61 protein-coding genes and 1 tRNA gene (1 of these 62 running past the window's edge) are annotated in these 54,608 nt (G+C 68.2%); 50 read left to right on the top strand and 12 right to left on the bottom strand.

What is annotated here, in order from left to right:
• A protein-coding gene (rpoB, locus tag FFT10_RS24930) for a DNA-directed RNA polymerase subunit beta (RefSeq protein WP_137735597.1) crosses the window boundary here: on the top strand, nucleotides 1-1,153 show its end. Its footprint begins 2,972 nt before the window's first position; 1,153 of the gene's 4,125 nt are visible here — the last part of the coding sequence; its start codon lies beyond the left edge, outside the window; the stop codon is at nucleotides 1,151-1,153.
• 25 nt (nucleotides 1,154-1,178) lie between these two features.
• Nucleotides 1,179-5,405, top strand: a complete 4,227-nt coding sequence (gene rpoC, locus FFT10_RS24925) for a DNA-directed RNA polymerase subunit beta' (RefSeq protein WP_137735596.1) — start codon at nucleotides 1,179-1,181, stop codon at nucleotides 5,403-5,405.
• A gap of 69 nt (nucleotides 5,406-5,474) precedes the next feature.
• Here the strand turns inward: rpoC and FFT10_RS24920 are convergent, their stop codons facing one another.
• On the bottom strand, nucleotides 5,475-5,939 hold the full coding sequence (locus FFT10_RS24920; protein WP_137735595.1) for a PIN domain-containing protein: 465 nt from the start codon (nucleotides 5,937-5,939) through the stop codon (nucleotides 5,475-5,477).
• Between the two features lie 248 nt (nucleotides 5,940-6,187).
• Between FFT10_RS24920 and rpsL the strand changes: the two genes are divergently transcribed.
• The 37 genes from rpsL (at nucleotide 6,188) to FFT10_RS24735 (ending at nucleotide 30,054) form a co-directional block, all read left to right on the top strand.
• A complete protein-coding gene (gene rpsL, locus FFT10_RS24915; protein ID WP_137735594.1) occupies nucleotides 6,188-6,565 on the top strand; it encodes a 30S ribosomal protein S12 in 378 nt (125 codons plus the stop codon).
• A 201-nt stretch (nucleotides 6,566-6,766) separates the two neighbouring features.
• On the top strand, nucleotides 6,767-7,237 hold the full coding sequence (gene rpsG / locus FFT10_RS24910; protein WP_137735593.1) for a 30S ribosomal protein S7: 471 nt from the start codon (nucleotides 6,767-6,769) through the stop codon (nucleotides 7,235-7,237).
• An 81-nt stretch (nucleotides 7,238-7,318) separates the two neighbouring features.
• Nucleotides 7,319-9,421: an elongation factor G gene (gene fusA / locus FFT10_RS24905; RefSeq protein WP_137735592.1), complete on the top strand. Its 2,103-nt coding sequence runs from the start codon at nucleotides 7,319-7,321 to the stop codon at nucleotides 9,419-9,421.
• A 128-nt stretch (nucleotides 9,422-9,549) separates the two neighbouring features.
• Nucleotides 9,550-10,740 carry an elongation factor Tu gene (tuf, locus tag FFT10_RS24900; RefSeq protein WP_137735591.1) on the top strand — a complete coding sequence of 397 codons (1,191 nt, stop codon included), beginning with the start codon at nucleotides 9,550-9,552 and terminating at the stop codon, nucleotides 10,738-10,740.
• A gap of 71 nt (nucleotides 10,741-10,811) precedes the next feature.
• Nucleotides 10,812-11,123 carry a 30S ribosomal protein S10 gene (gene rpsJ, locus FFT10_RS24895; protein ID WP_137735590.1) on the top strand — a complete coding sequence of 104 codons (312 nt, stop codon included), beginning with the start codon at nucleotides 10,812-10,814 and terminating at the stop codon, nucleotides 11,121-11,123.
• Between the two features lie 204 nt (nucleotides 11,124-11,327).
• The gene (gene rplC, locus FFT10_RS24890) at nucleotides 11,328-12,008 is read left to right on the top strand and encodes a 50S ribosomal protein L3 (protein WP_137735620.1); all 681 of its coding nucleotides are present in this window, start codon (nucleotides 11,328-11,330) and stop codon (nucleotides 12,006-12,008) included.
• A complete protein-coding gene (gene rplD, locus FFT10_RS24885) occupies nucleotides 12,008-12,628 on the top strand; it encodes a 50S ribosomal protein L4 (protein WP_137735589.1) in 621 nt (206 codons plus the stop codon). The genes rplC and rplD overlap by 1 nt, the downstream gene beginning before the upstream one ends.
• Nucleotides 12,625-12,951: a 50S ribosomal protein L23 gene (gene rplW / locus FFT10_RS24880; RefSeq protein WP_228027302.1), complete on the top strand. Its 327-nt coding sequence runs from the start codon at nucleotides 12,625-12,627 to the stop codon at nucleotides 12,949-12,951. The genes rplD and rplW overlap by 4 nt, the downstream gene beginning before the upstream one ends.
• Nucleotides 12,952-12,954: 3 nt before the next feature.
• Nucleotides 12,955-13,779 (top strand): 50S ribosomal protein L2, encoded by an 825-nt coding sequence (rplB, locus tag FFT10_RS24875; RefSeq protein ID WP_137735588.1) that lies wholly within the window; start codon nucleotides 12,955-12,957, stop codon nucleotides 13,777-13,779.
• A 9-nt stretch (nucleotides 13,780-13,788) separates the two neighbouring features.
• Nucleotides 13,789-14,064 carry a 30S ribosomal protein S19 gene (rpsS, locus tag FFT10_RS24870; RefSeq protein ID WP_137735587.1) on the top strand — a complete coding sequence of 92 codons (276 nt, stop codon included), beginning with the start codon at nucleotides 13,789-13,791 and terminating at the stop codon, nucleotides 14,062-14,064.
• 4 nt (nucleotides 14,065-14,068) lie between these two features.
• Nucleotides 14,069-14,398: a 50S ribosomal protein L22 gene (gene rplV / locus FFT10_RS24865; protein WP_137735586.1), complete on the top strand. Its 330-nt coding sequence runs from the start codon at nucleotides 14,069-14,071 to the stop codon at nucleotides 14,396-14,398.
• Nucleotides 14,399-14,413: 15 nt separating this feature from the next.
• Entirely contained in the window at nucleotides 14,414-15,280 is an 867-nt protein-coding gene (gene rpsC, locus FFT10_RS24860) for a 30S ribosomal protein S3 (RefSeq protein ID WP_137735585.1), read from the top strand.
• A 13-nt stretch (nucleotides 15,281-15,293) separates the two neighbouring features.
• On the top strand, nucleotides 15,294-15,710 hold the full coding sequence (gene rplP, locus FFT10_RS24855; protein WP_137735584.1) for a 50S ribosomal protein L16: 417 nt from the start codon (nucleotides 15,294-15,296) through the stop codon (nucleotides 15,708-15,710).
• 13 nt (nucleotides 15,711-15,723) lie between these two features.
• Complete coding sequence (rpmC, locus tag FFT10_RS24850; protein ID WP_137735583.1) at nucleotides 15,724-15,927, top strand: 50S ribosomal protein L29; 204 nt, start codon at nucleotides 15,724-15,726, stop codon at nucleotides 15,925-15,927.
• On the top strand, nucleotides 15,924-16,217 hold the full coding sequence (gene rpsQ, locus FFT10_RS24845) for a 30S ribosomal protein S17 (protein WP_137735582.1): 294 nt from the start codon (nucleotides 15,924-15,926) through the stop codon (nucleotides 16,215-16,217). Before rpmC ends, rpsQ begins: the two co-directional genes overlap by 4 nt.
• Nucleotides 16,218-16,338: 121 nt before the next feature.
• Entirely contained in the window at nucleotides 16,339-16,854 is a 516-nt protein-coding gene (locus tag FFT10_RS24840; protein WP_137735581.1) for a peroxiredoxin, read from the top strand.
• A 233-nt stretch (nucleotides 16,855-17,087) separates the two neighbouring features.
• Nucleotides 17,088-17,456 carry a 50S ribosomal protein L14 gene (gene rplN / locus FFT10_RS24835; RefSeq protein WP_137735580.1) on the top strand — a complete coding sequence of 123 codons (369 nt, stop codon included), beginning with the start codon at nucleotides 17,088-17,090 and terminating at the stop codon, nucleotides 17,454-17,456.
• A 31-nt stretch (nucleotides 17,457-17,487) separates the two neighbouring features.
• Entirely contained in the window at nucleotides 17,488-17,805 is a 318-nt protein-coding gene (gene rplX, locus FFT10_RS24830; protein WP_137735579.1) for a 50S ribosomal protein L24, read from the top strand.
• Nucleotides 17,806-17,831: 26 nt separating this feature from the next.
• Entirely contained in the window at nucleotides 17,832-18,371 is a 540-nt protein-coding gene (gene rplE / locus FFT10_RS24825; protein WP_137735578.1) for a 50S ribosomal protein L5, read from the top strand.
• An 8-nt stretch (nucleotides 18,372-18,379) separates the two neighbouring features.
• On the top strand, nucleotides 18,380-18,685 hold the full coding sequence (gene rpsN / locus FFT10_RS24820) for a 30S ribosomal protein S14 (protein WP_137735577.1): 306 nt from the start codon (nucleotides 18,380-18,382) through the stop codon (nucleotides 18,683-18,685).
• A gap of 24 nt (nucleotides 18,686-18,709) precedes the next feature.
• On the top strand, nucleotides 18,710-19,105 hold the full coding sequence (gene rpsH, locus FFT10_RS24815; RefSeq protein ID WP_137735576.1) for a 30S ribosomal protein S8: 396 nt from the start codon (nucleotides 18,710-18,712) through the stop codon (nucleotides 19,103-19,105).
• 20 nt (nucleotides 19,106-19,125) lie between these two features.
• Nucleotides 19,126-19,659: a 50S ribosomal protein L6 gene (gene rplF, locus FFT10_RS24810; RefSeq protein WP_137735575.1), complete on the top strand. Its 534-nt coding sequence runs from the start codon at nucleotides 19,126-19,128 to the stop codon at nucleotides 19,657-19,659.
• Between the two features lie 10 nt (nucleotides 19,660-19,669).
• On the top strand, nucleotides 19,670-20,032 hold the full coding sequence (gene rplR, locus FFT10_RS24805) for a 50S ribosomal protein L18 (RefSeq protein ID WP_137735574.1): 363 nt from the start codon (nucleotides 19,670-19,672) through the stop codon (nucleotides 20,030-20,032).
• Between the two features lie 22 nt (nucleotides 20,033-20,054).
• Nucleotides 20,055-20,573 (top strand): 30S ribosomal protein S5, encoded by a 519-nt coding sequence (gene rpsE / locus FFT10_RS24800; RefSeq protein ID WP_137735573.1) that lies wholly within the window; start codon nucleotides 20,055-20,057, stop codon nucleotides 20,571-20,573.
• Between the two features lie 22 nt (nucleotides 20,574-20,595).
• Complete coding sequence (gene rpmD / locus FFT10_RS24795) at nucleotides 20,596-20,790, top strand: 50S ribosomal protein L30 (RefSeq protein ID WP_137735572.1); 195 nt, start codon at nucleotides 20,596-20,598, stop codon at nucleotides 20,788-20,790.
• Nucleotides 20,791-20,828: 38 nt separating this feature from the next.
• Nucleotides 20,829-21,260, top strand: coding sequence for a 50S ribosomal protein L15 (gene rplO / locus FFT10_RS24790; protein WP_137735571.1), 432 nt, complete (start codon nucleotides 20,829-20,831; stop codon nucleotides 21,258-21,260).
• 22 nt (nucleotides 21,261-21,282) lie between these two features.
• Nucleotides 21,283-22,593, top strand: coding sequence for a preprotein translocase subunit SecY (gene secY / locus FFT10_RS24785; protein WP_137735570.1), 1,311 nt, complete (start codon nucleotides 21,283-21,285; stop codon nucleotides 22,591-22,593).
• Between the two features lie 98 nt (nucleotides 22,594-22,691).
• Nucleotides 22,692-22,805: a 50S ribosomal protein L36 gene (rpmJ, locus tag FFT10_RS24780; protein ID WP_125241517.1), complete on the top strand. Its 114-nt coding sequence runs from the start codon at nucleotides 22,692-22,694 to the stop codon at nucleotides 22,803-22,805.
• A 36-nt stretch (nucleotides 22,806-22,841) separates the two neighbouring features.
• Entirely contained in the window at nucleotides 22,842-23,207 is a 366-nt protein-coding gene (rpsM, locus tag FFT10_RS24775) for a 30S ribosomal protein S13 (RefSeq protein ID WP_137735569.1), read from the top strand.
• 26 nt (nucleotides 23,208-23,233) lie between these two features.
• Nucleotides 23,234-23,638: a 30S ribosomal protein S11 gene (gene rpsK, locus FFT10_RS24770; RefSeq protein ID WP_137735568.1), complete on the top strand. Its 405-nt coding sequence runs from the start codon at nucleotides 23,234-23,236 to the stop codon at nucleotides 23,636-23,638.
• 213 nt (nucleotides 23,639-23,851) lie between these two features.
• On the top strand, nucleotides 23,852-24,475 hold the full coding sequence (gene rpsD / locus FFT10_RS24765) for a 30S ribosomal protein S4 (protein WP_137735567.1): 624 nt from the start codon (nucleotides 23,852-23,854) through the stop codon (nucleotides 24,473-24,475).
• Nucleotides 24,476-24,620: 145 nt separating this feature from the next.
• Entirely contained in the window at nucleotides 24,621-25,616 is a 996-nt protein-coding gene (locus FFT10_RS24760; protein WP_137735566.1) for a DNA-directed RNA polymerase subunit alpha, read from the top strand.
• 104 nt (nucleotides 25,617-25,720) lie between these two features.
• Entirely contained in the window at nucleotides 25,721-26,113 is a 393-nt protein-coding gene (gene rplQ / locus FFT10_RS24755; RefSeq protein ID WP_137735565.1) for a 50S ribosomal protein L17, read from the top strand.
• A gap of 183 nt (nucleotides 26,114-26,296) precedes the next feature.
• Nucleotides 26,297-27,265 (top strand): Bug family tripartite tricarboxylate transporter substrate binding protein, encoded by a 969-nt coding sequence (locus tag FFT10_RS24750; RefSeq protein ID WP_228027304.1) that lies wholly within the window; start codon nucleotides 26,297-26,299, stop codon nucleotides 27,263-27,265.
• Nucleotides 27,266-27,271: 6 nt separating this feature from the next.
• A complete protein-coding gene (locus FFT10_RS24745; RefSeq protein ID WP_137735563.1) occupies nucleotides 27,272-28,714 on the top strand; it encodes an NAD(P)-binding domain-containing protein in 1,443 nt (480 codons plus the stop codon).
• A 32-nt stretch (nucleotides 28,715-28,746) separates the two neighbouring features.
• Nucleotides 28,747-29,916: a CMD domain-containing protein gene (locus tag FFT10_RS24740; protein ID WP_137735562.1), complete on the top strand. Its 1,170-nt coding sequence runs from the start codon at nucleotides 28,747-28,749 to the stop codon at nucleotides 29,914-29,916.
• Nucleotides 29,917-29,977: 61 nt separating this feature from the next.
• Nucleotides 29,978-30,054 (top strand) — tRNA-Met (locus FFT10_RS24735).
• A gap of 180 nt (nucleotides 30,055-30,234) precedes the next feature.
• Here the strand turns inward: FFT10_RS24735 and FFT10_RS24730 are convergent.
• The 8 genes from FFT10_RS24730 to FFT10_RS24695 form a co-directional block, all read right to left on the bottom strand.
• On the bottom strand, nucleotides 30,235-30,534 hold the full coding sequence (locus tag FFT10_RS24730; protein ID WP_137735561.1) for a hypothetical protein: 300 nt from the start codon (nucleotides 30,532-30,534) through the stop codon (nucleotides 30,235-30,237).
• A 23-nt stretch (nucleotides 30,535-30,557) separates the two neighbouring features.
• Entirely contained in the window at nucleotides 30,558-31,406 is an 849-nt protein-coding gene (locus FFT10_RS24725) for a MipA/OmpV family protein (protein ID WP_137735560.1), read from the bottom strand.
• A 95-nt stretch (nucleotides 31,407-31,501) separates the two neighbouring features.
• Nucleotides 31,502-32,572: an MBL fold metallo-hydrolase gene (locus FFT10_RS24720; protein ID WP_228027301.1), complete on the bottom strand. Its 1,071-nt coding sequence runs from the start codon at nucleotides 32,570-32,572 to the stop codon at nucleotides 31,502-31,504.
• Nucleotides 32,573-32,699: 127 nt separating this feature from the next.
• Nucleotides 32,700-33,383: a hypothetical protein gene (locus tag FFT10_RS24715; protein WP_228027300.1), complete on the bottom strand. Its 684-nt coding sequence runs from the start codon at nucleotides 33,381-33,383 to the stop codon at nucleotides 32,700-32,702.
• Entirely contained in the window at nucleotides 33,380-34,375 is a 996-nt protein-coding gene (locus tag FFT10_RS24710; RefSeq protein WP_137735558.1) for an MlaD family protein, read from the bottom strand. Before FFT10_RS24710 ends, FFT10_RS24715 begins: the two co-directional genes overlap by 4 nt.
• A 7-nt stretch (nucleotides 34,376-34,382) precedes the next feature.
• On the bottom strand, nucleotides 34,383-35,183 hold the full coding sequence (locus FFT10_RS24705; protein WP_137735557.1) for an MlaE family ABC transporter permease: 801 nt from the start codon (nucleotides 35,181-35,183) through the stop codon (nucleotides 34,383-34,385).
• Between the two features lie 16 nt (nucleotides 35,184-35,199).
• The gene (glpK, locus tag FFT10_RS24700) at nucleotides 35,200-36,693 is read right to left on the bottom strand and encodes a glycerol kinase GlpK (protein ID WP_137735556.1); all 1,494 of its coding nucleotides are present in this window, start codon (nucleotides 36,691-36,693) and stop codon (nucleotides 35,200-35,202) included.
• A complete protein-coding gene (locus tag FFT10_RS24695; RefSeq protein ID WP_137735555.1) occupies nucleotides 36,690-37,532 on the bottom strand; it encodes a DeoR/GlpR family DNA-binding transcription regulator in 843 nt (280 codons plus the stop codon). The genes glpK and FFT10_RS24695 overlap by 4 nt, the downstream gene beginning before the upstream one ends.
• A 176-nt stretch (nucleotides 37,533-37,708) precedes the next feature.
• On the opposite strand from FFT10_RS24695, the gene glpD reads away from it, so the two are divergent.
• The 9 genes from glpD to FFT10_RS24650 all read left to right on the top strand — a co-directional run bounded on the left by glpD (nucleotide 37,709) and on the right by FFT10_RS24650 (nucleotide 47,579).
• The gene (gene glpD / locus FFT10_RS24690; protein ID WP_137735554.1) at nucleotides 37,709-39,310 is read left to right on the top strand and encodes a glycerol-3-phosphate dehydrogenase; all 1,602 of its coding nucleotides are present in this window, start codon (nucleotides 37,709-37,711) and stop codon (nucleotides 39,308-39,310) included.
• Nucleotides 39,301-40,350, top strand: coding sequence for an ABC transporter ATP-binding protein (locus tag FFT10_RS24685; protein ID WP_137735553.1), 1,050 nt, complete (start codon nucleotides 39,301-39,303; stop codon nucleotides 40,348-40,350). Before glpD ends, FFT10_RS24685 begins: the two co-directional genes overlap by 10 nt.
• On the top strand, nucleotides 40,350-41,384 hold the full coding sequence (locus tag FFT10_RS24680; RefSeq protein WP_137735552.1) for an ABC transporter ATP-binding protein: 1,035 nt from the start codon (nucleotides 40,350-40,352) through the stop codon (nucleotides 41,382-41,384). The genes FFT10_RS24685 and FFT10_RS24680 overlap by 1 nt, the downstream gene beginning before the upstream one ends.
• Nucleotides 41,381-42,268 (top strand): carbohydrate ABC transporter permease, encoded by an 888-nt coding sequence (locus FFT10_RS24675; protein WP_137735551.1) that lies wholly within the window; start codon nucleotides 41,381-41,383, stop codon nucleotides 42,266-42,268. Before FFT10_RS24680 ends, FFT10_RS24675 begins: the two co-directional genes overlap by 4 nt.
• Nucleotides 42,261-43,073: a carbohydrate ABC transporter permease gene (locus FFT10_RS24670; RefSeq protein ID WP_137735550.1), complete on the top strand. Its 813-nt coding sequence runs from the start codon at nucleotides 42,261-42,263 to the stop codon at nucleotides 43,071-43,073. The genes FFT10_RS24675 and FFT10_RS24670 overlap by 8 nt, the downstream gene beginning before the upstream one ends.
• Nucleotides 43,073-43,381 carry a DUF2160 domain-containing protein gene (locus FFT10_RS24665; protein ID WP_137735549.1) on the top strand — a complete coding sequence of 103 codons (309 nt, stop codon included), beginning with the start codon at nucleotides 43,073-43,075 and terminating at the stop codon, nucleotides 43,379-43,381. The genes FFT10_RS24670 and FFT10_RS24665 overlap by 1 nt, the downstream gene beginning before the upstream one ends.
• An 88-nt stretch (nucleotides 43,382-43,469) precedes the next feature.
• On the top strand, nucleotides 43,470-45,203 hold the full coding sequence (locus tag FFT10_RS24660; RefSeq protein WP_137735548.1) for an ABC transporter substrate-binding protein: 1,734 nt from the start codon (nucleotides 43,470-43,472) through the stop codon (nucleotides 45,201-45,203).
• Between the two features lie 221 nt (nucleotides 45,204-45,424).
• The gene (locus FFT10_RS24655) at nucleotides 45,425-46,519 is read left to right on the top strand and encodes a hypothetical protein (protein WP_137735547.1); all 1,095 of its coding nucleotides are present in this window, start codon (nucleotides 45,425-45,427) and stop codon (nucleotides 46,517-46,519) included.
• Nucleotides 46,520-46,619: 100 nt separating this feature from the next.
• A complete protein-coding gene (locus FFT10_RS24650) occupies nucleotides 46,620-47,579 on the top strand; it encodes a Bug family tripartite tricarboxylate transporter substrate binding protein (RefSeq protein WP_162520914.1) in 960 nt (319 codons plus the stop codon).
• 19 nt (nucleotides 47,580-47,598) lie between these two features.
• On the opposite strand, the gene FFT10_RS24645 is transcribed toward FFT10_RS24650, so the two are convergent.
• On the bottom strand, nucleotides 47,599-48,747 hold the full coding sequence (locus FFT10_RS24645) for an aminotransferase class V-fold PLP-dependent enzyme (protein ID WP_137735545.1): 1,149 nt from the start codon (nucleotides 48,745-48,747) through the stop codon (nucleotides 47,599-47,601).
• A 130-nt stretch (nucleotides 48,748-48,877) separates the two neighbouring features.
• Here FFT10_RS24645 and FFT10_RS24640 point away from each other — a divergent pair, with 130 nt between their 5' ends.
• Nucleotides 48,878-49,846 (top strand): DMT family transporter, encoded by a 969-nt coding sequence (locus FFT10_RS24640; protein WP_137735544.1) that lies wholly within the window; start codon nucleotides 48,878-48,880, stop codon nucleotides 49,844-49,846.
• A gap of 10 nt (nucleotides 49,847-49,856) precedes the next feature.
• Here the strand turns inward: FFT10_RS24640 and FFT10_RS24635 are convergent, their stop codons facing one another.
• Entirely contained in the window at nucleotides 49,857-51,056 is a 1,200-nt protein-coding gene (locus FFT10_RS24635) for a DUF1501 domain-containing protein (RefSeq protein ID WP_137735543.1), read from the bottom strand.
• A 15-nt stretch (nucleotides 51,057-51,071) separates the two neighbouring features.
• Nucleotides 51,072-52,490, bottom strand: coding sequence for a DUF1800 domain-containing protein (locus FFT10_RS24630; protein ID WP_162520913.1), 1,419 nt, complete (start codon nucleotides 52,488-52,490; stop codon nucleotides 51,072-51,074).
• A gap of 124 nt (nucleotides 52,491-52,614) precedes the next feature.
• Between FFT10_RS24630 and FFT10_RS24625 the strand changes: the two genes are divergently transcribed.
• Nucleotides 52,615-54,375: an acyl-CoA dehydrogenase family protein gene (locus FFT10_RS24625; RefSeq protein ID WP_228027298.1), complete on the top strand. Its 1,761-nt coding sequence runs from the start codon at nucleotides 52,615-52,617 to the stop codon at nucleotides 54,373-54,375.
• The last annotated feature ends 233 nt before the right edge of the window (nucleotides 54,376-54,608 follow it).

Genomic DNA, 54,608 nt, shown 5'->3' with positions numbered 1-54,608 from the left:
CGGCAAGACCGCCAACGGCGGCCCGCAGAAGATCGCCAAGGGCACGGTGATCGACAAGGCCTACCTGGCCTCGGTCGAGAAGTACCACTGGTTCGACATCCGCCCGGCCGATGACGACGTGGCCAACCAGCTCGAGTCGATCAAGAACAGCCTGGAGCAGACCCGCCACAGCTTCGACCTGGCCTTCGAAGAGAAGCGCAAGAAGCTGACGCAAGGCGACGAGCTGCCCGCGGGCGTGCTGAAGATGGTCAAGGTGTACCTGGCCGTCAAGCGCCGCCTGCAGCCTGGCGACAAGATGGCCGGCCGCCACGGCAACAAGGGTGTGGTCTCGAAGATCGTGCCGGTGGAAGACATGCCCTACATGGCCGACGGCACGCCGGCGGACATCGTGCTGAATCCGCTGGGCGTGCCCTCGCGGATGAACGTGGGCCAGGTGCTGGAAGTGCACCTGGGCTGGGCCGGCAAGGGCATCGGCCAGCGCATCGGCGACATGCTGCAAGGCGAGGCCCGCGTGGCCGAGCTGCGCAAGTTCTTCGACGAGCTCTACAACCAGTCGGGCGGCAAGGTCGAGAACATCGACGCGCTGAGCGACGCGGACATCATCGAGATGGCCGGCAACCTGAGCAAGGGTGTGCCGTTCGCCACGCCGGTGTTCGATGGCGCCAAGGAAGAAGAGATCCGCGCCATGCTGAAGCTGGCCTACCCGGACGACATCGCCGCGAAGAAGGGCCTGACGGCCACCCGCACCCAGGCGCACCTGTTCGATGGCCGCACCGGTGAGCAGTTCGAGCGGCCCACCACCGTGGGCTACATGCACGTGCTGAAGCTGCACCACCTGGTCGACGACAAGATGCACGCCCGCTCCACCGGCCCGTACAGCCTGGTCACCCAGCAGCCGCTGGGCGGCAAGGCGCAGTTCGGCGGCCAGCGCTTCGGCGAGATGGAAGTGTGGGCGCTGGAAGCCTACGGCGCCAGCTACGTGCTGCAGGAGATGCTGACGGTGAAGTCCGACGACGTGAACGGCCGTACGAAGGTGTACGAGAACATCGTCAAGGGCGAGCACGCCATCGATGCCGGCATGCCGGAATCGTTCAATGTCCTGGTCAAGGAAATCCGTTCCTTGGGCATCGACATGGAACTGGAAAAGAACTGAACCCGGACGAGCCAAGGAGAAACACATGAAAGGTTTGCTGGACCTCTTCCGTCAGTTCACCCCTGACGAGCATTTCGATGCCATCAAGATCGGCATCGCCTCCCCGGAAAAGATCCGGTCCTGGTCGTTCGGTGAAGTCAAGAAGCCCGAGACGATCAACTACCGCACCTTCAAGCCCGAGCGTGACGGCCTGTTCTGCGCCAAGATCTTCGGCCCGATCAAGGACTACGAGTGCCTGTGCGGCAAGTACAAGCGCCTGAAGCACCGTGGCGTGATCTGCGAGAAGTGCGGCGTCGAAGTCACCCAGACCAAGGTCCGCCGTGACCGCATGGGCCACATCGACCTGGCCGCGCCTTGCGCGCACATCTGGTTCCTGAAGAGCCTGCCGTCGCGTCTGGGCCTGGTGCTGGACATGACGCTGCGCGACATCGAGCGCGTGCTGTACTTCGAGGCGTATGTCGTCGTCGACCCGGGCATGACCCCGCTGAAGAAGTTCAGCATCATGACCGAGGAAGACTACGACGCGAAGCGCACCGAGTTCGGTGACGAGTTCGTCGCGCTGATGGGCGCCGAAGGCGTGCAGAAGCTGCTGGCCGACATGGATCTCGACGTCGAGATCGACAAGCTGCGCAACGACATGACCGGCAGCGAGCTGAAGGTCAAGAAGAACAGCAAGCGCCTGAAGGTGATGGAAGCCTTCAAGAAGAGCGGCATGAAGCCCGAGTGGATGGTCATGACCGTCCTGCCGGTGCTGCCGCCCGACCTGCGCCCGCTGGTGCCGCTGGACGGCGGCCGCTTCGCCACGTCCGACCTGAACGACCTGTACCGCCGCGTCATCAACCGCAACAACCGCCTGGCGCGGCTGCTGGAGCTGAAGGCGCCCGAGATCATCGTGCGCAACGAGAAGCGCATGCTGCAGGAAGCCGTCGACAGCCTGCTCGACAACGGCCGCCGCGGCAAGGCCATGACGGGCGCGAACAAGCGCGCGCTGAAGTCGCTGGCCGACATGATCAAGGGCAAGGGCGGCCGCTTCCGGCAGAACCTGCTGGGCAAGCGCGTCGACTACTCGGGCCGTTCGGTCATCACCGTGGGCCCGACGCTCAAGCTGCACCAGTGCGGCCTGCCCAAGCTGATGGCGCTGGAACTGTTCAAGCCGTTCATTTTCTCGCGCCTGGAAGCCATGGGCATCGCCACCACCATCAAGGCGGCGAAGAAGGAAGTCGAGAGCGGCACGCCGGTGGTCTGGGACATCCTGGAGGAAGTCATCAAGGAGCACCCGGTCCTGCTGAACCGCGCGCCCACGCTGCACCGCCTGGGCATCCAGGCCTTCGAGCCGGTGCTGATCGAAGGCAAGGCCATCCAGCTGCATCCGCTGGTCTGCTCGGCCTTCAACGCCGACTTCGACGGTGACCAGATGGCCGTGCACGTGCCGCTGTCGATCGAAGCGCAGATGGAAGCCCGCACGCTGATGCTGGCCTCCAACAACGTGCTGTTCCCGGCGTCTGGTGAGCCGTCGATCGTGCCGTCGCAGGACGTGGTGCTGGGCCTGTACTACGCCACCCGCGAGCGCACCAACGGCAAGGGCGAAGGCCTGATCTTCAGCGACATCGTCGAGGTGCAGCGTGCGCTGGACAACGGCGCCGTCGAGATCACCGCCAAGATCGCGGTGCGCCTGACCGAGTACACCAAGGACGCCGACGGCAACTTCCAGCCCGAGACCAAGCTGGTGGACACCACCGTGGGCCGCGCGCTGCTGTCGGAGATCCTGCCCAAGGGCCTGCCCTTCGCCAACATCAACAAGGCGCTGAAGAAGAAGGAAATCTCCAAGCTGATCAACACCAGCTTCCGCAAGTGCGGCCTGAAGGAGACCGTGGTGCTGGCCGACAAGCTGCTGCAGAGCGGCTTCCGGCTGGCCACGCGCGCCGGCATCTCGATCGCCATCGACGACATGCTGGTGCCGCCGCAGAAGCCCGGCCTGATCGAGCGCGCCGAGAAGGAAGTCAAGGAGATCGAGCAGCAGTACGTCTCGGGCCTGGTGACGGCCGGCGAGCGCTACAACAAGGTGGTCGACATCTGGGGCAAGACCGGCGACGAAGTCGGCAAGGTCATGATGAGCCAGCTGTCCAAGCAGAAGACCATCGACCGCCACGGCAAGGAAGTCGACCAGGAGTCGTTCAACTCCATCTACATGATGGCCGACTCGGGTGCGCGTGGCTCCGCCGCGCAGATCCGCCAGCTGGCCGGCATGCGCGGCCTGATGGCCAAGCCCGACGGCTCGATCATCGAGACGCCCATCACGGCGAACTTCCGTGAAGGCCTGAACGTGCTGCAGTACTTCATCTCCACCCACGGCGCCCGGAAGGGCCTGGCGGACACGGCGCTGAAGACGGCCAACTCGGGCTACCTGACGCGCCGCCTGGTCGACGTGACGCAGGATCTGGTGGTCACCGAAGTCGATTGCGGCACCGAGAACGGCTTTGCCACCCGCGCACTGGTCGAAGGCGGTGAAGTCATCGAATCGCTGCGCGACCGCATCCTGGGCCGCGTGGCCGCTGTCGAGGTGCTGCACCCCGAGACGCAGCAGCTGCTGATGCCCGCGGGCACCATGCTGGACGAGGACATGCTCGACATCATGGAAGCGGCCGGCGTCGACGAGGTGAAGGTCCGCACGCCGCTGACCTGCGCCACCCGCTTCGGCATCTGCGCCAAGTGCTACGGCCGCGATCTGGGCCGTGGCGGCCTGGTCAACACCGGCGAGGCGGTGGGCGTGATTGCCGCCCAGTCGATCGGCGAGCCGGGCACGCAGCTGACGATGCGCACCTTCCACATCGGTGGTGCGGCCTCGCGTGCGGCCATTGCCAACAGCGTGGACGCCAAGAGCGACGGCATCATCGGTTTCAACCCGACGATGCGCTACGTGACCAACGGCAAGGGCGAGCTGGTGGTCATCTCCCGGTCGGGCGAGATCATCATCTCCGACCAGCACGGTCGCGAACGCGAGCGCCACAAGGTGCCGTACGGCGCCACGCTCAACATCAAGGCCGACCAGCAGATCAAGGCCGGCCTGGTGCTGGCCAACTGGGATCCGCTGACCCGCCCCATCATCACCGAGTTCGCCGGCAAGGCCCGCTTCGAGAACGTCGAAGAAGGCGTGACGGTGGCCAAGCAGGTCGACGAGGTGACGGGCCTGTCGACCCTGGTGGTGATCGACCCGAAGCGCCGTGGCGCCACCAAGGTGGTGCGCCCGCAGGTCAAGCTGCTGGACGCCGCCGGCCAGGAAGTCAAGATTCCCGGCACCGACCACTCGGTGACCATCGGCTTCCCGGTGGGCGCGCTGATCCAGGTGCGCGACGGCCAGGATCTCGCCCCCGGCGAGGTGCTGGCGCGCATCCCGGTCGAAGGCCAGAAGACGCGCGACATCACCGGCGGTCTGCCGCGGGTGGCCGAGCTGTTCGAGGCCCGCTCGCCCAAGGATGTCGGCATCCTGGCGGAGCAGACCGGCACCATCTCCTTCGGCAAGGAGACCAAGGGCAAGGTGCGCCTGGAGATCACCGACCCCGAGGGCCACAAGCATGAAGAGCTGGTGCCCAAGGAGAAGAACATCCTGGTGCACGAAGGCCAGGTGGTGAACAAGGGCGAGCTGATCGTCGACGGCGCGGCCGATCCGCAGGACATCCTGCGTCTGCTGGGCGTGGAAGAGCTGGCGCGCTACATCGTCGACGAGGTGCGGGACGTCTACCGTCTGCAGGGCGTGAAGATCAACGACAAGCACATCGAGGTGATCGTCCGCCAGATGCTGCGCCGCGTGCAGATCACCAACGCCGGCGATTCGAGCTACATCGTGGGCGAGCAGGTCGAGCGTTCCGAGCTGTTCGACACCAACGACCGTCTGCGTGGTGAAGGCAAGCTGCCGGCCACCTACGCCGACGTGCTCCTGGGCATCACCAAGGCCAGCCTGTCGACCGATTCGTTCATCTCCGCGGCGTCCTTCCAGGAAACCACCCGTGTGCTGACCGAAGCCGCGATCATGGGCAAGCGCGATGAACTGCGTGGCCTGAAGGAGAACGTGATCGTCGGCCGTCTGATCCCTGCCGGCACCGGCATGGCCTACCACCAGGCCCGCAAGGTGAAGGAAGAGATGGACGAGACCGAGCGCCGTGCCATCGCCATGCAGGAGGCCGAGGAACTGGCCGCCGTGCAGATGGCGGCTGTGGATGCCAACGCCGAGGGCGGCGACGGCAACCCGGCCTGATGCCCCGGCCACCGCGCAGGTGGTGGCCCGGTGCGATGCAAGAGGCGGCTTCGGCCGCCTTTTTTCTTGTCAGGCGGGCGTGTTCAACGCGGCCCAGCGCTCCGGCGTGACGATGCGCAGGCCGCGGGCCAGGGACGGTTTGGCCAGGCGCAGCACGGCGCGGTCACGGCTGACCAGCCAGGCCGCGGGCCAATGCCAGGCCAGATCGATGAACTTCTGGTCGTCCGGGTCGGTGCAGCGCGGGACGGGCGGGCCAGCTGCCCGGGATGGTTCAACCAGCCGCGCGCAGGTCTTCAGATTGGCCAGCGCCGCGGCGGGCGGGATCGGCCATCCCTGGGCGAACGGCCGCTGCAGCACATCGGCCAGTTCGGCCAGCATCGGTGCGGTCACCAGCGCGGTCAGCGCACCGGCATCCAGGGCCTGGCGCAGGGGCGTGCTGCGGGCATCGTCAAACAGCCACAGGTCAAGTACCACATTGGTGTCCAGCACCACCAGCGGCGCCGAGGCAGGGAAACCGGAGGCAGGTTCGGACATGGAAAGGCGTTGTCTGCGGCCGCCTGTGAAGGCACAACCCACGGCTGACTTGCTGTCGAAGGGGCGTTTGACTATAATCGAGGGCTTTTCGGCAAATTGCATCACCCGCATCGTTGGGTGAACCGTTGAACGGAAGACCTCTTGGCGTCGTGGCCCGCAGCATTCGCGGGGCTCGGCGCCGTTTGTGTTTTCCGACCAATGCGCGCAGCGGCCGGAATGACGTGACTTCAAACGGGAACAAGTTACCTATGCCAACCATCAATCAGCTCGTGCGCCATGGCCGTGAGGTCGAGGCTGTCAAGAGCAAGTCGCCTGCGATGCAGAACTGCCCGCAGCGCCGGGGCGTGTGCACCCGCGTGTACACCACCACCCCGAAGAAGCCGAACTCGGCCCTGCGGAAGGTCGCCAAAGTGCGCCTGACCAACGGCTTCGAGGTCATCTCGTACATCGGTGGCGAAGGCCACAACCTGCAGGAGCACAGCGTGGTGCTGGTGCGCGGCGGCCGGGTGAAAGACCTGCCCGGCGTGCGTTACCACATCGTGCGCGGTTCGCTGGACCTGCAGGGCGTCAAGGACCGCAAGCAGTCGCGGTCGAAGTACGGCGCGAAGCGTCCGAAGAAGGCCTGATCGGTCTTTTGAATCGAGGGGCCCGAGTCGGGTCTTTCAACTGGTTGTCACCATCGGCCGCAAGGCTGTTGCAGTGATGTTGAGCGGCAAGCGCAAGAGCGCGGCCGAGTAAGCGAGGGATCTGTTGCGTGATCCCTCCGGTGCGGGCAAGAAGGCCAGTCGGTCGCCCGGTCACCCGCTGAAGCAGACAAAGGAATTGACATGCCACGTCGTCGCGAAGTACCGAAGCGGGACATCCTCCCGGATCCGAAGTTCGGCTCGGTTGATCTGTCCAAGTTCATGAACGTGATCATGGAGTCGGGCAAGAAGGCCGTCGCCGAGCGCATCATCTATGGTGCGCTCGAGCAGGTCGAGAAGAAGGCCGGCAAGGACCCGCTGGAGATCTTCATGGTCGCCATCAACAACATCAAGCCGATGGTCGAGGTCAAGTCCCGCCGCGTGGGCGGTGCGAACTACCAAGTTCCCGTGGAAGTTCGCCCCGTCCGCCGGATGGCCCTGGCCATGCGCTGGCTGAAGGAATCAGCCCGCAAGCGCGGCGAGAAGTCGATGGCCGCCCGCCTGGCCAACGAGCTGCTGGAGGCCAGCGAAGGCCGTGGCGGCGCGATGAAGAAGCGCGACGAAGTGCACCGCATGGCCGAAGCCAACAAGGCGTTCTCGCACTTCCGCTTCTAAGCCTTTCCCCCTCAAGCCTCTCGGCCGCCCCACCCGGGTTAGTACTGACCCGAGGGCGGCCCCTGTATTTGGAGTGACACCATGGCCCGCAAGACCCCGATCGAGCGCTACCGCAACATTGGCATTTCCGCGCACATCGATGCCGGCAAGACCACCACCACGGAACGCATCCTGTTCTACACCGGTGTGAACCACAAGATCGGTGAGGTGCATGACGGCGCCGCAACGATGGACTGGATGGAGCAGGAGCAGGAGCGGGGCATCACCATCACCTCGGCGGCCACCACCTGCTTCTGGAAGGGGATGGAGATGAACTTCCCCGAGCACCGCATCAACATCATCGACACCCCCGGGCACGTCGACTTCACCATCGAGGTGGAGCGTTCGATGCGCGTGCTCGATGGCGCCTGCATGGTGTATTGCGCTGTGGGTGGCGTGCAGCCGCAGAGCGAGACGGTGTGGCGCCAGGCCACCAAGTACAAGGTGCCGCGTCTGGCCTTCGTCAACAAGATGGACCGCACCGGCGCCAACTTCTTCAAGGTCGTCGACCAGATGAAGACGCGCCTGAAGGCCAACCCGGTGCCCATCGTGGTGCCGATCGGCGCTGAAGAAAACTTCAAGGGCGTGGTCGATCTGCTGAAGATGAAGGCCATCTTCTGGGACGAGGCCTCGCAGGGCATGAAGTTCAGCTACGAGGAGATTCCCGCCGATCTGCAGGCCGAGTGCGAGAAGTGGCGTGAGGGCATGGTCGAGGCTGCCGCCGAAGCCACCGAAGAGCTGATGAACAAGTACCTGGAGACGGGTGAGCTGACCGAGGACGAGATCAAGTTCGGCCTGCGCACGCGCACCATCGCCAGCGAGATCCAGCCGATGCTGTGCGGCACCGCGTTCAAGAACAAGGGTGTGCAGCGCATGCTGGACGCCGTGATCGAGTTCATGCCCTCGCCGATCGACATCCCCCCGGTGCGTGGCACCGACGAGGACGAGAAGGAAGTCTTCCGCAAGGCCGACGACAGCGAGAAGTTCGCCGCCCTGGCGTTCAAGCTGATGACCGACCCGTATGTCGGCCAGCTGACGTTCGTGCGCGTGTACTCGGGCGTGCTGAAGTCGGGCGACTCGGTCTACAACCCGATCCGCGGCAAGAAGGAGCGCATCGGCCGGATCCTGCAGATGCACGCCAACCAGCGTGAGGAAATCAAGGAAATTCTGGCCGGCGACATCGCCGCCTGCGTGGGCCTGAAGGACGTGACCACGGGTGAGACCCTGTGCGATCCGGAATCGGTCGTGACGCTGGAGCGCATGGTGTTCCCCGAGCCGGTGATCTCGCAGGCTGTCGAGCCCAAGACCAAGGCCGACCAGGAAAAGATGGGCATCGCGCTGGGCCGTCTGGCTGCCGAGGATCCGTCGTTCCGCCTGCGCACCGACGAGGAATCGGGCCAGACCATCATCTCCGGCATGGGCGAGCTGCACCTGGAAATCATCGTCGACCGCATGAAGCGCGAGTTCGGCGTGGAAGCCAACGTCGGCAAGCCGCAGGTGGCCTACCGCGAGACCATCCGCAAGGCGATCTCGGACGTCGAAGGCAAGTTCGTGCGCCAGTCGGGCGGCAAGGGCCAGTACGGCCACGTCGTGCTGAAGATCGAGCCGCAGGAGCCGGGCAAGGGCTTCGAGTTCGTCGACGCCATCAAGGGTGGCGTGGTGCCGCGTGAATTCATTCCTGCGGTCGAGAAGGGCCTGATCGACACGCTGCCCAATGGCGTGCTGGCCGGCTTCCCGGTGGTGGACGTGAAGGTCACCCTGACCTTCGGTTCGTACCACGAAGTGGACTCGAACGAAAACGCCTTCAAGATGGCCGCGTCCATCGGCTTCAAGGACGGCTGCCGCAAGGCTTCGCCCGTGATCCTGGAGCCGATGATGGCCGTCGAGGTGGAGACGCCGGAAGACTACGCCGGCTCGGTGATGGGCGACCTGTCCAGCCGCCGCGGCATGGTGCAGGGCATGGACGACATGCGCGGCGGTGGCAAAGTCATCAAGGCCGAGGTGCCGCTGTCGGAGATGTTCGGCTACTCGACCACGCTGCGCTCGATGAGCCAGGGCCGTGCCACGTACACGATGGAGTTCAAGCACTACGCTGAAGCTCCGAAGAACGTGGCCGACGCGATCATCACCTCGCGCGCCAAGTAAGCAATACAAGCCGGTCTTCGGCGCCCGGGGTCACACCATGATCCCGGTGGGTCTGCTGCCCGTGGCAGACCGCGCGCCGGAAACCTTAAACATCCACGGGCAACGCTCTTTTCAAGACGGAGATTGACATGGCAAAAGGCAAATTTGAACGGACCAAGCCGCACGTGAACGTGGGCACGATTGGTCACGTGGACCACGGCAAGACGACGCTGACGGCGGCGATCACGACGATCCTGGCATCGAAGTTCGGCGGCGAGGCGAAGGCCTACGACCAGATCGACGCGGCGCCGGAAGAGAAGGCGCGTGGCATCACGATCAACACCGCGCACGTCGAGTACGAGACGGCCAACCGTCACTACGCGCACGTGGACTGCCCGGGCCACGCCGACTATGTGAAGAACATGATCACCGGCGCCGCCCAGATGGACGGCGCGATCCTGGTGTGCTCGGCCGCTGACGGCCCGATGCCCCAGACGCGTGAGCACATCCTGCTGGCCCGCCAGGTGGGCGTGCCCTACATCATCGTGTTCCTGAACAAGTGCGACATGGTGGACGACGCCGAGCTGCTGGAGCTCGTCGAGATGGAGGTGCGCGAGCTGCTGAGCAAGTACGACTTCCCCGGCGACGACACCCCGATCGTGCACGGCAGCGCCAAGCTGGCGATGGAAGGCGACAAGGGTCCGCTGGGCGAGCAAGCCATCCTGAAGCTGGCCGACGCACTGGACAGCTACATCCCCACGCCCGAGCGCGCGGTGGACGGCGCGTTCCTGATGCCGGTGGAAGACGTGTTCTCGATCTCGGGCCGCGGCACCGTGGTGACCGGCCGTGTCGAGCGCGGCATCATCAAGGTCGGCGAGTCGATCGAGATCGTGGGCATCCGTGCCACGCAGACGACCACCTGCACCGGCGTGGAAATGTTCCGCAAGCTGCTGGACCAGGGCCAGGCCGGCGACAACGTGGGCATCCTGCTGCGCGGCACGAAGCGTGAAGACGTGGAGCGTGGCCAGGTGCTGTGCAAGCCCGGCAGCGTGAAGCCGCACACGCACTTCACCGCCGAGATCTACGTGCTGAGCAAGGACGAGGGCGGCCGCCACACGCCGTTCTTCAACAACTACCGTCCGCAGTTCTACTTCCGCACGACGGACGTGACCGGCGCGGTGGAGTTGCCGAAGGACAAGGAAATGGTGATGCCTGGCGACAACGTCAGCATCACGGTCAAGCTGATCGCGCCGATCGCGATGGAAGAAGGTCTGCGCTTCGCCATCCGCGAAGGTGGCCGCACCGTCGGCGCCGGCGTCGTCGCCAAGATCATCGAGTAACTTTTGCATGACTTGCCGGGTTGCGGGCTTCGGCCTGCCCCGGATTCATCGCTCTTTACCAAGGACAAGTCATGTCAAAGCAAAAGATCCGCATCCGCCTGAAGGCCTTCGACTACAAGCTGATCGACCAATCGGCGCTGGAGATCGTCGACACCGCCAAGCGCACCGGCGCCATCGTGCGTGGCCCCGTGCCGCTGCCCACCCGCATGCAGCGTTTCGACATCCTGCGCTCGCCGCACGTCAACAAGACCAGCCGCGACCAGTTCGAGATCCGCACCCACCAGCGCCTGATGGACATCGTCGACCCCACCGACAAGACCGTCGACGCGCTGATGAAGCTGGACCTGCCGGCTGGCGTGGACGTCGAGATCAAGCTGCAGTAAGCAGTTCGCCTTGCGTGGTGTGCTCCTGTTCGGGGTATACTCGCAGGCTTTTCGCGGCTTGCCTGGCAACAGGTCGGCCGCGATGTCGTGAGGCGGCAGGCAGGTTCCAGGATCTGACCCGCAGCCCCGACACAGTCACCCCCGGCCAATCGATGTCGGGTGTTTGAAACAAAGGCCCCTTTCAGTGGGGGCTGGAGAAGAGCCATGACGACAGCTGCCAACAGCTATCGCCTCGGTTTGCTGGGCCGCAAGGTCGGCATGATGCGCATCTTCACGGACGACGGCGACGCCGTTCCCGTGACGGTGCTCGACGTGTCGAACAACCGCGTCACCCAGGTCAAGACCGAGCAGACCGACGGCTACAACGCCCTGCAAGTGGCGTTCGGTTCGCGCAAGGCATCGCGCGTGACCAAGCCGGCAGCCGGCCACCTCGCCAAGGCGGGTGTGGAAGCCGGTGAAATCCTGCAAGAGTTCCGCGTGCCCGCCGATGTGGTCGGCCAGTACGCGCCGGGCGCCACCGTGCCCGTCACGCTGTTTGCCGTGGGCCAGGCTGTCGATGTGCAGGGCACGTCGATCGGCAAGGGCTTCACGGGCACGATCAAGCGCCACAACTTCGGCTCGCAGCGCGCATCGCACGGCAACAGCCGTTCGCACAACGTGCCGGGCTCGATCTCGATGGCGCAGGATCCGGGCCGCGTGTTCCCGGGCAAGAAGATGTCGGGTCACCTGGGTGACGTGACGGTCTCGGTGCAGAACCTGGACATCGTGCGCATCGACGAAGCCCGCCAGCTGCTGCTGGTGCGTGGCGCGGTGCCGGGCGCCAAGAGCGGTTTCGTGACCGTGCGCCCCGCGATCAAGGTCAAGGCCAAGAAGGGAGCCCAGTGATGCAGCTCGAGCTCCTGAACGATCAGGGCCAGGCAACGTCCAAGGTCGACGCGCCGGACACCGTGTTCGCGCGTGACTACAACGAAGCCCTGGTGCACCAGGTGGTTGTGGCCTACCAGGCCAACGCCCGCCAAGGCACCCGCGCCCAGAAGAACCGCGAAGCGGTGAAGCACAGCACCAAGAAGCCGTGGCGCCAGAAGGGCACCGGCCGCGCACGTGCTGGCAGCACCTCGTCGCCGCTGTGGCGTGGGGGTGGTCGCACCTTCCCGAACATGGCCGACGAGAACTTCTCGCACAAAGTCAACAAGAAGATGTACCGCGCCGGCATGGCCGCCATCCTGTCGCAGCTGGCCCGTGACGGCCGTCTGGCGGTGGTGGATTCCATCTCGGTCGACGCGCCCAAGACCAAGCTGCTGGCCGCCAAGTTCAAGGCCATGGGCCTGGAATCGGTGCTGGTGATCGCCGACACCGTCGACGAGAACCTGGCGCTGGCCTCGCGCAACCTGCCGAACGTGCTGGTCATCGAGCCGCGCTACGCCGACCCCCTGTCCCTCGTCTTCTACAAGAAGGTGCTGGTGACCAAGGCCGCGATCGAGCAGCTCAAGGAGATGTTCGCATGAGCCACGGTGCAATGAACCTGAAGTTCAACGAGGGTCGCCTGGCCCAGGTGCTGCTCGCGCCGATCGTGTCCGAGAAGGCCACGAGCGTGGCCGAGAAGCACAACCAGGTGATGTTCAAGGTGCTGCGTGACGCCACCAAGCCTGAGATCAAGGCGGCAGTCGAACTGCTGTTCAAGGTCGAGGTGCAGGGCGTGACGGTCATCAACCAGAAGGGCAAGACCAAGCGCTTCGGTGGTCGCATCGGCCGACGCGACCACGCCAAAAAGGCGTACGTGTCGTTGAAGCCGGGCCAGGAGCTCAACTTCTCCGGGGAGGCCGCGTAAATCATGGCCGTCGTCAAAGTCAAACCCACTTCGCCCGGCCGCCGTGCCGTGGTCAAGGTGGTGCACAAGCACCTGCACAAGGGCGCGCCCGAGGCTTCGCTGCTCGAGCCCCAGAAGCAGAATTCCGGCCGCAACAACAACGGCCACATCACGGTTCGCCACAAGGGCGGTGGTCACAAGCACCACTACCGCGTGGTCGACTTCGTGCGCAACAAGGACGGCATTCCGGCCAAGGTGGAGCGCATCGAGTACGACCCGAACCGCACGGCCCACATCGCCCTGGTGGTGTATGCCGACGGTGAGCGCCGCTACATCATCGCCCCGCGTGGTCTGGAAGTCGGTGCCAAGCTGCTGAGCGGTGCCGAGGCGCCGATCAAGGCTGGCAACACGCTGCCGATCCGCAACATCCCGGTCGGCTCCACCATCCACTGCGTGGAGATGGCGCCTGGCAAGGGTGCGCAGATCGCGCGTTCGGCCGGTACCTCGGTGACGCTGATGGCCCGCGAAGGCATCTACGCCCAGGTGCGGCTGCGCTCGGGCGAAGTGCGCAAGATCCACATCGACTGCCGCGCCACCATCGGCGAGGTGTCGAACGAAGAGCACAACCTGCGCCAGTACGGCAAGGCTGGTGCCATCCGCTGGAAGGGCATCCGCCCGACCGTGCGTGGTACCGCCATGAACCCGGTGGACCACCCGCACGGTGGTGGTGAGGGCAAGACCGGCGAGGGTCAGGCTCAGGTGTCGCCGTGGAACACGCTGACCAAGGGCTACCGCACTCGCAGCAACAAGCGCACGCAAGGCATGATCGTCTCGCGTCGCAAGAAGTAAGGGTCCGCCATGGCACGCTCACTCAAGAAGGGTCCCTTCGTGGACCACCACCTGCAAGCCAAGGCCGACAAGGCTGTGGCTGGCAAGGACAAGAAGCCGATCAAGACCTGGTCGCGTCGCTCGACGATCCTGCCGGACTTCATCGGTCTGACGATCGCCGTGCACAACGGCAAGCAGCACATTCCCGTATACGTGACCGACCAGATGGTCGGCCACAAGCTCGGCGAGTTCGCGATGACCCGCACGTTCAAGGGCCACCCCGCGGACAAGAAGGCCAAGAGGTAAGGCGATGGAAACCAAAGCAATCGTGCGCGGTGTCCGCCTGTCGGCCGACAAGGGCCGGCTGGTGGCCGACCTGGTCCGCGGCAAGCGGGTTGACCAGGCGCTCAACATCCTGGCCTTCACCCAGAAGAAGGCTGCCGGCATCGTCAAGAAGGCGCTCGAGTCCGCAATCGCGAACGCCGAGCACAACGACGGCGCCGACATCGACGAGCTGAAGATCACCTCGATCTACATCGAACAGGGCTCGACGCTGAAGCGCTTCTCGGCGCGCGCCAAGGGCCGCGGCAACCGCATCAGCAAACCCACCTGTCACATCTATGTGACGGTTGGCAACTGACGCAAAGGGAAGACCATGGGACAGAAGATCCACCCGACCGGCTTCCGCCTGTCAGTCACCCGTGCCTGGGCTTCGCGCTGGTACGCGTCGAACCGCAACTTCGCCGGCATGCTGGCTGAAGACCTGGACGTTCGCGAGTACCTGAAGAAGAAGCTCAAGAACGCAGCCGTCTCGCGCATCCTGATCGAGCGCCCCGCCAAGAACGCCCGCATCACCATCTTCTCGGCGCGTCCGGGCGTGGTGATCGGCAAGAAGGGCGAGGACATCGAGAACCTGAAGGCCGAACTGGCCCGGCGCCTGAAGGTGCCGGTGGCTGTGAACATCGAGGAAGTGCGCAAGCCCGAAATCGATGCCCAGCTGATCGCCGACTCAATCACCCAGCAGCTCGAGAAGCGCATCATGTTCCGCCGCGCGATGAAGCGCGCGATGCAGAACGCGATGCGCCTGGGTGCCCAGGGCATCAAGATCATGAGCGCCGGTCGTCTGAACGGCATCGAGATCGCCCGCACCGAGTGGTACCGCGAAGGCCGCGTGCCGCTGCACACCCTGCGTGCCGACATCGACTACGGCTTCTCCGAAGCCAAGACCACCTACGGCGTCATCGGCGTCAAGGTGTGGGTGTACCGCGGTGACAACCTGGGCCGTGGTGACGCGCCCGGTGCCAAGACCGAGACGCCCGAAGACGATCGTCGCCCCCGCCGTGGCCCGCGCCCCGGTGGCCCGGGTGCCCCCGACCGCCGTGGCCCGCGCCCCGGCGCCGACCGTGGCCCGCGCAGCGATGCCGCCCCCGCCGACGCCCGTCCGGCCGAAGTGGGTGCCGACGGCAAGCCGGCTGCCAAGCGCGTGCGCAAGGTGCCCGCGCCGGGCACCGGCGCCGCCTAAGGAGTAGAACACCATGCTGCAACCAGCACGTCGCAAGTACCGCAAAGAGCAGAAGGGCCGCAACACGGGTGTCGCCACCCGCGGTGCCAATGTCTCCTTCGGCGAATTCGGCCTCAAGGCCACCGAGCGCGGCCGCATCACCGCACGCCAGATCGAAGCCGCACGTCGGGCGATCTCGCGTCACATCAAGCGCGGTGGCCGCATCTTCATCCGCATCTTCCCGGACAAGCCGATCTCGCAGAAGCCGGCCGAAGTGCGGATGGGCAACGGCAAGGGCAACCCCGAGTACTACGTGGCCGAGATCGTTCCCGGCAAGGTTCTGTACGAACTGAACGGCGTGCCCGAGACCCTGGCCCGCGAGGCGTTCACGCTCGCCGCGGCCAAGCTGCCGCTGCGCTGCACGTTCGTTGTGCGCCAGGTCGGCACCTGAACACGGAGCAACCATGAGCAAAGCATCCGAACTCCGCGCCAAGGACGTTGCCGGCCTCGAGAAGGAGGTCAATGACCTCCTGAAGGTCCACTTCGGCCTGCGCATGCAGAAGGCCACGCAGCAGCTGGCCAACCACCAAACGCTGGGCCAGACGCGCCGCGACATCGCGCGCGCCAAGACCATCCTGGCCGAGAAGAAGAAGGGAGCCGCCAAGTGAGCGAAGCCCAAGTCCAATCCGCCGCGGCCGCCCCCGCCAAGAACACGCGCACCCTGGTGGGCCGCGTGGTCAGCGACAAGCGCAGCAAGACGGTCACCGTGCTGGTCGAGCGCCGTGTCACGCACGAGCTCTACGGCAAGATCGTCGGCAAGTCGCGCAAGTACCAGGCGCACGACGAGAAGGGTGAATACCACCTGGGTGACGAGGTCGAGATCGCCGAAGGCCGGCCGATCAGCAAGACCAAGTCCTGGGTGGTGACCCGCCTGATCAAGAAGGCCGGGCTGGTCTGAGCCCGCACTGCCGCGGGGCCATCGGCCCCGCAGGCCATCGACGGCCGGACTGCTGGGATACTGGCAGCCGGCCGTTTTCCATGGCTGGTCCCGATTCGACACCCCACACGAGGAGATGCAGATGATCCAGGTTGGCGACAAGCTGCCCGCAGGCACGCTCAATGAATTCATCGAGGTCGAGGGCAATGGCTGCTCGCTCGGCCCGAACAGCTTCGACATCGCCAAGGAGACGGCCGGCAAGAAGATCGCCGTCTTCGCGCTGCCCGGCGCCTACACGCCGACCTGCTCGGCCAAGCATGTGCCTGGTTATGTGCAGCAGGCCGATGCACTGAAGGCCGCCGGCATCGACGAGATCTGGTGCGTCAGCGTCAACGACGCCTTCGTGATGGGCGCCTGGGGCCGTGACCAGAAGACCGGCGGCAAGGTGCGCATGATGGCCGACGGCAGCGCCGCCTTCACCCAGGCCACCGGCCTGACGCTGGACCTGACGGCCCGCGGCATGGGTCTGCGCAGCAACCGCTATTCGATGCTGGTGGTCGACGGCGTGGTCAAGACACTGAACGTCGAAGGCCCCGGCAAGTTCGAAGTCAGCGACGCCGACACCATGCTGGCGCAGGCCAAGGCCGCGCTGGCCTGAGCTTCCAAAAGATTCTGCGTCCGGGCGCTTGACGTGCGCTCGGGAAACCACGCATAATCCGCAGCTTCGCCGGAAGGCGCCGGGTTCGCATTCGCTGAACCGGGCCCTTTCGGATCCGCCCACACGTGAACGGCCGAGCAGGATGTGCTGCAACGCTTCAAGCGACGGGCCCAAGACTGACCGACAAGCCTGGCTGCCAAGCCAGTGCCTGACGGGACAAGTTGGGGACACAAATGATCCAAATGCAATCGCGACTCGACGTCGCAGACAACACGGGCGCGAAGTCCGTCATGTGCATCAAGGTGCTTGGTGGCTCCAAGCGTCGGTATGCGAGCATTGGCGACATCATCAAGGTGTCGATCAAGGAAGCCGCGCCGCGTGGCCGCGTCAAGAAGGGCGAGGTCTACAGCGCTGTGGTGGTCCGCACCGCCAAGGGCGTGCGCCGCCAGGATGGCTCGCTGGTGAAGTTCGACGGCAATGCCGCCGTGCTGCTGAACGCCAAGCTCGAGCCGATCGGCACCCGCATCTTCGGGCCGGTGACGCGCGAACTGCGCACCGAGCGTTTCATGAAGATCGTGTCGCTCGCACCTGAAGTGCTGTAAGCCAGGCACACAGGAACAAGGACATCCAGCCATGAACAAGATTCGCAAAGGCGACCAAGTCATCGTGTTGACGGGTCGCGACAAGGGCAAGCGGGGCACCGTGACCCTGCGTGTCGACGAGGACCATGTGGTCGTCGACGGCATCAACATGGTCAAGAAGCACGTCAAGCCGAACCCGATGAAGGGCACCACCGGCGGCGTGATCGACAAGACCATGCCCATCCACCAGTCGAACGTGGCGATCTTCAACGCCGCCACCGGCAAGGCCGACCGCGTCGGCGCGAAGATCCTTGCCGACGGCAAGAAGGTCCGCGTCTACAAGTCCAGCGGCGAAGAGATCAAGGCCTGAGGCCTGCGAAAGACAAGGATTCAGCCATGGCTCGTCTGCAACAGTTTTACCGCGAGAAGGTTGTCCCCGACATGGTGGCCAAGTTTGGCTACAAGTCGGTGATGGAAGTGCCGCGCCTGACCAAGATCACGCTGAACATGGGCGTGAGCGAGGCGGTGGCCGACAAGAAGGTGATGGACCACGCCGTCGGCGACCTCACCAAGATCGCCGGCCAGAAGCCGGTGGTCACCAAGTCGCGCAAGCCGATCGCCGGCTTCAAGATCCGCGAAGGCCTGGCCATCGGCTGCATGGTCACGCTGCGCGGCGTCCAGATGTATGAATTCCTGGACCGCTTCGTGACCATCGCCCTGCCGCGTGTCCGCGATTTCCGCGGCATCTCCGGCCGGTCGTTCGACGGCCGTGGCAACTACAACGTGGGTGTGAAAGAGCAGATCATCTTCCCCGAGATCGAGTACGACAAGATCGACGCGATCCGCGGCATGAACATCAGCTTCACCACCACTGCCAAGACCGACGACGAGGCCAAGGCCCTGCTCGCGGCCTTCCGCTTCCCCTTCAAGAACTGAGGCGAACCATGGCCAAACAATCCCTGATCCAGCGCGAAGAAAAGCGCGAGAAGCTGGTTGCCAAGTTCGCCAAGAAGTACGCCGAACTCAAGGCCGTCGCCAACGACGCCAAGAAGAGCGACGAAGAGCGCTACCTGGCCCGTCTGGAGCTGCAGAAGCTGCCCCGTAACGCCTTCCCGACGCGTCTGCGCAACCGCTGCGAACTGACTGGCCGCCCCCGCGGCACGTTCCGCACCTTCGGCCTCGGCCGCAGCAAGATCCGTGAACTCGCCTTCAAGGGCGACATTCCCGGTGTGACCAAGGCCAGCTGGTAAGCGGCTCGAGCAGGAGAAATCACAATGAGCATGAGTGATCCCATCGCCGACATGCTGACGCGCATCCGCAATGCGCAGTCGGTGCAGAAGGCGATCGTCTCGATGCCTTCGTCGAAGGTCAAGATCGCGATCGCCCAAGTCCTGAAGGACGAAGGCTACATCGACGGTTTCCAGGTCAAGACCGAGGGCGCGAAGAGCGAACTCGTGGTGGCCCTGAAGTACTACGCCGGCAAGCCGGTGATCGAGCGCATCGAGCGCGTGAGCCGTCCTGGCCTGCGCGTGTACAAGGGCCGTGACGCCATTCCGCAAGTCATGAACGGCCTGGGTGTGGCGATCGTCACCACCCCCAAGGGCGTGATGACCGACCGCAAGGCCCGCCAGACCGGTGTCGGTGGCGAAGTGCTTTGCTACGTGGCCTGACCGGCGAAGGAGCAAGAACAATGTCCCGCGTTGGAAAGATGCCGATCACCGTCCCGCAAGGTGTGGACGTGCAGATCTCGGCCGAGCAGATCACCGTCAAGGGTGCCAACGGCACCCTGGTGCGGACCGCCAGCTCGCTGGTCAACATCAAGAAGGATGGCGCTGTCATCTCGCTGGAGCCCGCCAATGAGTCGGTGGCTGCCAATGCGATGAGCGGCACCATGCGCGCCCTGATCAACAACATGGTCAACGGCGTGAGCAAGGGCTTCGAGAAGAAGCTCACCCTGGTTGGCGTGGGCTTCCGTGCCCAGGCCGCCGGTGCCAAGCTCAACCTGCAGATCGGTTTCTCGCACCCCGTGGTCAAGGACATGCCCGCCGGCGTGACCGTGGCCTGCGCGACCCCGACCGAAATCCTGATCAAGGGCGCCGACCGGCAAGCGGTCGGCCAGGTGGCTGCTGAAGTGCGCGCCATCCGCCCGCCCGAGCCCTACAAGGGCAAGGGGATCCGCTACGCCGATGAGCGCGTGGTGATCAAGGAAACGAAGAAGAAGTAAGGAGCCGAACATGCTGACGAAAAAAGAACAGCGCCTGCGTCGCTCCCGCCAGACCCGCGCCCGCATTGCCAACCAGGGTGCGGTGCGTCTGTCGGTCTTCCGTTCCAACCTGCACATCTACGCCAGCGTGGTCTCCGGCGACGGCACCCAGGTGCTGGCCTCGGCCTCCACCGCCGAGAAGGAAGTGCGCGAACAACTGGGCAAGGACAAGGGCGGCAACACCGCCGCCGCCGCCCTGGTGGGCAAGCGCATCGCCGAGAAGGCCAAGGCCGCCGGTGTCGAGAAGGTGGCGTTCGATCGCTCGGGCTTCGCCTACCACGGTCGCGTCAAGGCGCTGGCTGATGCCGCGCGTGAAGCCGGCCTGCAGTTCTGAGCGCTGAGAAGGAAACAAGCAAATGGCAAAGTTCACTCCCCGCGCCCAGACCGAAGGCAACGACGACGGTCTGAAGGAAAAGATGATCGCGGTCAACCGCGTCACCAAGGTTGTCAAGGGCGGCCGCACGCTGAGCTTCGCGGCGCTGACCGTCGTGGGCGACGGCGATGGCCGCATCGGCATGGGCAAGGGCAAGGCCAAGGAAGTGCCGGTGTCGGTGCAGAAGGCCATGGACTCGGCCCGCCGCGGCATGTTCAAGGTGCAGCTGCGCAACGGTACCGTGCACCACAACGTGCGCGGCGAGCACGGCGCCGCCAAGGTGCTGCTGGCCCCCGCGCCGGCTGGTACCGGCATCATCGCCGGCGGCCCGATGCGCGCCGTGTTCGAAGTGATGGGTGTCACCGACATCGTCGCCAAGAGCTTGGGCTCAAGCAACCCGTACAACATGGTGCGCGCCACGCTGGACGCACTGAAGCGGTCGACCACCGCCGCTGAAGTGGCGGCCAAGCGCGGCAAGACGGTTGAAGACATCTTCAACTGATCTGGCTGTCACGGAGAATTCCATGTCGGATACGACGCAAGACAAGAAGACCCTGAAGGTCCGGCTCGTGAAGAGCCCGATCGGCTGCAAGCAGTCGCATCGCGCCACCGTGCGTGGCCTGGGCCTGCGCGGTGTCAACAGCGAGCGTGTGCTCGAGGACACCCCCGCAGTGCGCGGCATGATCAACAAGATCGCCTACCTGGTGCTGGTGGTCTGAGGCTGCGGCCCGACTTCGGCAACTTTTCAGGAATCAACATGCAACTCAACACCATCAAGCCGGCCGACGGCGCCAAGAAAGCCCGCCGCCGCGTGGGCCGTGGCATCGGTTCGGGCCTGGGCAAGACGGCCGGCCGTGGCCACAAGGGCCAGAAGTCGCGCGCCGGTGGCTACCACAAGGTGGGCTTCGAAGGCGGCCAGATGCCGCTGCAGCGTCGCCTGCCCAAGCGTGGCTTCAAGTCGCAGTCGCTCAAGTACAACGGCGAGGTCAGCCTCACCGACCTGCAGCACCTGGACCAGGATGAAGTCGACCTGGTCATGCTGAAGGCCGCTGGTCTGGTCGGGCAGATGATCAAGCACGTCAAGGTGATCAAGAGCGGCGAGCTCTCGCGCAAGGTGGTGCTCAAGGGCATCGGCGCGACCGCGGGTGCCAAGGCCGCCATCGAGGCAGCCGGCGGCGCCCTGGCCTGATCGTTCTTCCAGGACTTTCGTTTTGGCAACTTCGGCAACCCAGCTGGCCAAGAGCGGCAAGTTCGGCGACCTGCGTCGCCGGCTGGTCTTCCTGCTGCTGGCCTTGGTGGTCTACCGCATCGGCGCGCACATCCCCGTGCCGGGCATCGACCCGATCCAGCTGCAGCAGCTCTTCAAGGGCCAGCAGGGCGGCATCCTGAGCCTGTTCAACATGTTCTCGGGCGGGGCGCTGTCGCGCTTCACCGTGTTCGCGTTGGGGATCATGCCGTACATCTCGGCGTCGATCATCATGCAGCTCATGGGCTATGTGGTGCCCACGCTGGAAGCGCTGAAGAAGGAAGGCGAAGCCGGACGCCGCAAGATCACGCAATACACCCGCTACGGCACGCTGGGCCTGGCGCTGTTCCAGAGCCTGGGCATTGCACTGGCGCTGGAAGGCTCGGCCGGCCTCGTCATCAGCCCCGGCTTCGGGTTCCGCATGACCACCGTGGTCAGCCTGACGGCCGGCACGATGTTCCTGATGTGGTTGGGCGAGCAGATCACCGAGCGTGGCCTGGGCAACGGCATCTCCATCCTGATCTTTGCTGGCATTGCAGCAGGTCTGCCGGGCGCGATGGCGGGGCTGTTCGAGCTGATCCGCACCGGCGCGATGAGCATCATCGCGGCGCTGATCATCATCACGCTGGTGATCGGTGTGACCTTCGTGGTGGTGTTCGTCGAGCGGGGCCAGCGCAAGATCTTGGTCAATTACGCCAAGCGCCAGGTGGGCAACAAGGTGTACGGCGGCCAGTCGTCGCACCTGCCGCTGAAGCTCAACATGTCGGGCGTGATTCCGCCGATCTTCGCGTCGTCGATCATCCTGCTTCCGGCCACCGTGGTGGGCTGGTTCGCCACTGGCGATGGCATGCGTTGGCTGAAGGACTTGTCTTCGGCGCTGTCGCCGGGGCAGCCGATCTACGTGATGCTGTACGCCGCGATGATCGTGTTCTTCTGCTTCTTCTACACGGCCCTGGTGTTCAACAGCCGTGAGACCGCAGACAACCTGAAGAAGAGCGGCGCGTTCATTCCGGGCATCCGCCCTGGCGACCAGACCGCCAAGCACATCGACAAGATCCTGTCCCGCCTGACGCTGGCCGGCGCGATCTACATCACCGCGGTGTGCCTGCTGCCCGAGTTCCTGGTGCTGAAGTACAACGTCCCGTTCTACTTCGGTGGCACCTCCCTGCTGATCATCGTGGTCGTCACGATGGACTTCTGGGCGCAGGTGCAGAGTTATGTGATGAGTCAGCAGTACGAATCGCTGTTGAAGAAAGCCAACTTCAAGGCGACTTGAAGCGGGCAAGCCTGGTGGGCTGCGAGGCCTGCTGACGCCATTTGGTTGAGTTTGCGCTCGGAACGTCCATGGGGACGGGAGTGCTCTAGGAGAAGACGATGAAAGTCTCTGCATCGGTCAAGAAGATGTGCCGCAATTGCAAGGTCATCCGCCGCAAGGGTGTGGTGCGCGTGATCTGCACCGACCCGCGCCACAAGCAGCGCCAGGGCTGAAGCCCGCCTGCCGCGTTCAGTAGATAGAGGACCACCATGGCACGTATTGCTGGCATCAACATTCCGCCGCACAAGCACGCCGAGATCGGCCTGACGTCGATCTACGGCATTGGCCGCACCACGGCGCAGAAGATCTGCACCGCAGTGGGCATCGCCTTCTCCAAGAAGATCAAGGACCTGTCGGACAGCGATCTGGAAAAGATCCGCGACGAGGTCAACAAGCTGACGATCGAAGGCGACCTGCGCCGCGAGATCAGCATGAACATCAAGCGGTTGATGGACCTGGGCTGCTACCGCGGCCTGCGCCACCGCCGCGGCTTGCCGATGCGTGGCCAACGCACGCGCACCAATGCCCGCACCCGCAAGGGTCCGCGCAAGGGCGCTGCCGCGCTCAAGAAGTAAGCCCGCATACCTGATCGGAACACGACATGGCCAAAGCACCTGCCAATACCGCGGCGCGCCGCGTGAGCAAGAAGATCCGCAAGAACATTGCGGACGGCATCGCTCACGTGCACGCGTCGTTCAACAACACCATCATCACCATCACCGATCGCCAGGGCGGCTCGCTCGCCTGGGCGTCGTCGGGTGGTCAGGGCTTCAAGGGCTCGCGCAAGTCCACCCCGTTCGCTGCCCAGGTGGCTGCCGAAGTGGCCGGCCGCGCCGCGCAAGAGCAGGGCATCAAGAACCTGGACGTGCGGATCAAGGGCCCCGGCCCGGGCCGCGAGTCGTCGGTGCGCGCCCTGGCCGCGCTCGGCATCCGCATCAACTCGATCAGCGACGTGACGCCCGTGCCGCACAACGGCTGCCGTCCCCAGAAGCGCCGCCGGATCTGAGTTCGAAGCGAGCGGCTGCGAGGCCGCTACAATCGAGAGTTTTCCGTCAGCCGGCGGGTGCCTGGAGCGCCTGCCGGCGATTTCGTTGAAGCCGGTCAACCTGCGCCAGCAGGGCAGCAGACCAGCGATCAAGCCCACCGTCTGAGCGTCTCAACAACATCCGCCAGACTCGCGCGACTTTTGCCTCGCGTCAGATTTCACAGAGGAACCCACGTGGCACGTTATCTTGGACCCAAGGCCAAACTGGCCCGCCGTGAAGGCACCGACCTGTACCTGAAGAGCGCCCGCCGCGCCATCAGCGACAAGTCGAAGTTCGAAACCAAGCCCGGCCAGCATGGCCGCACGTCTGGCCAGCGCACCTCCGACTTCGGCGTGCAGCTGCGCGAGAAGCAGAAGGTCAAGCGCATGTACGGCGTGCTGGAGCGCCAGTTCCGCCGCTACTTCGCCGAGGCTGAGCGCCGCAAGGGCAACACCGGTGCCAACCTGCTGTTCCTGCTGGAAAGCCGCCTGGACAACGTGGTCTACCGCATGGGCTTCGGCAGCACCCGCGCCGAGGCGCGCCAGCTGGTCTCGCACCAGGCCATCATGGTCAACGGCAAGACGGTGGACATCGCCTCTTACCTGGTCAAGGCCGGCGACGTGGTCGCCTTGCGTGAGAAGGCCAAGAAGCAGCTGCGCGTGACCGAGTCGGTCAAGCTGGCCGCCTCGATCGGCATGCCCGACTGGGTGCAGGTGGACGCCACCAAGCTCGAAGGCATCTTCCGCAAGGTGCCCGACCGAGACCAGTTCGGCGCCGAGATCAACGAATCGCTGATCGTCGAGCTGTACTCGCGCTGACGCCTTGCCGGCGCGCCGCCGTGCGGTGTGCGCGCCCCGCCCTCGTGTCCGCTTGCCGGGCATGGCACGAGGTGTATCCCGCCCGGCATGGTCCGTCAGCCTTATCGGTGTAACGAGCCGAGGGTATTGAGAGGAACAGGACTCGATGCAAACCAATCTGCTGAAACCCAAAGCCATCCAGGTGGAGCCGCTCGGCCACCACCGCGCCAAAGTCACGCTCGAGCCGTTCGAGCGCGGCTACGGCCACACGCTGGGCAACGCGCTGCGGCGCGTGCTGCTGTCGTCGATGGTGGGTTACGCACCGACCGAAGTCACCATCGCTGGCGTGCTGCATGAGTACTCCACCATCGACGGCGTTGCCGAAGACGTGGTGCACATCATGCTGAACCTGAAGGGCGTGGTCTTCCGCCTGCACAACCGCGACGAAGTGACGCTGGTGGTGCGCAAGGAGGGCGAGGGCCCGGTCACCGCGGCCGACATCCAGGTACCGCACGACGTTGAAGTGATCAACCCCGAGCACGTGATCGCCCACCTGGCCCATGGTGGCAAGCTGGACATGCAGATCAAGGTGGAAAAGGGCCGTGGCTATGTGCCGGGCAGCATGCGGCGCTACGGCGATGAGCCCACCAAGTCGATCGGCCGCATCGTGCTGGACGCGTCCTTCTCGCCGGTGCGCCGCGTGAGCTACGCCGTCGAGAACGCCCGTGTCGAGCAGCGCACCGACCTGGACAAGCTGGTCATGGAAATCGAGACCAACGGCGCCGTGACGCCCGAGGAAGCGATCCGTGCCTCGGCCGCCATCCTGGTCGACCAGCTGTATGTCTTCACTGACATCACCCGCCTGGAAGGCGGCGTCGGCATGCACGCCGGTGCGGCCGAGCGCCAGAAGGACACGCACGATCCGATCCTGCTGCGTCCGGTCGACGAGCTGGAGCTGACGGTGCGTTCGGCCAACTGCCTGAAGGCCGAGAACATCTACTACATCGGCGATCTGATTCAGCGCACCGAGACCGAGCTGCTGAAGACCCCGAACCTGGGCCGCAAGTCGCTCAACGAGATCAAGGAAGTGCTGGCATCGCGCGGGCTCACGCTCGGCGCGCGGCTGGAGAACTGGCCCCCGCAGGGCCTGGACAAGCGCTGATCCCGGCGCTCTGGTCAACCCAAACCACCGGCCTGGTTCGCCAGGCGCGAGTGCACACCCCGGTACCTGACACGGCCGGGGTTCGATAACCAAAGGACATCACCATGCGTCACCGCCACGGCCTCCGCAAACTCAACCGCACCAGCGAACACCGCGCCGCGATGCTGCGCAACATGTGCGTCTCGCTGCTGCAGCACGAGGCCATCAAGACCACCGTGCCCAAGGCCAAGGAACTGCGCCGCGTCGTCGAGCCGCTGATCACCCTGGCCAAGGTGCCCAGCCTCGCCAACCACCGCCTGGCCTTCAACCGCCTGCGCGACCGTGACGTGGTGCTGAAGCTGTTCAAGGAACTGGGCCCGCGTTACCAGACCCGCCCGGGCGGCTACACCCGCATCCTGAAGATGGGCTTCCGCGTGGGCGACAACGCGCCGATGGCCTTCGTCGAACTGGTGGACCGCCCCGAGCCCGCCGCCGCGGCCGAGACGCCCGCCGAGTGATGCCAGGCAGCGGCCGACATCGCCGCGCTGCCGCACACCGACAAAACCAGCCTCCGGGCTGGTTTTTTCTTGGGCGCTGCGACTGACCGAGAATGCAGCCACGGTGGCTGGCATGCCCGTTGCACGCCACCGGTCATGCCATCCCAGGAGTTGCCCGTGTCCGTGTCCCTGTTTCGCCGCCTGATGGCGGCCGCCCTGGCCAGTGCTGGCCTGTTGTGTGTGTTGCCCGCGCAGGCACAGGACTGGCCCACCCGGCCGATCACCATGTACATGGGCTTTCCCGCCGGATCAGGCGTGGACGTGGTGGCCCGCCGCCTGCAGGAGCCGCTGGGCAAGCTGCTGGGCCAACCCGTCGTCATCGACTACAAGCCGGGCGCGGCCGGCAACATCGCCAGCCAGTTCGTGGCCGGTGCCAAGGCCGACGGCTACACCCTGCTGTTCGGCACCGCGGCCACGCATGGCAGCAATGCCGCGCTCTACAAGAAGCTGCCGTTCGACGTGGAGGCTGACTTCACCGCCGTGGCGCCGGTGCTGGATGTGTCGAACGTGCTCACCATCAACCCCGAAGTGGTGAACGTGCGCACGCTGCGCGAGTTCGTCGCGCTGGTGAAGGCCAACCCGGGCAAGTACAACTACGCCTCCACCGGCAACGGTGCCGGCACCCACATGGCGTTTGCCGAGTTCAACGCCCGCCTGGGGCTGGACATGGTGCACGTGCCCTACAAGGGCGGGCCGGAGGCGATCCAGGCCGTGCTCAAGGGCGACACCTGCTGCATCATGAACCAGGTGCAGACCGTGCTGCCGCACTACAAGGCCGGCAAGGTGCGCCTGCTGGGCGTGACCACGCTGGCCCCGGTGGCCGCCGTCAAGGAGGTGCCCACCATCGCCGCCAGCGGCCTGCCTGGGGCCGCGGGCTTCGACAGCTCGATCTGGTTTGCCATCTTCGCGCCCAAGGGCACCGATGCGCGCATCGTCGACAAGCTCAATGCCGCGGTGAAGGCGGTGCTGGAGCAGCCGGACATCCACACCTACTTCGAGGCCCAGGGCAATGCGGTGCGCATCGAGACGCCCGAGCAGTTCCGCAAGACGGTGCGCGACAACCGCCAGAAGTGGGCCGAGGTGGCGCGCAACGCCAACATCACGCTGGACTGACCGGCCATGGCGCCTGTCCCCGCCGCGCCGCCCTGCGGCTTGCCAGCGCTGGAGCAGCGGCTGGCGCACGATCTGCTGTGCCTGGGCTGGCCGGCCCGCGCCTGGATGCCGCCGCAGCCGCCGGTCGACGGATTGCCCGTGCTGGATGTGGCCATCATCGGCGCCGGCCAGGCCGGCCTGGCGGTGGCCGCCAGCCTGGCGCAGAACGGCATCCATGCGGTGCTGTTCGACCGCCAGCCCGCCGGTCTGGAGGGGCCCTGGGCCACCACCGCCCGCATGGAGACGCTGCGCTCGCCCAAGGAGCTCACCGGCCCGGCCCTGGGCGTGCCGGCGCTCACCTTCCGCGCCTGGTACGAGGCGCAATTCGGCGCCGACGGCTGGGCCGCGCTGGACAAGATCCCCCGCCTGCAGTGGATGGATTACCTGCGCTGGTACCGCCGGGTGCTGGCGCTGGACGTGCGCAACCAGTGCACCGTGACCGCCCTGCAGCCGCGTGCTGATGGACGGGTGTGGCTGCAACTGCAGACGCCTGCGGGTGACAGCCGGTTGCTGGCCCGGCGGGTGGTGCTGGCCACTGGCCGCGACGGCCTGGGTGGCCCGGCCGTGCCAGGATTCATGGCGGGCATCGACCGGCAGCTCTGGGCGCATTCCTCGGATCCGCTGGACGACAGCGGGCTGGCCGGTCTGCGCGTGGGCGTGGTCGGTGCGGGGTCGTCGGCCATGGACAGCGCCGCCACGGCGCTGGAGGCCGGCGCCCACAGCGTCGACCTGCTGATCCGCCGGCCGGACCTGCCGCGCATCAACAAGAGCAAGGGCGCCGGCGTGCCGGGCATGGTGCATGGCCACCACTTGCTGGCCGACGACCAGAAGTGGCGCCTGCGGCACTACATCAACCGGTCGCAGGTGCCGCCGCCGCAGGGCAGCACGTTGCGGGTGTCCCGCCACGCCAACGCGCACTTCCATTTCAGCTGCCCGGTGCAGGCCGTTGTCCAGCAGGGCCGGCAACTGCTGGTCACCACGCCCAGGCGCGTCTTCGCGCTGGACTTCCTGATCGTCTCCACCGGCTTCCAGGTCGACTGGGCCCGCCGGCCCGAGTACGCCGGCTTTGCCGACCAGGTGCGCGCGTGGAAGCACCGCCACAGCCCGCCGGCGGGCCAGCACGACGACGAACTGGCCGATGCCCCTGACCTGGGGCCGCTGTTCGAATTCCAGCCCCGTACGCCCGGCGCCTGCCCGGGGCTGGAGCGCATCCATTGCTTCTGCTACCCGGCCACGCTGTCGCACGGCACGGTGTCGGGCGACATCCCCGCCATCAGCGACGGTGCGCGCCGCCTGGCCACCGGCCTCGCCGCGCTGTTCTACCGCGAGGACTTCGACCACCATCTGGCAGCGCTGGAGGCCTATGCCGACCCCGAACTGCTGGGCCATGAGTGGGTGCCCGCCGCATGACCAACCCGCCGCCGTCGCCCGGCGCGCCTGCCATGACCCTTGAGACCCTTGCGACCACCGCCGACGTGGTGGACGCCTGCGTGCCGCTGGCACCGGGCCAGACCATCCACACCGTGCGCCATGCGCGCGCCAAGGTGGTGGCCGCCACCCAGGCCAGCCATGACGGGCTGCTGTCGCCTGCCGTCGCCGGCATCAGCGTGGCCGAGCGGGCTGCGGCGGCGCTGCTGGCTTGCCAGCGCTCCCACGCCTCGGCGTTGGCCGATCACTACCGGACGCTGCTGCAGCAGGCCGGGCCCGAGGCTGCCGCCTGGGCCGGGGCCATCACGGCCGGGCGCTGGCAGGCAGACCTGCCGCCGCGGCTGGGCACGATCCTGGACTACACCGCGAAGCTGATCGAGCGGCCGATCGATGGCGACCGAGCGGCGGTGCAGGCCCTGGTGCAGGCAGGTCTCAGCACCCCGGCCATCGTGGCGCTGGCGCAGCTGATTGCCTTCGTGTCCTACCAGGTGCGTCTGGTGGCCGGGTTGCAGGCCCTGGCGGCTGCGGCGCAGATGCCTGCACCAGCGCCTGCGCCCGCGGGTGCTGCGGGGCAGCCGGCGCTGTTGCCATCGCCGCTGCGCATCCAGGGCTTCACCGACGAAACCCTGCCCTGGCTGCCTTGGCTGGACACAGTGGTGCTGGACGCGGCCACGCCCGAGCAGCTAGCGGCGCTGGACGAGATGAGCCCGACGGCCCGGCAGTCGCCGTACTTCCTGCTGCTGGCCCACCAGCCTGAGATCCTGCTGCACCGGTCGGTGGCCTTCAACGCCATCATGTTCGCGCCGGGTGGCCTGTCGCGTGCCGAGCGCGAGCTGGGCGCCACGGTGGAATCCCGCCTGAACGGCTGCGTCTACTGCACCTCGGTGCACGCGCAACGCTTCGCCCAGCTGGCCCGCCGCAACGACGTGATCGCGCAGCTGTTCCAGGATCCGGCGACGGCCGGCATCGATGCACGCGAGCGGGCGCTGGTGCGCTTCGCTGCCCAGCTGGGCCTGCAGCCGCACACGGTGGGGGCGGCCGATGTGCTGGCGCTGCAGGCCGCCGGCCTGCCGCCTGCGGAGGTGCTGGACCTGGTGCATGCAGTGGCCTTGTTCGCCTGGGCCAACCGCCTGATGCTCAACCTCGGCGAGACGGTGCTGCCCTGGGCTGCACCGCAGGCTTGACCGGGGCGCAACAAGAATACTGGCACAGGCCTTCTGGCTGTGCTATAGTCATAGGCTCAGTCGCGGGGTGGAGCAGCCTGGTAGCTCGTTGGGCTCATAACCCAAAGGTCGCAAGTTCAAATCTTGCCCCCGCAACCATAGATTCTCGATCAAAAACAACAACTTACGAATCGGCCGAAAGCCGCCCCGATGGGCGGCTTTTTGCTTTGTGCCCATCCCGGCCAAGCGCAGTGGCTCGGATCTTGACGGCGCCTCGGCAGGCCATCGCCCAGGTGTCAACGATCGATCGGCGTCAACGGCGCGGCGCGGTCCCGCGGATCAGTCCTCGCCGTTCGCGAAGGTCGCGGTGAATTCCTCGACGAAGCGCGCGTTGCCTGTCAGTGTCAGCGTCACCGTGTGCCATCCGCCTTCCTCGATGGTCACTTGCAGATCGTGGTCCCAGACCATCCCATCATCGACCGGGCCATGGGATGCGGGGTACCGGCGCCATGCCCAGTCAAGCACCCGCTGCACTTCCCCCATGACGGCGGCGTGCAGCGCACTTGTCGTGGATGCCATCGCCTCCAGCGATGACACGCCGTCGTCCACTTCGGTGAGATCGAAGGTCAGGAAGTCCACCGCAACCCTGCATTTGCACTGACTCAGTCGCTGGCGCGCTGGCCGGAGCGCAACCAGGTGTAGGACAGGCCGATGCCCACCGAGCCGCCATTGGTGCGCTTCACCAGCGGGCTGTCGTCGTTGGCGGCGCCGGCCACGCTGTCCAGGCGGGCGAAGCCGAAGAAGCGCCAGTCGGGCGCCAGGCTGCGCGAGAACGCGGCCGACAGCCGCCAGGCCACCAGGCCGCCCTGGGCCGCATAGGCGGGCCGGTCGGCCAGCGCGTCGGCCGCGTCGACGCCGTACAGCGTGCGGCCCAGGCGGCCGTCGGCCAGGATGGCGCCCACGCTGGTGGCATAGGCCCAGCCGCTGCTGGTGCGCCGCTCGAACACCAGCCGGGGTTCGAAGGCCAGGCCGCGGTAGGCGGCACTGTCGCCCAGGTCGAACACGCCGCGCAGCGGCAGCTCCACCCGCCAGTTGCCGCCGCCGGGCGCCTGGCCCAGGTTCCACTTCACCCGCGGCCCGAACTCCACCAGCGTGCCCAGGTCGGGCATGCCGCGCCGCGCGGTGGTGTCGTCCGAGCGCGCGCCGAACGATCCGGCGAAGCCGATGTCCAGCTCGAAGCGCGGCGTCTTGATCGCCCGCAGGCCGGCTGTCTCGCCATCGGCGCGCAGGAAGCGGCCGCGGTAGACGAAGAAGGGCAGCGCCAGGCCCCGGTTGACCTGCTGGTCCGACCCGGGATAGGCCTGTTGCGACACACCCAGGCCGAAGGCGCCCAGTTCCCAAAGCGGCAGCGACGACCCGGACTGCGCCTGGGCCGCCAACGGCAGCAGGAGGATCGCCGCCGAGACCACGGCCACAGCGCGAGACGAGAATTTGCTACCAACCAGTCGCATCTTGAACTCCAGGGTTTGAGGGCGAGATCCTGACAGTTTTCCAGCACGGTGTCTTGCCACGGGGCACCTGCCGGCGGCCGGTGCCGGCGCGGGGCTCAGGGCAATGCGCGGCGCAGCACGCGGGTCTGCCCCAGCACCGGCAGCACAAACGCCTCGGCCGGCACGCCCAGCCGGGCGCGGGCGGCCGGCAGGCCGTCGATGGGCGCGTCGATCGGATCGTCGCAGAGCCGGAAGGTGCCCCAGTGCACACCGATCGACAGGCGGCTCTTCACATCCAGGTGGATGCGCACCGCCTCCTCCTCGTTGACATGCTGGGCGCGCATGAACCAGCGCGGCAGGTAGCAGCCCACCGGAATCATCGACAGGTCGAAGCCGCCGAAGCGCTGTCCGATCTCGGCGAAATCGGGCGCGTAGCCGCTATCGCCGGCGAAGTACAGGCTGACCGGGGCGCCGCCCATCGCCGTCTGCAGCACGAAGCCGCCCCACAGTGTGGCGCTGCGGTCCCAGGGCGTGCGGCTGGACCAGTGGTGCGCCGGCACGAAGTGCACCGTGACCGGCCCGCCCGGCGCGGCCAGCTCGTGGCGGTCCCACCAGTCCATGCGGTGGGTGCGGGTGATGCCCTCGTCGGCCATCCATCGCTCCACGCCCAGCGGCACCAGGAACAGCGGCGGCCCGCCTGGCTGGGCCGCCAGCGCACGCACCGTGGCCACATCCAGGTGGTCGTAATGGTTGTGGCTGATCAGCACCACGTCGATGCGCGGCAGCTGGTCGATGGCCAGCGGTGCCGGCGTCAGCCGCTGCGGGCCGGCGAAGGACACCGGCGAGGCGCGCTGGCTCAGGTGCGGGTCGGTCAGGATGTTCAGCCCGCCCACCTGCCACAGCGCCGTCGCATGGCCCAGCCAGGTGACGGTGAGATCGCCGCGGTTTTGGCGCAGCAGCCCGGCATCGGGCACGGCGCGGGCCACGCGCTCCGGCCGGTCAGCCGGCAGATCGGCCCACCAGCGCTCCCATTGCCAGCGCCAGAAGCTGCCCTCCGGCGCGCCGTGCGGCGACGGGTGCTGGTTGGCGAAGCCGTCGGGCCGGTGGTGCGGCTTGGCGGGATCGAAGGCCGTGTTGGGTGAGGCGCAGCCAGTCAGCAAGGCCAGTGTGGCGACGAGCCCGCCCACGGACAACCAGGCTGGGCGGCGTGAGCGACGGGCAGGCGAGGCGGGCATGGGCGGTCTGCGGGCGGCGCAGCAGGCGCCGCGCCGGCATTCTCCACAGGCCAGCCAGGCCCCGCCGGGCCCGGGCTGTTCAGCGCCCGCCGCTGCCCACCAGCGCGATGCGCCGCGCCAGCCGCGCCGCCGCCTCGGCATCGCCCGCCTGCAGCGCCCGCTGCTGCTGCAGGCCCAGCCAGGCCAGCAGCGGCCGGCGCCAGCCCTGGGCCGAGGCGGTGTCCACCGCCGCCTGCACCACCACCGGACCGGCCTGGCCGGCCTGCAGCAGCACGGTCGCGCCCACCAGGCGCGACAGCGGATCGGCCAGCGCCTGCAGCGTGGCAGCTGCCGCGGCATCGGCCGGCGCCGGGCCCAGCGCCACCACCGCCTGCTGCGCCGGTGGCAGCAGCGGCGCCTGGGCCGCGGCCAGGCGGCCGGCCAGGTGGTCGGCATAGGCCAGCTCGGCCGGCGCGGCATCGGCGCGCAGCCGCTCGAAGCCGGCGCAGGCGCCCAGCTGCAGACTGGCCACCTGGGCGGCGCAGCGCAGCAGCTCGGCGCGGGCCAACAGGTCGGGCCGGCCGGTGCGGGCGATCTCGGCGCGGGCGCGGTCGAATTCCAGCGCGGCGATGCGGCTGTCGCCGCGCAGGTCGGCCGCCACCGCCAGGTCCAGCGCGCCGCGGGCGGCCTGCTGCCAGTCGGGTGGCGGCGGGCCGCTGGCGCAACCGACCAGCAGCGCGGCCAGGGGCAGGGCAGCGGTCAGGCGCGCGGCGAACTTGCTCACGGCAGTTTCACCTCGGCATCGCGGGCAAAGGGCCACTTGCGGTTGACCTCGTCGACCAGCTGCTGCACCTTGCGCAAGCTGGCCTCCACCTCGGTGCGCAGGGTGCCCAGGTCGACCGTGGCGGCGCGGGTGTTGCTGGCGATGCCCTGGGCCTCGGCCAGCACGCCGTCCACCCGCGTCAGCGTGGCGCGGGCATCGCCCAGCAGGGCGTTGAGCTGCAGCACCGTGGCCCGGGTCTCGGGCAGCAGACCCTGGGCGCCGAAGACCTGCGCATCGGTCTTGCCGGCCAGGCGGTCGAGGCTGGCGGCCAGCGCATCGGCGCGCAGCAGCAGGGCGTTGGTGCGGTCCAGCGTGGTCAGCAACTTCTTGGCGTCGGCCTCGTTGCCCATCAGCACGCCCAGCGCGCCGCGCGGGCCCTTGAGCTGGTCGGTGGCGGCCTGCAGGTTGGACAGGCTGCCGGCCAGCGCGCCGTCGGGCGCGGCCAGGGCGCTGGCGCGCTGCACCAGCTCGCGCACCGCGGCCACCATCTGCGGCAGCTCGGCCATGGCGTCGCCGGCCAGCACCTTGCGCTCGGCGTTGTCGGGCAACGGCGGATCGGTCAGCTGGCCGCTGTAGGCGCGCAGGTTGGTGTTGCCCACCACGCCGCGCACCAGGGTGAAGATGCTGCTGGTGCGCAGCCATCGCGCATCCTTCTCCGGCACGTCGACCAGGATGCGGGCATTGCCCTCGGGCGACAGCTCGATGTCACGCACCCGGCCGATCGGGAAGCCGGAGAAGGTCAGGTCCATGCCGACGCTGACGCCCTCGGCATCGTCGGCCACCAGCACCAGGCGCTGGGTGGGCTCGAAGGCGCCGCGGGCATACAGCAGGTAGGCCACGGCGCCGCTCAACAGCAGCGCCATCAGCAGCAGCAGACCCGCGGCCTTGGCCTGCAGGTGGGGCACGGCCGGCAGGTCGGTGTCGGGCAGGGGCGGGGTGTCGGGGGCAGGCATGGGCCAGTCAATAGTAGTTGCCGACCAGGGCCGCGGCCTCGATGGCCAGCACCACCAGGAACAGCCGCACCAGGCCCTGCAGCTCGGCACTGGCGCGCGAGCGGCGGCTGGCCGGGTTCTGCAGCACCGTCACCAGCGGGATCCAGGCCACGGCCGAGCCCAGCAGGAACACCTTGCCGCAAAAGATCAGCGTGACCGACGGGCTGAACACCCGGCCCACGGTGCGGGTGTAGCGCTCGAAGCCGCCCAGGCCGAAGCCGTGGGCCGACACATAGGCCAGCACCAGCGTGACCACGCAGCTCAGCGCCGCCAGCAGCAGCACGGCGAACAGCCCGGCCAGCAGCCGTGGCAGCACCAGGGTGGCCAGCGGGTCCAGCCCCTGCTGCTGCAGCGCCGCGAACTGGCCGCGCCGGCGCAGCGTGGCCACCTCGTCGGCCATCGGCAGCGTGGCGTTGAGCGCGCCGAACAGCGCCGCGGCCAGCGGGATCAGCTCCAGCACCAGCACCCGCACCACCATCTCCAGCGCGTATTGCGACAGGCCGTAGCTGTGCGCGGTGACGATGACGATGCGGATGATCACCAGGCTCAACACCGCCGTGGCCAGGGTGAAGCCCAGCAGCATCGGCCCGCTGGCGCGCACCAGCTGGGCGGCCAAGCCGGTGTGCCGCGCCTGCCGCCGGCCGCTGGCCGACAGCGCCAGCACGCCCATCACGGCGCCCAGGTGCAGGATCTGCCACCAGCCCGCGGCCCACTGCAAAGCCGGGCGCAGGGCGCCCAGGCCGGGCAGGGCTGGCCGGCTGCGGTTCATGCCGGGGCGGCTGCCGTCATGCCGCGCTGGCCTGGCGCACCGCATGCGCCCAGTCGGCCATCAGCGCCTCGGCGCGCTCTCGCGGCAGCGTGGGGTGGAAGCGCCGCTCCACCTGCCACAGCGCCGAGAGCTCATCCAGGCTCTTGTAGACGCCAGTGGCCAGGCCGGCCAGGTAGGCCGCGCCCAGCGCCGTGGTCTCGGTGACCTGCGGCCGCACCACCGGGATGCCCAGCAGATCAGCCTGGAACTGCATCAGCAAGTTGTTGACGCAGGCGCCGCCGTCCACCCGCAGCTCGGCCACCGGCGTGCCGCCACCGGCCACTGCGTCGCGGCTCATCGCCTGCAGCAGGGCCGCGCTCTGGAAGGCGATGCTCTCCAGCGCCGCGCGGGCAATATGGGCCACGGTGCTGCCGCGGGTCAGGCCGGTGATGGTGCCGCGGGCGTTGGTGTCCCAGTAGGGCGCGCCCAGGCCGGTGAAGGCGGGCACGAACAGCACGCCGCCGGCATCGGGCACGCTCTCGGCCAGGCCCTGCACCTCGCTGCTGCTGCTGATGGCGCGCAGTCCGTCGCGCAGCCACTGCACCACCGCGCCGCCGATGAACACGCTGCCCTCCAGCGCATAGCCCGGCGTGGTGTCAGGCTGGGCGGCGGCGGTGGTGATCAGGCCGTTCTGGCTGGCGCGGAACTGGGCGCCGGTGTGCATCAGCATGAAGCAGCCGGTGCCGTAGGTGTTCTTGGCCAGCCCAGCCGAGAAGCAGGCCTGGCCGAACAGCGCGCTCTGCTGGTCGCCGGCCATGCCGGCCACCGGGATGGATGCGCCCAGCAGGGCCACATCGGTCTCGCCGAAGACATGGCTGCTGGGGTGCACCGCGGGCAGCAGGCTGTCGGGCACGTGCAGCAGCTTCAGCAGCTCGTGGTCCCAGACGTTGTGGCGGATGTCGAACAGCATGGTGCGGGCGGCATTGCTCACGTCGGTGGCATGCACCCGGCCGCCGGTCAGCTTCCACAGCAGCCAGCTGTCCACCGTGCCGAAGGCCAGATCGCCATGCGCGGCGGCGATGTGGGCGCCGGGCGCGTGGTCGAGGATCCAGCGGATCTTGGTGGCCGAGAAGTAGGCATCGACCACCAGGCCGGTGCTCTGGCGGATGGTCTCGGCATGGCCCTGGGCGCGCAGCTGGGCGCACAGCGGCTCGCCGCGGCGGTCCTGCCAGACGATGGCGTTGTGGATGGGCACGCCGGTGCGGCGGTTCCACACCACCGTGGTCTCGCGCTGGTTGGTGATGCCGATGGCCTTGACCTGTGCCGCGGTGATGCCGGCCTTGGCCAGGGCTTCGCGGGCCGTTGCGAGCTGGGTCTGCCAGAGGTCCTCGGGGTCATGCTCCACCCAGCCGGGCTGGGGGTAGATCTGGCGGAATTCGCGCTGGGCCATGGCCACGGTGCGGCCGTCGGCGTCGAAGACGATGCTGCGCGAGCTGGAGGTGCCCTGGTCCAGGGCGAGCAGGTAGGTCATGGTGTGTCTCCAGTGTCGTCGGCCGGTGTGTCCGGCGTGTCAAGTTCAGGGGCGCCGTTGTCGTTGGGCGCCGCATCGGCCAGGCTGTATTGCACGCCGGCGTCTTCCAGCAGGCTGGCGAACAGCGGCGGCGGCGCGCGGTCGGTGAACAGGCGGTCGACCTGATCGAGCCGGCCCACCTCCACCATCGCCGGGCGGTCGAACTTGCTGTGGTCGGCGGCCAGCCAGACCTGGCGGCTGGCGCGGATGATGGCCTGCGCCACCTTCACCTCGCGCACGTCGAAGTCGCGCAGCGTGCCGTCGGCCTCGATGCCGGAGATGCCGATCAGCCCGATGTCGACGCGGAACTGGGCCATGAACTCCACGGTGGCCTCGCCGATGATGCCGCGGTCGCGGCTGCGCACCAGGCCGCCGGCCACGATCACCTCGCAGTCGGCGTTGTCGCTGAGGATGGCCGCCACGTTCAGGTTGTTGGTCACCACCCGCAGGCCGCGGTGGTGCACCAGCGCGCGGGCGATGGCCTCGGTGGTGGTGCCGATGTTCAGGATCAGGCTGCAGCCCTCGGGCACCTGGGCCGCCACCGCCTGGGCGATGCGGCGCTTGGCATCGTCATTCAGCGCCTGGCGCTGGCGGTACGCGATGTTCTCGGTGGTGCTGGCCGGCAGCCGCACGCCGCCATGGAAGCGCGCCAGCAGCCCGGCATCGGACAACAGCTTCACATCGCGGCGCACCGTCTGCAGCGTCACGCCGAAACGCTCGGCCAGGGCTTCGACGGTGGCCGAGCCCTGGGCGCGCACGGCCTCCAGCACGCCGGCCTGGCGGGGGTTGGGAATCAGCATGGTGGAAAGCGGTGCGCAGCCTGTCTGCTGCAAGCGTACGGGATGCCGCCGGCGGCCGGATCAGGGTTAACCGGATTGCGTTTCGCGCAGCACTTGGGCTACAAACGAACAATAGCGAACAATACAGCGCTCAAACGAACAACCAGCCCGCGCGCTTTGCGCCGGTCGCCACCACCATGCTGATGTCAGCGCCCCATCCGTCCGACCCCGCCGGCCAGCCGCCCCGCCCCGTGTCCACATCCGTGGACGTGCTGGTGGTGGGCGGCGGCATCAATGGCGCCGGCATCGCGCGCGACCTGGCCGGCCGTGGCCTGCGGGTGCTGCTGTGCGAGCAGGACGACCTGGCGCGCCACACCTCGTCGTCGTCCACCAAGCTGATCCACGGTGGCCTGCGCTACCTGGAGTACTACGAGTTCAGCCTGGTGAGGAAGGCGCTGGCCGAGCGCGAGCTGCTGCTCAAGAGCGCGCCGCACATCATGTGGCCGCTGCGCTTCGTGATGCCGCACGATCCGTCGATGCGCCCGGTGTGGATGGTGCGCATCGGCCTGTTCCTCTACGACCACCTGGCCAAGCGCGAATGGTTGCCCGCCAGCGGCACGGTGGCCCTGCGCAGCCACGCCACCGGCGCGCCGCTGAAGCCAGGCTACACCCGCGGCTTCGTCTACAGCGACGGCTGGGTGGACGACGCCCGCCTGGTGGTGCTGAACGCGCTGGACGCGCAAGCCCGCGGCGCCACCATCCTCACCCAAACTCGCTGCGAATCGGCCCGCCGCACCGCGCAGGGCTGGCAGGCCACGCTGCAACCGGCCGGTGGCGCGCCGCTGCAGGTGCAGGCCCGCGCCCTGGTCAATGCCGCCGGGCCGTGGACGGGCGAGTTCCTGCGCGAGCGCGCCGGCCAGACCAGCGCCCGGTCGCTGCGCCTGGTCAAGGGCAGCCACATCGTGGTCAAGAAGCTGTTCGACCACGACCACGCCTACATCTTCCAGAACCCCGACAAGCGCATCATCTTCGCCATCCCCTACGAGGGCGACTTCACCCTGATCGGCACCACCGATGTCGAGATCCAGGGCGCGCCCGATGCCGCCCGCATCGACGCCGACGAGACCGCCTACCTCTGCGACCAGGCCAGCCGCTACTTCGCCAAGCCGGTGCGCCCGGCCGACGTGGTGTGGGCCTATGCCGGCGTGCGGCCGCTGCTGGACGACGCCTCGGGTGATGCCTCGGCCGTGACGCGCGACTACCTGCTGGAGTTCGATGGCGGCGTCGGTGCCGCCGCACCGCTGCTGACGGTGTGGGGCGGCAAGATCACCACCTTCCGCAAGTTGGCAGAAGAGGCCGCCGACGGCCTGGTGCAGCGCATGGGCGAGCAGCGCCCGGCCTGGACCGCGCCGGCCCTGCTGCCCGGCGGCGACCTGTCGGCCTGGATCGGCCCGGCCCAGCGGCCCGACCTGGACATCGCACGCTTCATCGCCGAACTGGGGCGCCGCCATCCGCAGCTGCCGGCCCGCCTGCTGCAGCGCTGGGCGCGCTGCTACGGCGGCCTGGTCGACCAGGTGCTGGCCGGCGGCGCCCTGGGCGCCGAGGTGGCGCCCGATCTCTACGAGTCTGAATTGATCTACCTGCACGACCATGAATGGGCGCGCAGCGCCGACGATGTGCTGTGGCGCCGCAGCAAGCTGGGCCTGCACTACAGCCCGGCCGAGCAGGCCCAGGTGGTGCAGTGGTGGGCGGCGCGCTACGGCGCGCCCGCCACCCAGGCGGAGGCCGCATGCAGCTGACGCTGACCGACCTGCAGCACCAGGTGGGCGCGGCCACGCACCTGTACCCGCTGAACCTGCAGCTGCAGCCCGACACGGTGACGGTGCTGCTGGGCGCCACGCAAGCCGGCAAGACCACGCTGATGCGGCTGATGGCCGGGCTGGACGTGCCCAGCCGCGGCCGCGTGGCCGTCGATGGTGTCGACGTCACCGGCCTGCCGGTGCGCCAGCGCAATGTGGCCATGGTCTACCAGCAGTTCATCAACTACCCGTCGATGACGGTGTTCGACAACATCGCCTCGCCGCTGAAGCTGCGCGGCGGGATGGATGCCGCGGCCATCAACCAGCGGGTGCAGGCCCTGGCCGACAAGCTGCACATCGATCCGTTCCTCCAGCGCCTGCCGGCCGAGCTGTCCGGCGGCCAGCAGCAGCGGGTGGCCCTGGCCCGCGCGCTGGCCAAGGATGCGCCGCTGATGCTGCTGGACGAGCCGCTGGTCAACCTCGACTACAAGCTGCGCGAGGAACTGCGCGAGGAGCTGTCGGCGCTGTTCGCCGCCGGCAACTCCACCGTGGTCTATGCCACCACCGAGCCCACCGAGGCCCTGCTGCTGGGCGGCTGGACGGCCGTGATGGATGCCGGCGAACTGCTGCAGTACGGCCCCACGGCCGAGGTCTTCCACCGCCCGGCCAGCATCCGCGTGGCCAAGGCCTTCAGCGATCCGCCGATGAACCTGCTGGACCAGGGTGCGGCACGGCTCGGTCTGCCCGCGGGCAGCGCCCCGGCCGATGCCACCATCGGCCTGCGCGCCAGCGCGTTGCGGGTGCAGGCCCGCGCGGGCGACATCGCCCTGCCCGGCACGGTGGAGCTGGCCGAGATCTCGGGCAGCGACACCTTCGTGCATGTGCACACCGCCGCCGGCGAGCTGGTGGCCCAGCTGACCGGCGTGCATTTCTTCGACCTGGGCGCGGCCATCACGCTGCACCTGGACCCGGCTGCCGTGCATGTGTTCGGCGCCGACGGCCGCCTGTTGCGCGCGCCGGAACGCGGAGGGCAACGCTGATGGCCCGCATCGACCTGGACCTGGCGCACAGCTACAAGCCCAACCCGCAGGCGGATGGTGACTACGCGCTGCTGCCGCTGAAGATGACCTTTGCCGATGGCGGCGCCTATGCGCTGCTGGGCCCGTCGGGCTGCGGCAAGACCACCATGCTCAACATCATCTCGGGCCTGGTGGCGCCGTCGCATGGCACGGTGAAGTTCAACGGCGAGACGATGAACACCAGGACGCCACAGCAGCGCAACATCGCCCAGGTGTTCCAGTTCCCGGTGATCTACGACACCATGACGGTGGCCGAGAACCTGGCCTTTCCGCTGCGCAACCGCGGCGTGCCGGCTGACAAGATCCGACAGCGCGTCGGCAAGATCGCCGAGATGCTGGAACTCAGCGGCCAGCTCAACACCCGCGCCGCCGGCCTGGCGGCCGATGCCAAGCAGAAGATCAGCCTGGGCCGTGGCCTGGTGCGCGAGGATGTGTCGGCCGTGCTGTTCGACGAACCGCTGACGGTGATCGACCCGCACCTGAAGTGGCAGCTGCGCCGCAAGCTCAAGCAGATCCACCAGGAGTTGAAGCTCACGCTGGTCTATGTGACGCATGACCAGGTGGAAGCGCTGACCTTCGCCGACCAGGTGGTGGTGATGACCCGTGGCCGCGCGGTGCAGGTGGGCAGCGCGTCCGATCTGTTCGAGCGGCCGCAGCACACCTTCGTCGGCCACTTCATCGGCTCGCCGGGCATGAACTTCCTGCCGGCGCAGCTGCTGCCCGGCAGCCCGGCTGGCGCCAAGACCCTGGGCGTGCGGCCCGAGTACGTGGCCCTGGCCGACCCGCAGGCCGCAGGCGCCCTGCCGGCCACCGTGCGCCAGGTGCAGGACATCGGCACCTACTGGCTGCTGACCGCCGCCCTGGCCGACGGCAGCGTGGTGCGCGCCCGCCTGCGGCCCGAACAGGCCGTGCCCTCGGCCGGCGACAGCGTGTGGCTGGGCCTGCTGAACCCGCACACCTGCTTCTACAACGATGCCGAGGAGTTGGTGGCATGAAACCGGTGAATCAGAAAGCCTGGTTCCTGATCCTGCCGGTGGTGCTGTGCGTGGCCTTCTCGGCCATCCTGCCGCTGATGACGGTGGTCAACTACTCGGTGCAGGACATCATCAGCCCCGAGCGGCGCGTCTTCGTCGGCACCGAGTGGTTCAAGGCGGTGATGCGGGATGAAGACCTGCAGGGCGCGCTGCTGCGGCAGATCACGTTCTCGCTGGCGGTGCTGGCGGTGGAGATCCCGCTGGGCATCGCGCTGGCGCTGGCCATGCCGGCCAAGGGCTGGCAGAGCAGCGCGGTGCTGGTCACCGTGGCCATCTCGCTGCTGATCCCCTGGAACGTGGTCGGCACCATCTGGCAGATCTACGGCCGTGCCGACATCGGCCTGATGGGCGCCGCGCTGGCGGGGCTGGGCATCGAGTACAGCTACACCGGCAACCCCACCCATGCCTGGCTCACGGTGCTGCTGATGGATGTGTGGCACTGGACACCGCTGGTGGCGCTGCTGTGCTTTGCCGGCCTGCGCGCCATCCCCGATGCCTACTACCAGGCTGCCAGCATCGACGGCGCCAGCAAGTTCGCGGTGTTCCGCTACATCCAGCTGCCCAAGCTGCGCGGCGTGCTGGTGATCGCGGTGCTGCTGCGCTTCATGGACAGCTTCATGATCTACACCGAGCCGTTCGTGCTGACCGGCGGCGGGCCCGGCAACGCCACCACCTTCCTGAGCCAGTACCTGACGCAGAAGGCGGTGGGCCAGTTCGACCTCGGCCCGGCGGCGGCGTTCTCGCTGATCTACTTCCTGATCATCCTGGCGCTGAGCTTCATCCTCTACAACTGGATGCAGCGCGTGGGCACGGCCGACAAGGCGCAGGAGGGTCAACATGGATGAGCGCCGCTTCAAGAAGCGGGTGATCTTCCTGATCGCCTACCTGGTGTTCGCCATCCTGCCGGTGTACTGGATGGTCAACATGAGCTTCAAGACGAACGAGGAGATCCTCGCCGTCTTCAGCCTGTGGCCGCGCGATTTCACGCTGGAGCACTACCGCACCATCCTCACCGACGAGAGCTGGTACTCGGGCTACATCAACTCGATGATCTACGTGGCCATCAACACGGTGATCTCGGTGGGCGTGGCACTGCCGGCGGCCTATGCCTTCAGCCGCTACCGCTTCCTCGGCGACAAGCATGTGTTCTTCTGGCTGCTGACCAACCGCATGACGCCACCGGCGGTGTTCCTGCTGCCGTTCTTCCAGCTCTACACCACGCTGGGCATGATGGACACCCACATCGCCGTGGCCCTGGCGCACCTGCTGTTCAACGTGCCGCTGGCGGTGTGGATCCTCGAAGGCTTCATGAGCGGCATCCCGCGCGAGATCGACGAGACCGCCTACATCGACGGCTACAGCTTCCCGCGCTTCTTCGTCACCATCTTCATCCCGCTGATCAAGGCCGGCGTGGGCGTGGCCGCGTTCTTCTGCTTCATGTTCAGCTGGGTGGAACTGTTGATGGCCCGCACCTTGACGAGCGTGAACGCCAAGCCCATCGTCGCGACGATGACGCGCACGGTCAGCGCCTCGGGCATGGACTGGGGCGTTCTCGCGGCAGCAGGCGTGCTCACCATCGTGCCCGGTGCCATCGTGATCTGGTTCGTCCGGCACTACATCGCCAAGGGCTTCGCCATGGGGAGAGTGTGATGTTCGATTGGATGGCCTGGACATTGCCCGTCGCCGTCTTCTTCATCAGCATCGTGCTGATGCTGATCGGCATGACGGTGTGGGAGATCAAGCAGCCCACCACCGAGCGGCGCGGCTTCCTGCCGATCGCCACCACCCGCGGCGACCGCCTGTTCATCGGCCTGCTCAGCGCCGCCTGGCTGAACCTGGCCTTCGTGGCGGTCAGCGAAAAGATGATCGACTGGTTCAGCCTCGAGAGCGAGCCGTCGATCTGGTTCAGCTTCGTGGCCTCCATGGCCCTGCTGGCCCTTGTCATGCGCAAGGGCTAGCGTCCGCACCCAGCAAGTCGGCGGCCCGCCACCCTTCCCAGCGGGCCGTTCCAGCACACCAGAGGGAAGTACCTGAGGAGACACACCGATGAAATACCGCATGCATGCCGTGGCCTTCGCCGCTGCGGCGCTCAGCCTGGGCCACGGCGCCTGGGCCGGCGAGGCCGAGGCCAAGAAGTGGATCGACAACGAGTTCCAGCCCAGCACGCTGAGCAAGGACCAGCAGATGGCCGAGATGAAGTGGTTCATCGAAGCCGCCAAGAAGCTGCAGGCCAAGGGCGTGAAGGAAATCAGCGTGGTCAGCGAGACCATCACCACGCACGAGTACGAGAGCAAGACCCTGGCCAAGGCGTTTGAAGAGATCACCGGCATCAAGGTCAAGCACGACCTGATCCAGGAAGGCGACGTGGTCGAGAAGCTGCAGACCTCGATGCAGTCGGGCAAGTCGATCTACGACGGCTGGATCAGCGACTCGGACCTGATCGGGACCCACTACCGCTACGGCAAGATCATGAACCTGACCGACTACATGGCCGGCAAGGGCAAGGAGTGGACCAACCCCGGGCTGGACCTGAAGGACTTCATCGGCACCAGCTTCACCACCGGCCCCGACAAGAAGCTCTACCAGCTGCCCGACCAGCAGTTCGCCAACCTGTACTGGTTCCGCGCCGACCTGTTCGCCCGCCAGGACCTGAAGGACAAGTTCAAGGCCAAGTACGGCTACGACCTGGGCGTGCCGCTGAACTGGAGCGCCTACGAGGACATCGCCGCCTTCTTCAGCGAAGACGTCAAGACCATCGACGGCAAGCCCATCTACGGCCACATGGACTACGGCAAGAAGGACCCGTCGCTGGGCTGGCGCTTCACCGATGCCTGGCTGTCGATGGCCGGCACCGCCGACATCGGCATCCCCAACGGCAAGCCGGTGGACGAGTGGGGCATCCGCGCCAGCGCCGACGGCTGCACGCCGCTGGGCGCCAGCGTGGCCCGGGGTGGCGCCACCAACTCGCCGGCCGCCGTGTACGCACTCACCAAGTACGTCGACTGGATGAAGAAGTACGCGCCCAAGGAAGCCACCGGCATGACCTTCGGCGAAGCCGGCCCGGTGCCGGCCCAGGGCCAGATCGCGCAGCAGATCTTCTGGTACACCGCCTTCACCGCCGACATGACCAAGGCCGGCCTGCCGGTGGTCAATGCCGACGGCACGCCGAAGTGGCGCATGGCGCCCGGCCCCAACGGCCCGTACTGGAAGCAGGGCATGCAGAACGGCTACCAGGACGTGGGCAGCTGGACCTTCTTCGACAAGCATGACGAGAACAAGACCGCCGCGGCCTGGCTGTACGCCCAGTTCGTGACGGCCAAGACCACGTCGCTGAAGAAGACCATCGTCGGCCTGACGCCCATCCGCGAGAGCGACATCCAGAGCAAGGCCATGACCGACCTGGCACCCAAGCTGGGCGGCCTGGTGGAGTTCTACCGCAGCCCCGCCCGCGTGGCCTGGACACCCACCGGCACCAACGTGCCCGACTACCCCAAGCTGGCCCAGCTGTGGTGGAAGAACGTGGCCGTGGCGGTGACCGGCGAGAAGACGCCGCAGCAGGCCATGGACAACCTGGCCAACGAGATGGACGACGTGATGGCCCGGCTGGAACGCGCCGGCATGGCCCGCTGCGCGCCCAAGCTCAACAAGAAGGAAGACCCGAAGAAGTATCTGAGCGACAAGGCCGCCCCGTGGGCCAAGCTGGCCAACGAGAAGCCCAAGGGCGAGACCATCGCCTATGACACCCTGCTGAACGCCTGGAAGGCCGGCAAGGTGCGCTGACCGCTGACCGTTGAAGCGCCGCCGCACCGGGCTCCCGTCTGGTGCGGACCGGACGCACAGGCCGTGTGCTGGCGAAGGCTGGCACACGGCCTGTTTCATTGGGGCGCGCGGTCGCCGCATGGCCCGCGGTGGCCGGTGCGATGGCTCCTTTGGTCGATGTGGGCGGGCGGTGCGCTGGGCACCATGGCGGCATCGTCACCCCCATCTCCACAGGAGCCGCCATGTTCCCCGTTCCACTGCACCGGCTGGTCACGCCGGTCACCCTGGTCGTCGCGCTGATCAGTGCCTGGGCCGTCCCCATGCAGGCCGAAGCCGCCGAGCAGGCCATGCGCCTGACCCTCACCGCCGAACTGCAGCGCCAGGCCCGCACCCAGTTCGGCAGCGAAACGGCGCGTGTGCAGCTGCGCCAGCGCGCCGAGTACGCCATCACCCTGGTTGGCGACGGCGTGCCGATGGGCACCAACCCGCTCGACCCCGACGAGCCGGCGCGCCTGCTCGCCGCCGCCCAGCGCACCCAGCAGACGGTGCAGGCCGGCCTGGCTGCGGTGGCCGCCCGCGGCCAGGCCACGGCCGCACCCATGCCCGACCTGGCGGCGATGCAGGCCCTGGCCCAGCGCCTGCAGGCCCAGTGCGGCCAGGACCGCGATTGCCTGATGCGCGAGGCCACCCGCTTCAGCGCGCAGCAGGTGGCGGCCCACCCGGCCGTCCAGCCCGCTGACCGCGCCGCGGTGCAGGCCCGGCTGCAGGCCTACGGTGCCGACGTGCGCGCCTGCGAGCGCCAGCAGCCGGCCGGTGCGGCCCGCGAGGCCTGCATCAACCAGGCCCGTGTGCGCGCCGGCGGCGAGGCCGATGCGCCCGAGGCCGAGGTGGCGATGCCCTACCTGCACTTCCGCGCCGCGGAAGACTGCCGCCCGTCCGGCCAGCTGACGCTGGACGAGCGCGCCGAGGGCAGCTTCGTCGATGTGCAGGGCCCGGTGGCCTTCACCGCCACCCGCCTGGCCGACGATGTCCGGGCGCCGGCCAGCTTTCCCTGCGGCACCCAGCTGGTGGTGCTGGACACCCGCAACGGCCGGCTGTGGGTCACCAGCCCGGTGCTGGGCCTGTCGGCCCAGGTCACCGCGGTGCGCAGCGAGCAGGGCCGCGCGCCGCAGCGCCAGGTGGGCGGCTCCACGCTGGACTGGCACGAGGCTGCCCCCTGGCTGCAGCAGCGCCTGCTGCAGCTGGACCGCCGAGGCGGCAACGCCTCTGCCACCCTGCCTGCCGCGGCCGACGGCCAGACCCAGGTGCGGCTGAGCTGGCGCTGGCAGCCGGCCTGAGCGTCGGGTGCCGGCGGGCTGTCACCTCGGCTACGGCCGGCTGCGGTAGCCGCTGCACAGAATGCGGCTGGCCATTCCGCCAGCCCACCCGCCCACACCGATGAAGCGCCTCCTGTCCGCCCTGTGCCTGCTCCTGGCTGCTGCCACCTCCTCGCCGGTCTGGGCCCAGGCCTGGCCCAGCAAGCCGGTGAAGATCGTGCTGCAGTTCCCGCCGGGCGGGTCCACCGACGCGGTGGCGCGCATCCTGGCGCAGTCGCTGCAGGCCAGCCTGGGCCAGACCGTGCTGGTGGAGAACCGGCCCGGTGCCGACGGCGCCATCGCCGGCGACTTCGTGGCCCGTGCCGAGCCCGACGGCCACACCTTCTTCCTGGCCAGCAACACGCCGATGATGCAGGTGCCGCTGCTCAAGAAGAACCCGCCCTACGACCCGGTGAAGAGCTTCACCCCGGTGTCGCTGGTGGGCCGCTACATCTACGTGCTGGTGACCAGCCCCACGCTGCCGGCCAAGGATGTGAACGAGCTGCTGGCCTACGCCCGCGCCAACCCCGGCAAGCTGGGCTACGGCAGCTACTCGGGCGTCACCCAGCTGATGCACACCAACCTCAAGCTGGCCAAGGCCGAGACCAACCTGGTGCCCTACAAGGGCGAGGCGCCCACCGTCACCGACATCCTGGGCAACCATGTGCAGATGACCTTCGCCACGCCAGCCAGCACGTTGCCGCACATCAAGGAAGGCAAGCTGCGCGCCATGGCCGTGCTGCTGCCGGCGCGCTGGTCGCAGCTGCCGAATGTGCCCACCGGCGCCGAGGCCGGCCTGCCGCCGTTCACCGCCGGCACCTGGGCGGCCCTGTTCGGTCCTGCCAAGCTGCCCGCCGACATCGCGTTGAAGATGAACAAGGCCCTGAACGACGCGATGCAGAAGCCCGAGGTGCGCGAGAAGATCGCCGCGCTGGGTTTCGAGCTGTCCGGCTCCACGCCCGACGAGATGGGCAAGTTCCTGCAGGAGCAGCTGGGCGCCTGGGGCAAGGCCTTCAAGGATGCGGGGATGAACCCCGAGTGAGGCCGCGAAGCGGCCGAACTCAGGCCGCTTGCTTGGCCGCCGGCGCCAGCTGGTCCAGCGCCGCTTCCAGCCGTGCCACCGCGCCGGCCACGTCCGCCAGCTTGTCCAGGCCGAACAGGCCGATGCGGAAGGTCTTGAAGTCGGCCGGTTCGTCGCACTGCAGCGGCACGCCGGCGGCGGTCTGCAGGCCCAGGGCGGCAAACGCCTTGCTGCTGTGCAGGCCGGCATCGTCGGTGTAGCTGACCACCACGCCGGGCGCCTTGAAGCCGGGGGCGGCCACGCTCTTGAAGCCGCGCCGCTCCATCGCCGCGCGCACCGCCTCGCCCAGCGCCCACTGCTGCGTGCGCACCAGGTCGAAGCCGCGGGCCTGGGTCTCCTGCATCACGTCACGCACCTGGGTCAGCGCATCGGTGGGCAGGGTGGCGTGGTAGGCATGGCCGCCGCCCTCGTAGGTCTCCATGATCTGCAGCCACTTCTTCAGGTCGCAGGCAAAGCTGCTGCTGGTGGTGGCGTCGATGCGCTGGCGCGCCTCCTCGCCCAGCATCACCAGGGCAGCGCAGGGCGGGCCGCTCCAGCCCTTCTGTGGCGCGCTCACCAGCACGTCGATGCCGAGGGCGGCCATGTCCACCCAGATGGTGCCGCTGGCGATGCAGTCGAGCACGAACAGCCCGCCCACCGCATGGGTGGCCGCCGCCACCTGGCGCAGGTAGTCGTCGGGCAGGATCATGCCGGCCGAGGTTTCCACATGCGGGGCGAAGACCACGTCGGGCCGCTCAGCGTGGATGGTGGCCACCACCTCGGCGATGGGCACCGGCGCAAACGCGCTCTGGTGCTGCTCTGCCACGCGGCGGGCCTTCAGCACCGTGCTGCTGGCGGGGATGCCGCCCATCTCGAGGATCTGCGTCCAGCGGTAGCTGAACCAGCCGTTGCGGATGACCAGGGTCTTCTTGCCGGTGGCGAACTGGCGCGCCACCGCCTCCATGCCGAAGGTGCCGCTGCCCGGCACCACGATGGCCGAGCGGGCGTTGTACACGCCCTTGAGCAGGGCCGAGATGTCGCGCATCACACCCTGGAACTTGCCCGACATGTGGTTGAGTGCCCGGTCGGTGTAGACCACCGAATACTCGAGCAGGCCATCGGGGTCGACAGTGGGCAGCAGTCCGGGCATGGTTGTCTCCAGGTGTTCGGGGCGCCCCGCGCCCGGGTCGGGCCGAGGGGGCAACCAGCTTAGCACCGCACCACGACAGCGGGGTGGCAGGTGGTGTGGCGGGTTGCGCACCCGGGTTACCCTCGGCCACATGGCTTCCGGAATCTTCTTTGCCCTGGGCGCCGGCCTGCTGTGGGGCCTGGTGTTCATCGGCCCGCTGCTGCTGCCCGACTACCCCGCCGCGCTGCAGAGCTTCGGCCGCTACCTGGCCTTCGGCCTGATCGCGCTGCCGCTGGCCTGGATGGACCGCCGCACCCTGGCCCAATTCAGCCGCGCCGACTGGATCGAGGCCGCCAAGCTGGGCCTGGTCGGCAACATCCTGTACTACCTGTTCCTGGCCAGCGCCATCGCGCGGGCCGGCGGGCCGCTGCCCACCATGATCATCGGCACGCTGCCGGTGGTCATCGCCATCAGCAGCAACCTGCGCGATGCCCGGCGCGACGGCCAGCTGCCGTGGCTGAAGCTGCTGCCCTCGCTGGCGTTGATCGCCGCCGGCATCGCCTGCGTCAACCAGGTGGAGCTGGCCCACCTGCGTGCCGACCCGCAGGCCGACTTCGGCCGCTATGCGCTGGGTGCGCTGCTGACGGTGGGTGCGGTGGCCTGCTGGACCTGGTATCCGCTGCGCAATGCCGACTGGCTGCGCCACCACCCCGACCGCAATCCGCGCGCCTGGGCCACCGCCCAGGGCGTGGCCACGCTGCCGCTGGCGCTGGTGGGCTACCTGGGCTTCTGGGCCTGGACGGCGGTCAGCGGCAGCAGCCTGCCGATGCCCTTCGGCCCCCGGCCGGCGGAGTTCCTGGGGCTGATGTTCGCCATCGGCCTGTTGGCCAGCTGGCTGGGCACGTTGTGCTGGAACGAGGCCAGCCAGCGCCTGCCCACCGCCCTGGTGGGCCAGCTGATCGTCTTCGAGACGCTGGCGGCGCTGGCCTATGCGCTGCTGCTGCGTGGCACGGTGCCGCCGTTGCTCACCGGCATGGGCGTGGTGCTGCTGGTGGCCGGCGTGGTGTGGGCGCTGCGGGTCAAGCCGGAGCCGCTGGCCGCAGACGCGCACCCGGCCTGAGCCGGGCCGGTCAGGCCGCGTTGCCGCGCAGCAGGTCCAGCGGCCGCAGGCCGGCGCTGCCGGGCAGCACCACGCTGTCGATGGCCGCGCGGGGCAGTTGCAGGTGGTCCGTCAGCAGCGGGCGGATCGCGGCGCGCAGGTCGGTGGTCACCCGCAGGTCGCGGCCCTCGAAGCGCTGCTTCGGCGCCAGGCCCGGCCAGTCGGCCAGCACCCGGCCGCCACGCACCGCGCCACCCAGCACGAAGGCTGCGCCGCCGCTGCCGTGGTCGGTGCCGCCGGTGCCGTTGACAGCGACCTCGCGGCCGAATTCGGTGGCCACCAGCACGGCGGTGCGGTCCCAGGTGCCGTGGTCCAGCAGGCCGGTGCGCAGCGCGGCCAGCAGGTCGTCCAGCCGGCGCAGGTTGGCCGACAGCGCGCCCTGCGGCACCGCCTGGTTGGCGTGGGAATCCCAGCCGCCCAGCTCCAGCACGGCCACCTGGCTGCCGTGCTGCAGGAACTCGGCCGCCTTGCGGGCCAGCTGCACCGCGGGGCCGCGGTTGCCGCCGGGCTCGGCCGGCGGATTGGCGGCCATGCCCGGCGTGGCGCGCAGCTGCCGGGCGCGGGCCAGGGCCTGGGCCAGCGCGGGGTCGTCGCGGTACAGCATCTCCAGCCGGCCGACCAGGTCGGCGCCGGGCTCGGGCAGCACCGACGGCGCCCAGGTGTCCACCGCCGCCGGGCCGCGCAGCACCAGCGGCACGGCGGTCTCCAGCGCCACCGCGGCCAGCGGTGCCGCGCCGGTGGCGGCCACGGCGCGGCCCAGCCAGCCTGTGGTCAGCTCATGCGGCCGGCTGCCTCCGCTTTCCAGCACCTGCTGGGCATCGAAGTGCGAGCGCTCGCGGTAGGGCAGGCCCACCGCCTGCAGCACCAGCAGCTCGCCCTGGCCGTACAGCGCATGCAGCTGCGGCAGCAGCGGGTGCAGGGCGAACACGCCGTCCAGCGGTAGCGGCGCGCCGCCCAGCTGCGCCAGCGGGCCGCGGGCGGCGGCGAAGGCCGGATCACCCACCGCGGGCACGGCAGTCAGACCATCCAGGCCGCCGCGCAGGATGACGAAGACGAAACGGCGGCCGCTGGCTGCAGCCGGCACGGCCGCCAGGCTCAGGCGGGCCCAGGGCGCCAGGGTGGCGGCCGCCGTGGTGGCGATGGTGGCGTGCAGCAGGTGGCGGCGTTGCATGGCGGCTCTCCAGGGTCAGCGGCGCTGGAAGTCGGGCGACAGCAGCAGCAGGGCCAGGGCCTGGCGGCCGTCGGCGGCGCGGTCGATCTGGCGGGCGGTGTTCGGCGTCAGCAGCGGGCCCAGGCTGCGGGCGGCCAGTGCACGGGCATCGATCTGGCCGCCCAGGCGGTCGGCCAGGCGGGTGGCCCATTCCACCCGCTTCCACATCGCATCCGGCCCCAGCCACTCCTCGGCGCGGTCGGGCCAGCCGGCGGGCGAGGGTGCGGCCAGCAGGCGCTGGCCCAGCGCGCCGATGCCGGCGTCGGGCGCGCGCTGCACCAGGCCACCACCCCCATCACCCAGCTGCAGCAGGCGGGCGCTGCTGACCACGAACTCCTCCGGCGTCTTCAGCTTGGCCGGCTGCGGCACCCAGGACTCGGGCGCCAGCACCAGGCTGCGGTAGACGGCCGGCAGGTTGCCGCCGGTCTGCAGGAAGGTGTCGGCCAGCCGCGCCACCAGCGCCGGCGTCGGGTCATCGGCCACCAGGTGGCGGGCCAGCTTGGTGGCGATGAAGCGGGCGGTGCTGGGATGGGCGGCCAGCTGCTGCAGCACCGATTCCAGGCCCTCCGGGCCCTCGGGATGGCGCTGTCCCAGCACCTGCTTGGGCCCGGGCTGGTGCCAGGCGGCATCGAACCAGGCGCTGGCGGCGCCGGGCTCGGCCAGCGCGGCTGGTGGCGGCACGCGCCAGCCGGTCAGCACCGCGGCCAGGGCCGTGACATCGGCCTGGGTGTAGCCGCCCCAGCCGCCGTCCGCCGCACCGCCGCCGGCAGCGCCCAGGGTGTGCAGCTCCAGCAGTTCGCGCGCCAGGTTCTCGTTCAGGCCGGTCAGCCGCGGCGGGTTGCTGCCGGCGCGGCGGGCCAGGCGGCGCACCACCGCCGAATCGGGCCCGGCCGAGCGGTCGTTGTCCAGGTAGCGCAGCATGGCGCCGTGCTGCACCGCGGCGCGCAGCAGGTCGACAAAGCGGCCGCCGATGTGCGGGCGGATGGCCTCGCGCTCGAAGGCGCCGGCCGCGCCGCGGGTGGCGGCCTTGGCCAGGCTGACGGTGAAGTGGTTGGCCCAGAACAACGCCAGCCGCTCGTTGAAGGGCTGGCGGCTGGCGGCGGCGGTGGCCAGGCGGGCGCGCACATCGGCCTGGGCGATGTCGCGCAGCGGCGCGGCTACGGCGGCGCCCGGCGCTGGGGCATCGGCCATGGCCGGCTGGCGCTGGGCCTGCAGCACCTCGGCCTGGCGTGACAGGCCCTGCGCGCCGCTGACCAGGCCGTTGCCGCGCTGCGGCTCGGCCGGGCCGGTCTGACCCAGCAGCCAGGCGGTGGCATCGGCGCCCACCACCGCCAGGTCGGCCTCGCCCAGGCCGAAGCGGTGGGCGGCGATGGCGGCGGCAACGGCGTTGGACACGGCCGCCAGTGTGGACCGCCCGGCGCCGCCGCGGGGTGAAGATTCGCAAAGCGCGCCCGGGCAGGTGCCGATGGCCGATGTCGGCTGGCCTGCCGATACTGGATCGCGACATTCCGGAGCCCCCATGCACCTGTCCGACCTGCCCGCCCGCCATGCTGCCGCCCATGCGGTGCCGGATGCCCATGGCCAGAACCTGTACGACGCCGACCCGGTGCTGGCCCAGGTGCTGCCGCTGTACCTGCCGGCCGATCTGCTGGCCCATCTGCAGCCCACGCTGCAGCGCCTGGGTGGCCTGGCCGGCGGCGTGCTCGACACCCTGGCGCAGACGGCCGATCAGCACCCGCCGACGCTGGCCCACCGCAGCCGCAGCGGCATCGATGCGCAGCGCATCCTCAAGCACCCGGACTACATGGCGCTGGAGCGCATGGCGTTCAGCGAACTGGGCCTGGCGGCGATGAGCCACCGCGGCGGCGTGCTGGGCTGGCCCGATCCGATGCCGGCGGCCGCCAAGTACGCGCTGACCTACCTGTTCGTGCAGGCCGAGTTCGGCCTCTGCTGCCCGCTGTCGATGACCGATTCACTGGCGCGCACGCTGCGCAGGTTCGGCAGTGCCGACCTGGTGGCGCGCCACCTGCCGGGGCTGACCACGCAGGTGTTCGACGACCTGCAGCAGGGCGCGATGTTCATGACCGAGCAGGGCGCCGGCAGCGACGTGGCGGCCACCGCCACCCGCGCCGTGCCCGACGGCGATGGCTACCGCCTGCATGGCGACAAGTGGTTCTGCAGCAATCCCGATGCCGGCCTGGCGATGGTGCTGGCCCGCATCGACGACCCCAAGGCGGGCGCAACGGCCGGCATGGCCGGCGTCTCGCTGTTCCTGCTGCCACGCACCTTGCCCGATGGCCGCGCCAACAGCTACCGCATCCTGCGGCTGAAGGACAAGCTGGGCAGCCGGTCGATGGCCAGCGGCGAGATCCGGATGGAGGGTGCGCGCGCCTGGCTGGTGGGCGAGGCCGGCCGCGGCTTTCAGCAGATGGCCGACATGGTCAACAACTCGCGCCTGAGCAACGGCATGCGCGCCGCCGGCCTGATGCGCCGGGCGTTGACCGAGGCGCTGTTCGTCGCCCGTGAGCGGCGTGCCTTCGGCCAGCGCCTGATCGACCTGCCGCTGATGCGCCGCCAGCTGCTGAAGCTGATGGTGCCCACCGAGCAGGCGCGCAGCATGCTGTTCCAGACCGCCGAGGCGTTGCGCCGGGCCGATGCGGGTGAGCCTGGCGCCTACCCGCTGGCGCGCATCCTGACGCCGCTGATCAAGTTCCGCGCCTGCCGCGATGCGCGGCGTGTCACCGGCGACGCGATGGAGGTGCGCGGCGGCTGCGGCTACATCGAGGAATGGGCCGATCCGCGCCTGCTGCGCGATGCCCATCTGGGCTCGATCTGGGAGGGCACCAGCAACATCGTGGCGCTGGATGTGGTCCGTGCGATCCAGCGAGAAGGGTCTCTGCCGGTGCTGCAGCAGCACTGGCAACGTCTGCTGGCCGGCACGCCGCTGCATCCGGCGGCGCGGGCGGTGTTCGATTCCACGCTGGCCCGTGTGGCCGCGGTGGCGCAGCAGGTGGCCGATGCCCGCAAGGCCGGCGACCACCAGGCCCGCCAGGCTGCGTCAGCCCTGTACCACGCCACCACCGCCACGGCGATGGCCTGGGAGGCTGGCCGCATGGGCTGTGTCCGCCGCATGCGCCTCGCACAGTGGACGTTGCGCACCCGCCTGCTGCCGCAGGATCCGCTGGTGCTGGATGCGCAGCCGGACTGGCTGGCGGACCTGCTGGAGCCGGTGGATGGTTCGGTGGATCAGGCGTTGGAGGCTGTGCAGTTGCTGGGCTAGGGTGCCCGGTTTGGGCTCTTGGCAGTCGTTTGATTTGAGCGATCGCGCCGGCTCGGGTGGGCCTGTTTTGCTCCATGTCCCCCGTCCTACACGCCGCAAGCGGCGAATAGGACTCCTCCTAGTATTGTTTTCACCGCTCCCGTCGCGCTGAAGGGAGCCCGTCCGACAGACCCCGATTTCCTCTTTGGGCCAGCAAGCCCGGGGTTAAGACTGGGGCGTCGTTCGGTTTCGAC

The organism is Pseudaquabacterium pictum, assembly GCF_005403045.1.
Lineage (GTDB): Bacteria > Pseudomonadota > Gammaproteobacteria > Burkholderiales > Burkholderiaceae_C > Pseudaquabacterium > Pseudaquabacterium pictum.
This window is presented reverse-complemented; position numbering and strand designations above follow the sequence as displayed.

Coding starts and splice junctions, on each gene's coding strand:
- rplV (WP_137735586.1), top strand. CDS start 14,069: ATGGAAACCAAAGCAATCGTGCGCGGTGTCCGCCTGTCGGCCGACAAG.
- rpsH (WP_137735576.1), top strand. CDS start 18,710: ATGAGCATGAGTGATCCCATCGCCGACATGCTGACGCGCATCCGCAAT.
- FFT10_RS24745 (WP_137735563.1), top strand. CDS start 27,272: ATGGCGCCTGTCCCCGCCGCGCCGCCCTGCGGCTTGCCAGCGCTGGAG.
- rpmC (WP_137735583.1), top strand. CDS start 15,724: ATGAGCAAAGCATCCGAACTCCGCGCCAAGGACGTTGCCGGCCTCGAG.
- rplP (WP_137735584.1), top strand. CDS start 15,294: ATGCTGCAACCAGCACGTCGCAAGTACCGCAAAGAGCAGAAGGGCCGC.
- rpmJ (WP_125241517.1), top strand. CDS start 22,692: ATGAAAGTCTCTGCATCGGTCAAGAAGATGTGCCGCAATTGCAAGGTC.
- rpsJ (WP_137735590.1), top strand. CDS start 10,812: ATGTCAAAGCAAAAGATCCGCATCCGCCTGAAGGCCTTCGACTACAAG.
- rpsC (WP_137735585.1), top strand. CDS start 14,414: ATGGGACAGAAGATCCACCCGACCGGCTTCCGCCTGTCAGTCACCCGT.
- FFT10_RS24740 (WP_137735562.1), top strand. CDS start 28,747: ATGACCCTTGAGACCCTTGCGACCACCGCCGACGTGGTGGACGCCTGC.
- FFT10_RS24655 (WP_137735547.1), top strand. CDS start 45,425: ATGTTCCCCGTTCCACTGCACCGGCTGGTCACGCCGGTCACCCTGGTC.
- rpsG (WP_137735593.1), top strand. CDS start 6,767: ATGCCACGTCGTCGCGAAGTACCGAAGCGGGACATCCTCCCGGATCCG.
- FFT10_RS24640 (WP_137735544.1), top strand. CDS start 48,878: ATGGCTTCCGGAATCTTCTTTGCCCTGGGCGCCGGCCTGCTGTGGGGC.
- rplD (WP_137735589.1), top strand. CDS start 12,008: ATGCAGCTCGAGCTCCTGAACGATCAGGGCCAGGCAACGTCCAAGGTC.
- FFT10_RS24635 (WP_137735543.1), bottom strand. CDS start 51,056: ATGCAACGCCGCCACCTGCTGCACGCCACCATCGCCACCACGGCGGCC.
- FFT10_RS24665 (WP_137735549.1), top strand. CDS start 43,073: ATGTTCGATTGGATGGCCTGGACATTGCCCGTCGCCGTCTTCTTCATC.
- FFT10_RS24760 (WP_137735566.1), top strand. CDS start 24,621: ATGCAAACCAATCTGCTGAAACCCAAAGCCATCCAGGTGGAGCCGCTC.
- rplX (WP_137735579.1), top strand. CDS start 17,488: ATGAACAAGATTCGCAAAGGCGACCAAGTCATCGTGTTGACGGGTCGC.
- FFT10_RS24670 (WP_137735550.1), top strand. CDS start 42,261: ATGGATGAGCGCCGCTTCAAGAAGCGGGTGATCTTCCTGATCGCCTAC.
- glpD (WP_137735554.1), top strand. CDS start 37,709: ATGCTGATGTCAGCGCCCCATCCGTCCGACCCCGCCGGCCAGCCGCCC.
- FFT10_RS24660 (WP_137735548.1), top strand. CDS start 43,470: ATGAAATACCGCATGCATGCCGTGGCCTTCGCCGCTGCGGCGCTCAGC.
- glpK (WP_137735556.1), bottom strand. CDS start 36,693: ATGACCTACCTGCTCGCCCTGGACCAGGGCACCTCCAGCTCGCGCAGC.
- tuf (WP_137735591.1), top strand. CDS start 9,550: ATGGCAAAAGGCAAATTTGAACGGACCAAGCCGCACGTGAACGTGGGC.
- rpmD (WP_137735572.1), top strand. CDS start 20,596: ATGTCGGATACGACGCAAGACAAGAAGACCCTGAAGGTCCGGCTCGTG.
- rplQ (WP_137735565.1), top strand. CDS start 25,721: ATGCGTCACCGCCACGGCCTCCGCAAACTCAACCGCACCAGCGAACAC.
- rplB (WP_137735588.1), top strand. CDS start 12,955: ATGGCCGTCGTCAAAGTCAAACCCACTTCGCCCGGCCGCCGTGCCGTG.
- rpoC (WP_137735596.1), top strand. CDS start 1,179: ATGAAAGGTTTGCTGGACCTCTTCCGTCAGTTCACCCCTGACGAGCAT.
- FFT10_RS24650 (WP_162520914.1), top strand. CDS start 46,620: ATGAAGCGCCTCCTGTCCGCCCTGTGCCTGCTCCTGGCTGCTGCCACC.
- rpsS (WP_137735587.1), top strand. CDS start 13,789: ATGGCACGCTCACTCAAGAAGGGTCCCTTCGTGGACCACCACCTGCAA.
- FFT10_RS24625 (WP_228027298.1), top strand. CDS start 52,615: ATGCACCTGTCCGACCTGCCCGCCCGCCATGCTGCCGCCCATGCGGTG.
- rpsM (WP_137735569.1), top strand. CDS start 22,842: ATGGCACGTATTGCTGGCATCAACATTCCGCCGCACAAGCACGCCGAG.
- FFT10_RS24695 (WP_137735555.1), bottom strand. CDS start 37,532: ATGCTGATTCCCAACCCCCGCCAGGCCGGCGTGCTGGAGGCCGTGCGC.
- rplN (WP_137735580.1), top strand. CDS start 17,088: ATGATCCAAATGCAATCGCGACTCGACGTCGCAGACAACACGGGCGCG.
- rpsE (WP_137735573.1), top strand. CDS start 20,055: ATGGCAAAGTTCACTCCCCGCGCCCAGACCGAAGGCAACGACGACGGT.
- rplE (WP_137735578.1), top strand. CDS start 17,832: ATGGCTCGTCTGCAACAGTTTTACCGCGAGAAGGTTGTCCCCGACATG.
- FFT10_RS24705 (WP_137735557.1), bottom strand. CDS start 35,183: ATGAACCGCAGCCGGCCAGCCCTGCCCGGCCTGGGCGCCCTGCGCCCG.
- FFT10_RS24840 (WP_137735581.1), top strand. CDS start 16,339: ATGATCCAGGTTGGCGACAAGCTGCCCGCAGGCACGCTCAATGAATTC.
- FFT10_RS24750 (WP_228027304.1), top strand. CDS start 26,297: ATGGCGGCCGCCCTGGCCAGTGCTGGCCTGTTGTGTGTGTTGCCCGCG.
- rplF (WP_137735575.1), top strand. CDS start 19,126: ATGTCCCGCGTTGGAAAGATGCCGATCACCGTCCCGCAAGGTGTGGAC.
- FFT10_RS24920 (WP_137735595.1), bottom strand. CDS start 5,939: ATGTCCGAACCTGCCTCCGGTTTCCCTGCCTCGGCGCCGCTGGTGGTG.
- FFT10_RS24725 (WP_137735560.1), bottom strand. CDS start 31,406: ATGCGACTGGTTGGTAGCAAATTCTCGTCTCGCGCTGTGGCCGTGGTC.
- FFT10_RS24680 (WP_137735552.1), top strand. CDS start 40,350: ATGGCCCGCATCGACCTGGACCTGGCGCACAGCTACAAGCCCAACCCG.
- rpsL (WP_137735594.1), top strand. CDS start 6,188: ATGCCAACCATCAATCAGCTCGTGCGCCATGGCCGTGAGGTCGAGGCT.
- rplR (WP_137735574.1), top strand. CDS start 19,670: ATGCTGACGAAAAAAGAACAGCGCCTGCGTCGCTCCCGCCAGACCCGC.
- rplO (WP_137735571.1), top strand. CDS start 20,829: ATGCAACTCAACACCATCAAGCCGGCCGACGGCGCCAAGAAAGCCCGC.
- fusA (WP_137735592.1), top strand. CDS start 7,319: ATGGCCCGCAAGACCCCGATCGAGCGCTACCGCAACATTGGCATTTCC.
- rpsK (WP_137735568.1), top strand. CDS start 23,234: ATGGCCAAAGCACCTGCCAATACCGCGGCGCGCCGCGTGAGCAAGAAG.
- FFT10_RS24685 (WP_137735553.1), top strand. CDS start 39,301: ATGCAGCTGACGCTGACCGACCTGCAGCACCAGGTGGGCGCGGCCACG.
- rplC (WP_137735620.1), top strand. CDS start 11,328: ATGACGACAGCTGCCAACAGCTATCGCCTCGGTTTGCTGGGCCGCAAG.
- rpsN (WP_137735577.1), top strand. CDS start 18,380: ATGGCCAAACAATCCCTGATCCAGCGCGAAGAAAAGCGCGAGAAGCTG.
- FFT10_RS24675 (WP_137735551.1), top strand. CDS start 41,381: ATGAAACCGGTGAATCAGAAAGCCTGGTTCCTGATCCTGCCGGTGGTG.
- FFT10_RS24645 (WP_137735545.1), bottom strand. CDS start 48,747: ATGCCCGGACTGCTGCCCACTGTCGACCCCGATGGCCTGCTCGAGTAT.
- rplW (WP_228027302.1), top strand. CDS start 12,625: ATGAGCCACGGTGCAATGAACCTGAAGTTCAACGAGGGTCGCCTGGCC.
- FFT10_RS24710 (WP_137735558.1), bottom strand. CDS start 34,375: ATGCCTGCCCCCGACACCCCGCCCCTGCCCGACACCGACCTGCCGGCC.